The organism is Rhizobium sp. 007 (assembly GCF_015353075.1).
In the GTDB taxonomy this organism is placed as follows: Bacteria; Pseudomonadota; Alphaproteobacteria; order Rhizobiales; family Rhizobiaceae; genus Rhizobium.
Genome location: NZ_CP064188.1, coordinates 2,166,608 through 2,224,278, shown reverse-complemented (window position 1 = coordinate 2,224,278; position 57,671 = coordinate 2,166,608). Strand labels below are relative to the sequence as shown.

Genomic DNA, 57,671 nt, shown 5'->3' with positions numbered 1-57,671 from the left:
TTTTCATTGCGCAAGCGGACGCTTGCCGCAAAGCAGGGCCGCGAGCTACCGCGGTGATGAGACGGAAATTTTTGCGTCATAAGCCGCTGGAAATCTTGCGCCCACACCCTGCGGGGGCTGGCTGCATCCGTTCATCTGAGCAAGCTGGAAGGGGGCCGGCATCGCCCAATCAGATTCGGCTATCCAGTGGTTAAACCCCCCTCCGGTACTGTCGGTATACACTGCATGGCGAATGCTTTTTCCCGGTGGATGCGGTATAGTGTTTTCTTGAGGGTCGTCTTGGGAGGGGACCCCGATGATTATTTCTTCCTGGCTGGAGAGCTTGGGATGCGGGCAGTATGCCTCGGCCTTCGAGATCAATGCGATTGACGCGGAGATGCTGCCAAAGCTGACCTCCGACGACCTTAAAGAGATCGGGGTGGCCGCCCTCGCGCACAGAAAGAAAATACTCGAAGCAATTGCTGGACTTGATGACGGCCAAGGGGCCTCGCGTCTGCGTCGTGAGGCGGATTTGACCGCCGTTCCTCCTCGCCACCAACCATTGTCCGCGCGTCCCCGGGAGGCGGAAAGACGCCAGCTGACAGTGATGTTCGTCGACCTGGTGGGTTCTACTGGCTTTTCCACCCATCTCGATCCCGCAGGCGGCCTCGATTATCATGGTCATGACAGGAGGAAAGCGTCTTCCACCCTCGGTTCTCGACCAAATTCATTCAAAAACCGAGGGCGTGCCGCTTTTCATCGAGGAATTGACCAAGGTCATCTTGGAATCAGGCATGCTTAGCGACACAGGCGACGATTACAAACTGTCGGGCCCCTTGCCTCCGCTGGCAGTCACGAATTGCTGGCTGCTGCCGCTGGGCTGGCAGAACCCGAGCTGGAGAGGGCGACTGACCAGCTTGTGGCTGCAGGCCTGGTATTCCGCCGTGGTGGAGGCGGCGATGTCAGCTACGCCTTCAAACACGCATTGGTTCAAGATGCCGCTTACGGGAGCCTTTTATTAAGCCGACGCCAACAGTTACACGCGCGAATTGCGCACATCATGGAGGAAAGCTTTCCTGAAAAGGTGGAAGCTGAGCCTGAGTTGCTTGCGCATCATTTCAACCAGGCCTCTCTTTTAGACAAGGCCGTCGAGTATAACGAATTGGCCGGTCGGCGTGCGCTTTCGCGCTCCTCGATATCGGAAGCGCTTGTTCGGTTCCAAAATGCCCTGAACGGATTGGCGGCTCTGCCGCCTTCCCAGGAGCGATCGCGGCGAGAACTAGCGATTCAGGTAGCGCTCGGCAGCGCGCAAGTGGCAGCGCATGGCTTTGCCGCGCCGGAAACAGGAGCGGCGTACCTGCGGGCCCACGAGCTGTGCGATGAGCTTGGTGAGGTGCGCCAGCTGTTCCCGGTTCTCTACGGCCTCTGCCTCTACCATCTCTATGCGGCCGAGCTTGCTGAGGCACGTCGCGCCGCCGACAAGCTGCTGGAGCTGGCCGGTCACAACAATGACCGGGGCCTGTCTTTCTTCGCCCATCGGGCAGCGGGTGTCAGCGCGCTTCCCGCAGGCGAATTTTTGCGTGCTCGCGCCCATTTGAAGGAAGCGCTGTCACTTTATGACCCGCAGGAACATCGGTCTGAAGCATTCGTGTATGCCTTTGACCCCCGCGTCGTCTGTCTCGATTATCTTGCCCGCACTCTATTGCCGCTTGGTTTGCCCGATCAGGCGATTGCGGCCAATGATGAAGCGGTGCGGGAAGCGAGAAGCTTAGGACACCGCAACAGTCTCGCTCTGCCTTTGTTTTTCGGTGGCGTTGTCCATCAGATACTCGGCAATCGGGAGGCTGTGAAAAGTCGGGCCTGTGAACTCCTGGAAATATCAGAAGAGGCCGGATTTCGCTTTTGGCAAGCAGGAGCAATGATCCTGCAGGCCTGGGCAATTGCCGAGGAGGGCGAAACAGATCGTGGCAGATCCGATTTGTTGAGGGGTATCGAAGAGTGGCGTCGCACCGGGGCGAAGTACATGTCGCCGTACTTCTCGGCGGTTCAAGCGACATTAAAGCCGGACATCCGGGTGCGGCCCTTGCCCTCCTTGTGGAAGCACAGCAGGTCATCGAACGTACCAATGAGCGTTGGTTCGCGGCCGAGGTTTCCGTCTTCAGGGAGAGGCCATGCTGCAAATCGATCCCGAACGGAAAACGATGGCTGCGGAGCGCTTCGGCGAGTCGCTGGCCACTGCCCGAGCACAGGGCGCACGCTTTTGGGAACTGAGGGCAGCAACGAGCCTTGCCCGGATTGACAACGAAGGTTCCGCGCGTGAACAGCTTGCCAAAATTTGTGAAAGTTTCACAGAGGGTACGGCACTGCCAGACCTTAAGAACGCGCAATTGCTAAGCGGACACACCGCAGGAGCAGCTTAGCCCACAGCAGGGAGGTGACCATGCCGGAGTCGAATATCCGCGGGATAGTCAAGGACGCTAACGACCGCTGGAATGCAGCTTTCAACAGCGGAGATTCAGCTTCGATAGCGGCTCTATACACCGAAGACGGAACCGTGCTGCCGCACACACATGCAATCGTAAAAGGCCGCACGGCAATCGCCGATTTCTGGGCCGGAATGATCTCGGCCGGGGTCAAAGGCCACGGCATAGAATTGCTTGATGCCCATGATGCGGGTGACATCGCCTATTCCAGCGGCAGGTGGTGGGCGTCTGGTTTGGGAGCAGACGGGAAGGCGATACGCTACGAGGGCACGATCGTCACGATCTTGCGAAAACAAAGCGACGGTTCCTGGAAGACGTGCCTGCACACGTGGAACTGAAGCGGCTGGAGACGGGGGCACGTTCAGGACATTCCCGCCGGGTGAGTTTATAACGCCTTGGGGGACGCGATGGACCCCACTCGATCATTTGGCCCGACCTCGACAGCCTCACGTCTTCAGGAAAACTTCAATGACCGGCACCGTGACCGACGGCCTGCGTACCGGCAACACGAAGCTGACGGCATCTTCGCCGACGGGGAACTGGCTGTTCTTCCAAAGGGTATTGCCGGATGGCTTGAGCCAGGCGACCTCGCTGCCGTCATGCAAAAACTGGGCATACTCGATCTTGCCCGCCAGCGCGTCGAAATGCAGGTGCCGGAACGGCCAGTTGAAGAGGTGGATGTAGAGCCGACTGCCATTCTGCGTCAGCCTGCAGTCGAGCGGCGCGGAGAATTCAGACTGCGTGCAGCCATAGATGCTGCGCCCATGCAGCGCGATCCATTCTTCGTAGGCGCTGAGCGCAGCCTTAGCGCGGTGGTCAAGCGTGCCGCGCGCCGTCGGCCCGACGTTCATCAGCAAGTTACCGCCCATCGCCACACTGCCGATCAGGAGCTGGATCAGCTGCTCCGGGCTTTTCCAACTATCCTCGTCTCGGTGATAACCCCACGAGCCGCTGAAGGTGTGGCACGCCTCCCAGGTCATCCGTTTGCCGTCTCGTTCAGGCCAGGCACGAGGCACATATTGCTCCGGCGTTACGATGTCGGGCACGAGGTCGGCAAGATCGAGCCGGTTGTTGATGATCGTATCCGGCGCGAGTTCGCGCACCAGGCGCACCAGCGGTTCGCTCTCCCAATCCTTCTGCCCTTTGCCGACGAGGTCGCCCTGCTTCCACTGCGGGTAGGAGAAATCGAACCACATGACATCGACCCGACCGAAGTCGGTAAGCAGTTCGCGGACCTGCTCGCGCATGACGGCAGCATAGCGTCGAATGTCGCGCGCTTCATTGATTTTCACGGCATCGGGATGGTTGCGCTGGGGATGACGCGGGTCGATCGTAAAATCTGGATGGTGCCAGTCGATCAGCGAATAGTAGAAGCCGATCTTCAGTCCTTCGGCTCGAAATGCTTCCACGAACGGAAGGAGCAGATCTCGTCCGTAGGGCGTATTGGTCACCTTGTAGTCGGTCGTCTTGGTATCCCAGAGACAGAAACCTTCATGGTGTTTGGAGGTCAGCACGACATATTTCATACCTGCGGCGCGGGCGCGCCTGGCCCAGTCGCGGGGATCGTAAAGATCCGGATCGAAATGATCGAAATAGTTCTGATAGTCGGCGTCGCTCAGCTCTTCGCGGCTTTTCACCCATTCGTGCCTCGCCGGCAGCGCGTAGAGCCCCCAGTGCACGAAAAGACCGAAGCGGTCATGCACAAACCACGCCTTCTTTTCATCCGGTAAGGTCAAAGCTTGCAGGTTCTGCACATTCATCGAAAACTCCTCCTGTCTGTCGATCAGGTCGTCTCGCGGATCATGAGCTCCGGCTCAATTACGACCCCATGCTGCTTATTCTTCGTGACGATGCGGCTGAGTAGAAGCCTTACGGCCGCTTCGCCCATCTCGCGCTTGTGCACGCGCAGGGTGGTCAAGGCCGGAGACATCAGCTCGGCAATCGGTATGTCGTCGAAGCCGACCAGAGCCATCTGCTGCGGTACGGTGATGCCCGCCGCCCGGCAGGCCTTCATGGCGCCGATGGCGTTGAGATCGTTGTAGCAGACAAGGGCGTCGAAGCCCGACTTCGCGCCTAACAGCTCTTCTGCTGCGATGCGCCCGCCGGCAACCGTTGGGTCGCAGTAGATTGGCTCGGGCGCCTGGAGCCCGTGTTCGGCCAATGTCTTGCCGATGCCGATCAGGCGACATTTACCGCCATAGGAATTGCGAGGACCGGCGATGATTGCAATCTTGCGCCGGCCACGCGCCACGAGGTGGTTGATCGCCTGGGACGCGCCATGCTCATAGTCGGTCATTATGGTACCGGCGACATCCTTCGGCGCCTCACGGTTGATAAGCACCGCTGCGCGATGTGGACTGAGCGCCTTGTGCAGCGCCGCGTCTGGCAGGCGCGCGCTGCACACGATGATTCCATCGACACGATGCATCAGGAACGCATCGATCAACTCGGCCTCGCGCTTGCTGCTTTCCACGACGTTCGACAGCAGCAGATTGTAGCCGGCGGCATTGGCCGCGTCTTCCGCACCGCGGATAATCTCGGGGAAGAACGGGTTGGTAATGTCTGGAACCAGAAATCCAATGGTTCTCGATCGATCGGACCGCAGCCCGCGTGCGAAAGGATTGGGCCGGTAGTTCAGCGCGCTGGCAGCCGAGACAACGCGCTCGCTGGTTTCGGCACTGGCGCCGCCATGGCCATTCAGCACGCGTGAAACGGTCATCGGCGACACGCCCGCCGCGCGGGCCACGTCGGCAATGGTGATCTTCGATTCGAAATCCTTTGGCCGGGTCAAATGCTCGTCTCGCTGCAAACTGATGGTAACGATATCGCACATATATGAGGTAAAAGCCAAGCAAATATGGCAATTTGAGGCGCGAAGAGAATCCATTTGACAGAAAGTTACGGTAACGATAACGTAAATCAACGACGGAGAAGGACTAGAGATAACGACAAACGTCTGCGGGTTCACATTGGGAGGAAATGATGAAGCTCGTCCGAGATCTGCGACGGCAAGCCGTGCGTGCTGCCGTTCTCGCACTTGTTGTTTGCGCCGGCTGGGCCGGTGCTGCAGTTGCTTTTCAGGAGTCTCCGCAGCTGAAAGCGCTCGTCGATGCGGGAAAATTGCCCCCGGTTGACAAGCGCCTGCCGGCAAAGCCCCTCGTACTCACGCCGCTCCAGTCGGTTGGCAGCTACGGCGGCACCTGGCGCACCGCCACTTTCGGCGGCGGTGACAGCGAGATCGAGCGGTCGATCGGCTATACCCGGCTTGTTCGCTGGAACCCCGAATGGACCCAGGTCATTCCAGATATCGCCGAGAGCTTCGAGGTAAATGCCGACGCCACGCAATACACGTTCACCCTGCGCGAAGGCACCCGCTGGTCGGACGGCGAGCCCTTCAGCGCTGACGACCTGATCTTCTGGGACGAGCATGTCCTGCGCAACAAGGAAATCACGCCCTCGCCACCGGCATGGCTGACGGCAGGCGGCGAGCCCGTCAAAGTCGAAAAGCTTGGCGACTACAAGGTCGTGTTCAAATTCAAGGCGCCCAACGGCCTGTTCCTGATGAACATGGCCACCATCCGCGGCGCCGATATCCTTGCCGCCTCGCCGGCGCACTACCTCAAGAAATTCCACAAGGATTTCAATCCAGAAGGCATCGCCGCGCTGGTCAAGCAGGCCGGTGCGGCAGACTGGGCGCAGCTCTTCAACAACAAGATCTCGTTCCCAGGCCGCTGGCGTGACGTCGGCCGCCCGGTGCTCGACGCCTGGATGCTGACCGCCCCCTATGTTGGCACATCGCAGGTCGTGGCCGAGCGCAACCCCTACTATGCCAAGGTCGACACCGCCGGCAACCAGCTGCCCTATCTCGACAAGGTCACCATCGACGTGATGGAAGACACCCAGGCGATCATTTTGAAGGCGATCAATGGCGAGATCGACATGCAGAACCGTTTCATCGAGACCACGGACGCCCGGCCGGTCATCGTTCAGAACCAGGAAAAGGGCGGATACAGGCTTTTCATCGCGCGGCCGGCTTGGTCCAACGCCTTGCTTATCACGCTGAACCAGACCCACAAGAACAAGGTGCTGCGCAAGGTCTTCTCCGACAAAAACTTTCGCATCGGTCTCAGCCACGCGATCAACCGCGAGGAGCTCAACCAGCTCATCTACGCCGGCCAATCGAAGCCATACCAGGCCGCTCCGCGGGAGGGCAGCGCGCTCTATGACGAGCAGATGGCGACCCAGTACCTCAAGTACGACGTCAATCTTGCCAACCGGTATCTCGACAAGGCGGGACTGACCACTCGCGACGCCGAAGGGTACAGACTCGGACCGGACGGCAGGCGCGTAACCTTCGCCATAGACGTACTGACGGGTAGTCCGATCCAAAGTGACGCGCTCGAATTGATCCAGCGCTACTGGAGGACCGTCGGCATCGATATGCAGCCGCGACCGACCGAGCGCTCGCTCATCTTCGCCCGTCTCCAGACCAACGAGAACGATGGCATCGGCTGGGTCGGCGGCGGAGGCTACGATTTTCTGGGACTGCTCGATCCCAAATGGTACTTCCCGCATGAATATGAATCGAGCTTCGCTACCGCCTGGGGTCTTTACTACCAGAACCCCAACGATCCGAATGCCGAGGAGCCGAGCGAGGAAGCCAAGAAGCAGATGGATCTGTACCGGAAGGTGCAGCAGAGCGCGACACTTGAGCAACAGCTCGCGGCCATGAAGGAACTGCTCGCCATTACGCGCGACCAATTCTACATCATCGGTACCAACCTCGAACCCGACCGCGTCGGGATCGTCAAGAAGAATATGCGCAACGTGCCCGACGTCATCCCGAGCACCTCTTTCTACATGATCCCCGGGCCGGTGAAGCCCGAGACCTTCTACTACGAAAACTGACCTTCCGAACCGGGCGGCGACAGGTCCTGCCGCCGCCCTTGTTTCGTGTCGCAGCAGATCTGCCCACATACACGGCAAGGAGCGAGGAAATGGCCGGATTCATGATCAGACGCCTGCTCTACATGATCCCGATGATGTTCGTGATTTCGATCGTCACATTCATCATCATCCAGCTTCCGCCGGGCGATTTCCTGACCGCTTTGACCGCCCGGCTGGCGTCGCAGAACGAAACCATCGATCCCGGGGTGCTCGCGGGCCTGCGCGAGCGCTATGGGCTTGATCAGCCCTTGATCGTCCAATACTGGAAGTGGATCAGCGGCATTTTGCTGCGCGGCGATTTCGGGCAGTCCTTCGACTGGAACAAACCGGTCAGCGAGCTTATCTGGTCGCGCCTGAACCTGACGATGGTGGTTTCGCTCGTCACACTGATCTTCGTGTGGGCGGTCGCATTCCCGATCGGCATCTATTCGGCTGTGCGGCAATATTCCGTGGGCGACTACATCGCCACCTTCTTCGGCTTCCTCGGTCTTGCCATTCCAAGTTTCCTGCTGGCGCTGGTGCTGATGTATTTCAGCGCTCACTATTTCGGGCTGAGTATCGGTGGACTGTTCTCACCCGAATACATGAACGCCGCCTGGAGCTGGGGCAAGCTTTGGGATCTCATGAAGCACATGTGGATCCCCGTCATCGTGCTCGGCACCGGCGCGACGGCAGCCCTCATCCGCATCATGCGAGCAAACCTGCTGGACGAGCTCAACAAGCCCTATGTCGACATGGCGCGCGCCCGCGGTCTCAGCGAGACCAGGCTCCTCTTGAAATATCCGGTGCGCGTGGCGCTCAATCCATTCGTCTCAACGCTCGGCTGGGTGTTGCCGCATCTCGTCTCCGGTGCGGTCGTGGTGTCAATTGTGCTCAGCCTGCCGACAACCGGGCCGCTGCTGCTCAGCGCGCTCTTTGCCCAAGATATGTATCTGGCCGGCAGCATCATTCTGCTCATGAGCATCCTTACCCTCATCGGTACGCTGATCTCCGACCTGCTCCTTGCATGGCTCGATCCGCGGATCCGCAACGGTTAAAGAGGAGGCAACCGCAATGGCCGATCAAACTGTGGCAACGGCCATCCCCGAGATTCGGCCCGCCAAGAACGCAAACGCTTCGGCGGGGCAATGGCGGTTGATCTGGTGGCGCTTTTGCCAACACCGGGTGGCTTTGGCTTCCGGCGCCGTCATCGTGCTGGTCTATCTGGTTGCCGCCTTTGCCGAGTTCCTGGCGCCGATGTCGGAGCAGGCTTACGATCCACGCTTCACCTATGCCCCGCCGCAGCGGATCAGGTTTGCAGGCTATGACGCCAACGGCGCGTTCCACATGCTTTATGTGAACGGCTACTTTGCCAAGGTCGACCCGATTGCGCTCAGCCGTATCTACGAACCCGATCCGAACACGCTCATTCCTGTGGGTTTTTTCGTCAAGGGCGAGCCCTACCGGCTCTGGGGCCTGTTCGAGACGAACCGCCACTTGATCGGTCCGCTCGAACCGGGCCAGCCTTTTTACCTCTTTGGTGCTGACCGGCTCGGCCGTGACGTGCTCAGCAGAACCATCCATGGAACCCGTATCTCGATGTCGGTGGGCCTTATCGGCGTGACTATCAGTCTGATCCTCGGCATTCTTTTAGGGGGCATATCTGGTCTCTACGGCGGTTGGGTGGATGACGTCATCCAGCGCGGCATCGAGCTTTTGAAGTCGATACCGACGATCCCGCTGTGGATGGGACTGGCGGCGGCCGTTCCGATCAGCACCGACCCGATCGTTGTCTACCTCTGGATCACCGTCATCCTGTCGCTGATCGGCTGGACTGACATGGCACGCGTGGTGCGCGGTCGCTTCCTGTCGCTCAAGTCTGAGGATTTCGTGATCGCCGCAGGGCTCGACGGCTGTTCCAAGATGCGCATCATCTGGCGACACATGGTGCCGTCATTCATGAGCCATATCATCGCCTCGGTGACGCTGGCGATCCCCACCATGATCCTGGCCGAGACGGCGCTTTCTTTCCTGGGCATCGGGCTCAGACCTCCGGTGGTGAGCTGGGGTGTCTTGCTGCAGGAGGCGCAAAACATCCTCGCTGTCTCTACCGCGCCATGGCTGTTCCTGCCCGGACTGGCGGTGATCATCACGGTCCTTGCGCTCAACTTCCTTGGGGATGGAATACGCGATGCTGCAGACCCCTATGAGTACTAAACGCATGCCCGCTAAAGAGCCCGACCGGAGCGTGGCGCCGGACCTGCTGATCGAGGTCGACAACCTCCACACCCATTTCTTCGGCAATGCGGGATTGGTGCGGGCGGTCGACGGCGTGTCTTTCTCGATCCCGCGCGGCAGGACGGTGTGCGTCGTGGGCGAATCCGGCTCCGGCAAAAGCATTACCGGGCGCTCGATTCTGAACCAGGTTCCGCGCGGCGGGCGCGTTGTGTCCGGCGCAATCCGCTACAGGCCAGATGCCGGCAAGCCGCCGGTGGACATTGTCGCGCTCGATCCACGCGGCAAGGACATGCGGGCGATCCGCGGCGCTCAGATCGCGCTGATCAGCCAGGAGCCGATGGCCGCACTCTCGCCGGTCCACACGATTGGCAATCAGATGATCGAAGTCATTCGCCTGCATCTCAACATGGGCCGACGCGAAGCGAAAGAGCATGCGATCGAGACGCTGGCGCTTGTCGGCATCCCCCGCCCGACGGAGCGTATGGAGAGCTACGCTTTCCAATTTTCCGGCGGTATGCGCCAGCGCGTCTGTATTGCGCTTGCGCTTTCCTGTCGCCCAAAGCTCTTGATCGCCGACGAGCCGACCACGGCACTTGACGTGACGACGCAGGCCAACATCCTCGACCTGCTTTCGACGCTGCAGGCCGACTTCAATCTTTCCGTGCTGTTTGTCACCCACGACCTCGGCGTGGTGTCTGAGATCGCCGATGAGGTGGTCGTCATGTATCTGGGCAAAGTCGTCGAGACCGGCGACGTCGACACCATCTTTCACGCGCCGGCACATCCCTACACTAGGGCGCTCCTGCAATCGGTTCCGCGTATGCATGCCGGTGGGACAAAGCGGCTCCCGACCATCGAGGGCATGGTGCCTTCGCCTTTAGACCGCCCTCAAGGATGTGGCTTTCACCCGCGCTGCGGAATGGCGGTGGCAGGGCTTTGCGATCGAAAGCTTCCCGAGCCGGTTACGGTTTCCGAAGGCCACGTTGCAAGCTGCCTTCTGCACGGAGAGAACCGATGACGGCTGACGCACCCCGGCGACAGGATCCGCTGCTCGAATTGCGCAATCTCAAAATGCATTTCCCGATCCATCGAGGTGCGTTCCGGCGTGTCGTCGGCCACATCAGGGCCGTCGACGGCGTATCTCTCAGCGTCGATAGCGGCGAGACGCTGGGCATCGTCGGCGAATCCGGTTGCGGAAAGTCGACGCTCGCACGCACCATCCTGCGTGTTTACCGCCCGACGGCAGGCGAGATCGCCTATACCGGGCGCAGCGGTGCGCCCATCGATCTTGCGACATTGTCCGGACCGGGGCTGAAAGAGATCCACCGCGATATCCGCGTCGTCTTCCAGGATCCGCAATCCTCGCTTAACCCGCGCATGCGCGTCATCGACATCATCGGCGAGGTGCTGAAGGTGAACGGCATCGCAACGGGCTCGGAACTGGTGGACAGGGTCGCCGAACTTTTGCGCAGCGTCGGACTTCGCCCCGAATTCATGCGCCGCTATCCGCACGCCTTTTCCGGCGGAGAAAGGCAGCGCATCAGCATCGCCCGCGCGCTGGCGCCCGAACCGCGTCTGGTGATCGCCGACGAGGCTGTCTCGGCTCTGGATGTGAGCGTTCAGGCGCAGACCATCAACCTGTTGCAAGATCTGCAGGAGCGTTTCGGGCTGACCTACCTCTTCGTGGCGCATGACCTTTCGGTCGTTCGTCACATCTCGGACAACGTCGCGGTCATGTACATGGGGAGAGTCGTGGAAAAGGCGCCAACCGACGCCATATTCGTCAGCCCTCGCCACCCTTATACCGAGGCTCTTCTTTCGGCCGTTCCGATCCCGGATCCAAGGGTGCGCCGCCGTGGCCGCCGCATCCGGCTTGCCGGCGAGGTGGCGGATCCGGCGAACCCTCCTTCAGGCTGTCCGTTCCACCCCCGCTGCCGCTACGTCACAGACCTCTGCAAGAGCCACGTACCGCCACTGCGGCCGGTCAAGAAGGATGGCCATTCCGTCGCTTGCCACCACGCCGAAACCTTGAAGCTCACCCCCTTCGACGAGCACGCACTTGCGGAGTTGTATTGAATGGCCGAACTCATTTCCCGTAGCGAGATCCGCGCCCGTCCGCTCGTCGACCAATCGTCGGCCACCCTGGAGCTGATTTATTTCGACCTTCTCAAGCTTTCTGCCGGCCGTCAGGAGCGAAGACGGCTGCCGGCGCATGAAAGCCTTTATGTCGTGCTCTCGGGCAGGGTCGACATCGAGGTCGACGGCATTCGCTTCGAAGCGGTCGGCCAACGCGCCGACATCTGGTCAGGTGACGCGGATTGCGTTTATGCGCCCGTCGACGCGGAAGTCGTTGTCACGGCAATCAGCGAGAGTGTCGAGATCGCCGTCGCCGGTGGGATCTGCGAGAGGCGCTATGCAGCTTTCCGCGTCACGCCTCAAGAGGTCGACGCGGTCAATGTCGGCTCCTCGGAGACGCATAGCCAGCGCCGCATAGCCCATCTGCTCGGCCAACGCCAGAACGGGCGCTGTGGTCATCTCCTGGTGAGCGAACTCTACGCCGGCGATGGTTGCTGGTCAGGCTACCCGCCCCACAAGCACGACACCGAGTGCGGCGATGTCGAAAGTCGTCACGAAGAGCTCTACCATTACCGTTTCCTGCCGGAGACCGGTTTCGGTGGACAGATCGTCTATGAGGAGAACGGGCCGGTCGAGACATTCATGACCCGCAGCGGCGATACGTTCCTGCTCGACCGCGGTTATCATCCGACGGTCACGTCGCCCGGACACCGCAGCTACATCTTCACCATCCTCGTCGGCAAGCATCGCCGCGGCCTTATCCAGCGCTTCGACCCGAAGCATGAGCACCTGACCGGGGTCATTCCAGGCATCGACGCCATGCGCGCCAAATTCAAATAGCCTCTTCGATCAACCAAGGAGATCGCGCGAATGCGCCAGCGCACAAAGATAAATGTTGACGTGAGCAAGCCGGTCCGTCCTTTCAAACGCTTCTGGCGCGGCACAGGCTTTTCTCCGGCAGAACTGCTGCTGGAGCCGGAAATGCGCCAGATGGTCGCCTATCTCGGCGGCGTACCGCATGAAGGTGTCCGCTATTTGCGCGTTCACTATCTGCTCAACCTGCTGACTGTGACCGGAGGCATTGAAAACCCCAGATACGACTGGTCGCTGCTCGACCGAGCAGTCGACGTGATGGTCGAGCATCGGCTCAAACCATTCTTCGAGTTGATGGGCAATCCATCCGGCATCTTCACCGACTATGAGAACATGGACCAGGTCAAGGCGTGGCGCGACCTGGTCACGGCGGTGGCGGAACGTTATGCCGGGCGCTATGGCATAGGGGAGCTGCGCAGCTGGTTTTTCGAGACGACCAATGAGGCGGACTCCGGCTGGTGGACCTACGGTGAGAGGGGCTACACAAACTACTATGATGCCTGCGTCGCCGGGCTCGACGCCGTCGATCGCGCCTTGCCGATGGGCGGTCCCGGCACGGCGCGCACGCTCTCGCCGATCTTTCGCGCCATCGTTGCGCACTGCGATAAAGGCGTGAGCTGCCTGACCAACGACGGCCCGCCGCGGATCGACTTCATTTCCATCCATGAAAAGGGCGTCAATGGCAGCATCGAGGATCTGACGCCCAACACCAACGGCATCGTCGACCGCACGCTGCTCGTCGTCGACTATCTGAGGCAGCATCATCCGCGGCTTGCTGAATTGCCGATCGTCAATGATGAATGCGATCCGCAGCTTGGTTGGTCCGACCATCACTCGTGGCACGGAAAGGCCTATTATGCCGCCATCATCGGCAAGATCATCGAGCAGCACGAGCGCCGCATCATCGCGCCCAAGGCGGCCGACTTTACCTTTCTGAGCAACGATCATGCCTTCATCGGCGGCTGGGGGCAGCGAACGATCTTTTCTTATTTCGGACCCCGAAATTTCCGGCGGGCGCAATGGGAGCACACGACCGATCTTAGCACGCTGGCGACCGACGTGGACGCCGCCCCGACTTTCGAGCAGATCAAAAAGCCCGGCCTGACGTCGCTCGAACTGCTGGCAACGCTGGGCGACACACTCTGCGAGGCGACAGCAAATCCGAAACTCGATCCGGATAGAGACGGACTGGCCATCCTGCCTACAAAACTCGCCGATAGTGGCGCCTCAATCGCGCTGATCCACTCCGTCGACGCAATCACACAGTCCGGACGCACGTCGGTGCGGCTTGAAATCGACGGATTAGAGCCGGGTCGTCACGGCGTTTGCCTGCTGCGCATCGACAATGAGTTTACCAATCCCATGGAAGTGTGGGAGGCTCAGCGGGACGAAAGCAACCCACGCGGTCCGTGGGAGCCGGTCGGTGCGCCGCGCGAGCCAACCGCCGATCAGTTTGCCGAATTGCGGCGAGCCCAGGAGCCGGCGCTTTTGCACCCGATCAGCATCGTCGACGCGCAGGAGGGCCGGATCAGCCTCGACCTTGACGTACCGCTGCCATCCCTCACGCAGATACTGGTGGTCCCCGACACGGGTGCGGCGCCGTCCGCTCCGACCGGGCTGACGGCGACGCGCTACCGCGGTCTTGGGGAGCTGCAGCAACGGATGCTGTTCTGGGCCGCAGGCGATGCCCGTCCGGGCATTTTCTACGACGTTTTGACCAGCACCGATGGAAAGATCTTCGAGAAGGTCAATCCCGTTCCTCTGATCTCGACGGCCTACTTGCATGTATCGCCGCAATCGGGCGTGCGCTATGCCGTGCGGGCGCGCGACGCCTTCGGACGGGAGAGCGCGCTCTGCATCATCGCCGACTGATGCTGGCGCCGCGGGTGTTTAGCCGGACATATCCTTCTTCCCGAAGGCACTGCTGAACAAAGCGGGCTGCATGTGCCATTTTCCGATCAGTGCATCAGGGTATTTGCGGGTGGCCCGGAATTGAGACCAACACTGCGACCTCTCCGGCGTTGCACCTCCGCTATGCCTGTAGCGTGCCTGTCATCAACCATATCCTACGTGGCCCACGCCTAGAAGTTCGCTCTGCCAGCGACAACACGCTCCTTGTCGCAAAATCCTATGTTGACGACGGTGAGTATGGCCCTCAGGTGATTGGAGAATGGACCTTGGCAGTGATGAGAGACGAGCTGAACTTGACTGAAGACGTAATGCTAACGACACGATTAGCAGCGAAGAGAAAGATTCGTGCATTTTGCGGGCTCTCGCGATACTGAAAATAAGCGAGACGACACAATCAGATATAGTTTGTCTTATGCAGCGGAGAATCACTGATGATCCAATGTCAAACGACAACGAGACGCAGCAACGTTGTTCCGTCGTCTCGACATAGCCATGAGCGTCTGTTTGCCATTCCTATTTCCAGTTGCCCGTTTTAACCATGGAGATCTGCATGCTCAGACGTCTAGCCAGTCTTTTCGCCGCTGCTCCGCTTGTTGCGTTGCAAGCGCTCAGCAATCCCGCCGTCTCTCAAGAGAGGTGGTTGGCTGGCTTCTATCCGGGCTGGGAATATGAATTTTATCCGCCAGAACTTATTGATTTTTCTTCCCTCACTCACGTGGTGATGTTCTCGGTGGTTCCGGAAAATGATGGATCGCTTGATACGAGTTTCTTCATGGACTCGATGACTGGTCCCCGAGTCGCGCAGGAGGTCGTTATGCGGGCGCACGCAGCGGGTCGAAAGGCGCTCCTCGCAGTTGGCGGGGGCGGACTGGTCGACCGAATGCGCGAAGCCTCAAACGACGCCAACAGGCAACGCTTCGTGACCAATCTCGTGGATCTGGTGAGGCGGTGGAATTACGACGGTCTCGACATCGATTGGGAGCCTATAGAGTCAATGGACCAGGCAAACCTGACGGCCTTGGCAAAGGCGCTTCGCGATCAGATGCCTGACAAATTGTTAACGATCGACCTGAGCTGGAAGAATTCGAATTCTTCCATTGAAAATCAGGAGGCTCGATTCTTGATGCAAATCGAGCCAATCTTCGACCGGCTGAACGTGATGACATACGATATGGCTGATAACTGGGAGGGTTGGCTGTCGTGGCACAATTCACCGCTTTACGGCGACTCCAACAGCACTCCGACTTCGGTCGCCAGCAGCATCAAGGCTTACATCCAAGTGGGCATCCCCGCCGGGAAGCTTGGTCTCGGCGTGGCATTCTACGGGAGCTGCTGGAACACGCCGGTTTCGGCTCCGCGCCAGGCTGCTGGAACCGCGCAAGTGATCGCCGGCGATCAGGACATGAGCTATAAGAATATCATGACGTACTATTACGACCCTAACTACGCCGAGTACGACACAACGGCTCAGGCGCCGTACCTGTCTCCATCGAAGGCGATCGGCCCGTTCGGATGCACGTTCGTTTCATACGAGGACGAGCGTTCTATCGCGGCCAAGGGGCAATTCGCCCGACAGAATGGCCTGGGTGGGGCAATCATCTGGTCTCTGGGTGAGGGATACATGCCGACGGCGACAAACCCGAGTGGCCTTCTGCACGCCACTCGAAATGCGATTCTCGATTGAACTGAAGGACGATCTCGGTGCTGGCTAGTCCCCACTTGCGAGGGGTGAGACTGGTTGAGAAGACCGGGCGAAGCCTCCGGAGCGCGTTCGATCGTCTCAACCGGTTCTCAGTCATTTCGGCAGGCCGCGCCAGCGCGGCGGCAGCGCTTGCAAAGTGCTAGCGACAAGCCGGGGAAAGAACACGGCGACGATCCCGATGTACAGTGCAAGCGATGTCGCGAATGAGGTCACGCTGAACCAGTCGGAGACGAGCGCGCGCCGAAACAGAAAGAGCACTGCAAGCGACACCTCCACTATGGCCACAAGGGCGATCGCCTCGCGGATCAGCTGCGCGTCGACGCGAGCGGATCGGGCAAGAGACCGCGACCAAAGCATGCCAGCCCCCAGGCATATAGAGAGCACAAACCCGAAGGATGCCAGCACGACATCCCACAATGCCCCGATTGCAACTAAGGCCATGCCCGCCAGCAACTGGACCGCAGAACACTGAAGCAGCGTTCCGGCTTGCTGGGTGGCGATCATGAAGGAAGGCACGGAAGCGACGAGGGCCAGGACGGGCAGCGCCAGCGCGAAAATCATCATGATGTCGGCCACCTGGATCCAGGCAGATCCCAAGGCAATCCGGACGATCTGGGCCGAGAAAATGGAAAATCCGAACGCCGGGACGCAGAACAGTACGACGCTTGCGAGCGAGATATTCAGTATGAAGCTCTCGAGCTTTTGGGAGTCGCCTGATATGCGGGCGAATATGGGAAGGAGGCCTGCCGAAATCGGATAGAACAGCACGCTCGTCACCAGATCGAGGAGCGCCTTCGCCGAGCGGAAAATGCCCGCAGCAGCGGGTCCTGCAAGGAGCCCTAGCGTGACTTCCGGCAGGCGTTGGCCTGAGGCATCGAGCACAAGCCGACCCATCAGCTTGGCGACGCTCGAGGAAGCGTTTTGCCAGTCCGACTTGGAAAACCGGGATCTCGGAACGGCGGGCAGGGCCACCAGGCACACGAGGGACCCCGTCGCCGCCGCGAGAATGGTCTGCGCAATGATGCTCCAGGCTCCGCCGCCGAAATAGGCAAGGGCGATCGACAGCGCACCCCCCGTGAGGATTGCCAAGGGGCGCCGGATCGCCAGCACCGAAAAGGCAAATTGTCTAGCGAGCAGCCCTTCTGGGACCAGTCCGATCCCGGTCAGTGCTGGAGCAAGCGCCGAAGCCCGCATCAGATCGCCAACCAAGGGATTGCCGAGGGCGGATGATAGGATCGGTGCGGCTGCGACGATGAGCATCGCCATCAGCAGGCTGCTACCGATTGCGCAGACAAAACACGCGCTCAGATAGCCTGGCCCGGCATCCTCCCGCTGTATGACGGTCTGCGTGACGCCCTGCAATGTATGATTCGCAATCAGCGCGGGAGCAACGGCCATGGCCGCCATGCCGAAGTCGGTCGGGCCGAGCAGTCTAGCCGTGATCAAGAAGACGCTGGCTTGGGTGGCCCGCTCAGCGCAGATTTGCACCAAGGACCACGCGGCACCCCGTATAGCGGTGGCGCGCACCTTATTGCTTGCAAGTCCCTGCGTGGCCGTTGGCGCTTGCAGGTTTGGGATTTCGACGCCGGGATCGCTACGGTCCTCGGGGCTCATTGGTAACCCGTTACCGCCGGGGCGCTGCTGAGGGTCCGGTCCAAAAGCGAGCCTGTCGTGCGGCGTGAGACCTTGATCACGTCTCCCGGTCTGACCGGGCTCGTTTCGGCCGTCACCTCCTCGACCAACTGTCCGTCCCGCTCCCTGAGGAGCGAATACGTAACCTCGATCTCTTCGTTGTGACTTGCAGCAGGCGCTCCGTCTATCTGCAATTGCTGGATCAAGTCCTCGGCGGTGCCAAGCTTGCCTATCACGTTCTCGAGTTCGCCGTCCACGCCGTTAAGCTCGGCAAGCAACTCACGGCCGTCCGTGTCCTGCAGTCGCCTTATTGAGGCCTCAGTGCTCGCAACGCGCTCGCTAACCTTGAGCATTTCGGTCTGGACCTCTTTGCGCTTGCTGTCGGCGGCCAGGGCCGTCCGCTCAAGCGCATATACACGTGCGGAAGGAGCCAAGCCCCGGGATTCGAGCTTCCGCACCTGGACAAGTTCGCGGTCTACGCTGTTGCTCTGCGCGTTCTGGGTCTCGATCTGGTTCTGCAAAGTACGCATCTGCCCGCGGAGCAGTGAAAGCTGTTCGTTGTAGTTACCTAACTCGAGAGCGCGTGTCTTGCGCCGCTGATCAAAAACAAGCTGCTCCCGCATAATGACATCTTGGACAGTCGGCTCGCTTGCGCGCAATCTCAGTCTCGCGGGAAATTCGACTTTATCTTTGCCCCCGATTGTCGCTTCCAGCCGGGCGCGTCTAGCCTCGAGCCTGTCCCTTTGCGCCCTCAAGACATTCAGTTCGCCGTTGGCCTGAATCATATCGCGTTCGAAACGGGTCTCCCCTAACGCAGCGCCCCTTGCTATGCCACCTGCCACGCTGAGCGCATGGATCACTCTCATGCCTGGCCTGAAGGGATACTCTCCCGGTTTCTCGACCGCACCGGTGATGTAGAATGGACGATGTTGCACTATTTCGACGGCCGTTACGGGAGGATTGACCAGCCGCACCTTCGCTTGAAACTGCGATGCGATCGAGGTTGCGAATTCGGAAGCGCTCATCCCGGCCGCTTTGATGTTGCCAAGGAGCGGTATCGCAACGTCGCCTGCCGCGTCCACCGTGAATTCGCCATCCAACCGAGGTCGGATCTCGCCGCTCGACGAAGAGATCTCCGTCAAGCTGATCCTGAGTCTATCCTGGGAGCCTAGCGTATATTCATCCGAGGCTTTGCCGGCTGTGGCTCCCGCCGAGAACAGGAGCACCAGCGCCAGTGCGCCATTTTGCGCCGCGCCTGGCACGTTAAGACGAGCCATAATCACACTCCCTCCACCGCTTCTGCCGCACCGCCTCTGCCCGCGCTAGCTCTTGGAAAATGCTGAGCTACCAGCGTTTGAACCACAGCCCGGGCCAGGTCGGGCGCACAAATCCACACTTTGCCGTCATTCCATCAGCGTCATCTTCCGCCGGGCAACCTTGTTCAGCACGACTCCGAGGACCTTCGGCCGCTGCGGCTCGAGCATCTTCAACGTTAAACCGAGAGCAGACCTGTCAGTCTTGTTCCACTCTGCCAAAATCACGAGATGATCCAAGAAATTGACTATCGCCAGGGCATCTCCGCATCTGGCCAATGACGGCATGTCCACGCAAATCCAGTCGAACTCCTTACGATGAGTTGCGATTATGCGGCCGACCCAATCCTGTCGGCTCATGAACTTCTCGTCCACAGCTGACCCGAGCAGAGGAGCGAATTTCAGGGCGATGCCGGGAACGCACCGGACTTCGGAGATCTCGGCGTCAGCGTCCGCCCCATCTGACGACAGGAATGTCAGGGAAGCAAGCGTCTCGGTGAGATGCCGGGTCTGAAAATCAGCATCGACGAGCAGGACCTTCTCCCCCGCGCGAGCGAGAAGCTGAGCGAAATTGGCGATCAGCGTCGAACGACCTTCGGATCCACACGCAGACACAACGCCGACGACGATAGCCCGGTGCCCGCTGGCTGCAACCACCAACTGGGACCTGAGTAAGCGAAGCGTCTCGCAAAATAGCGAGGTCGGGAAGTCCGCCGCATAAGACAGTGCGGAGGACGATAGGGGCTTCCTGGAGGACGCTCGCAACCATCGGGGCAAGAGCTGCGAGAACGGATTAGGCCTCAACGCGCGCACCGATGGAACGAGTCCCAAGCATCGGATGGCAAGTTCGTCCTCGAGATCGCTCCTTCCCCCAACCGTACGCTTCATCGCGACACGGGCGGCGGCGATGCAGATTCCGAACCCCAATCCGGCAAAGAGGCCGAGCGCCAGCAGGACAGGCGTCTTCATGCCGGTGCGCTCCACGAGCGGACTTGCCGGCGTCAAGATACGGGCTAGGGGCGCACTCTCCCGCTCGGTCGCCTCCATCCTGAATTTCCACTGATAATCCACATAGGTTCGCGCAATGGCATTCGCGATGCGCGCTGACTTCTCAGAGCTGTTTGCTGTGACTTCGATTTCGGCCACGTACGATCGCCCGGCGCGGCTGGCCCGCATCGCGGACCAAAGCTGTCTGGCGGCGATCTGCCGAAGTTCGTCAGCAGGTATCGCCTCCGCGCTTGACGTCGTGTCCTGCGGCGGCATCCGTGCCGCGAAGATCATTCGTTCAAGGCTCGACCGCCAAGCAGCCAAATTGGAGGAGAGGCCGGATTTGACAGAAACGAATTCGGGATCTTTATCAAGTGCGAGCTCATCAACGACCTTCAGAAGCACGTCATTCGACTCGATAATCTTGATCTGTGTATCGATATAGGCGGAGTCCGCAGAGTCGCTGGGGACTCGCCCGTCAGACCCTGGTAAGCGGTAATCGAGAATAATGACCGCCCGCGACCGATACGTCGGTTCGGCACGCATGACGTAGGTTGCCGTCAGGGACAAGCCTATGACGGCCCAAAGGGCAAGCCCAAGCCAGTTGGCCGATAAGAACGACACAATAGGACCAAGGAGGAGCGGGCGCGGACCATCATCTGAGGTCAACGCCGAGACCTTCGACCAACGTGCTGCTTGGGGATGTTCATAACGCATAAACTTACCCATGATACGGATGAGGACGGCCGTTACTTCTTTCGTTCGTTCTTTCCTCTGATACTATCGTGCTCAAGATCTTTGCCCCATTGTCGATGGTATAGGGGGCGATGCTGGCTTCGCACTTTTCCCGAAGGGATGCTATTTCGGCCTGTGACAGGGAAAGAAGCGTTCTCAGGCAGTCTTCTATGTCGCGAATTCTGGGCTCGAAGACGAGACGCGGATCGATCGATCGGGCTAATTCTGCGCTGCCGCACGCTGTGCTGACTGCACACAGGCATCCGCGTTGCAGGGCCTCATTGACCACCAGTCCCCACGGGTCTGCCAATGACGGAAGGACCATCACGTCGATCGAGCGATAGAATTCCTCCCGCAGTTCGCCGTCAACGTAGCCCCACCATCGTATTCGTTTTGCCGTTCCGACGGGCATCGGAGCCATTCCGGCCATGTGAAGCGACGCGTCGGCTTCTCCCAGTGCCACGAATGCCTCGATGAGGGCCGTCACGTTTTTTCGATTCGAGCCCGCTCCGATATAGCCGAACGATCTGATCGGGCCGCTCCGGCGAACCAGAGGGCCTCTGGCGTCGGGCACAACACAGATCATTCGCTTGGTGGGGATGTTGGTCGGCAAGCTGCGCAGGTATGCCTTGGTCATGTCGGAGAAAACGATCGCTGTGTCGCAAATTGCACACAATATCTTTGAACAAATTCGCTGATAGAGTTGTTTGACGCGTGGCTTGAAATGATCTGGAATGTGCTTTTCCCAAAGCAATAAACGCTTTCCTTCCAATTTTAGAACGAAGGCCCAAAAGATCATGCAAAGGTTCGTTGGATTGTTATCCAATAGGACGACGGTCTGCGGTTCCGGTCGAAGCCAAAAGAAGACGAATGGACCGACGGCAAAACTGGGACACCTGACGACTGTGTACGTGGTCTTATGACAGGCGCCGCCCCATCTTCGCCCCTCGTCCTCCGGGCTCTGCAGATAATAGACTGTCAGGTCCGTGCCTGAGCGCGCCAGATGCTCAAAGACGGCATGTTGGTGCGGCGAGTAGTAGTTCTGCACAAAGGCAATCGTCCCACTCGCCTTATCCGGCTGTTTGCTTTCTGCCCTCTTCACGAAGATTTTTTGAGCGTCCGTCATGATACAACTCTGCTAATGGTGGGTTGCCCGCCTAGCGAGGTCAGTCGCCAGGATGGCGATGAAACGGGAATTCGTTGTAAGATTGCGCTTCCACAGCTTCCGCGGTTCCAAGCAAAGCCGCCAGGCCCATTCGAGTCCGGCATTCTGTAGGAGGACCGGCGCCCGGGGCAGAAACCCGGCGACGACGTCGAACGCTCCGCCCACGCCCAAGACAGCCGGGATCTGCAAGGCGGAGCGCTGTTCCTCGCACCAGATCTCCTTGAACGGCGCGGGCATTGCCACCAAGAGCAGATCTGCGCCGCTGTTATTGATCTCTGTTGTGATGTCAGCGTACTCGTTCTTCGAGAAGAAGCCGTTTCTCGCGCCTGCAATTCGTATGCCTGGATATCTCGACGCGACGACTTCCATGAACCGTTGCAGTCGCTGCTGGGTCGTCCCGAGCAAATACACGCTCAGCCTTTCGGTCGACCCTCTCTCCAATAACGCTTCCATTAGATCGATTCCGGTCACTCGTTCGGGAACCGGGGCGCCGAGCAACCGACTGGCCCACACCAAGGGCATTCCATCGGTCACGACGAGATCCGCCTTCCCGACAGCTGCCGAAAGCGTCGAATCGGTCCGCATCGTCACAAGAAGAGAAACATTGGCAGTGATTATGATGTGCGTTTGCCGAACAGGTTCGGCCTGCCAGTGCAAGACGAGACTTACAACATCGTCAGCAGGTATGGCGTGGAAACGGGTATTCAGAAATTCCACAACTGGAATATTGTCAAAGCTGTTCATACTATGTGCCTCCCCCTGTTCCCGCCCTTATCGAGGCTGGCGGCATAGAGGCACCATCCCCATTCATAGGGCCGTATCTCGTGGTTGATGCATAGTGCCGCGGAAGGGGCTTCGCTCCCGCGGTAACGTCCGGCCAGCGCGAGCAGCTTGTTGCCCAAGGATGCGATCGGGGGCTCGGTCCGTTCGATATTCCTCCAGATCGCAGTCGCCTCCTCGTCGATGAGGCTGACACCCAGCTCGTTCTTGAGAATCCAGCGTTGGCTACGTTCGATTGCTTGCGAATAATCCCCTCCACCCGCCGCCCGCAGGATCGTCAACGCCATCGGCGCCATCGCATGCTGATGAACCGAATAGACTGGATAGCCTTCCGCAACCCGTCCCGAGGACACGTCGTAGTGCCACCACCACTGGCCCCGGCTGCCTTGTAGCTCGGTCAGCCGCCCGGCTATCCGTTCCGCCAACCGAAGGGCTCGCTCGTCGCAGAGCACGACCGCTGCGAAGCCTAAGGCCTGGACGGCGTAAATTTGGTCGGCGAAGTTCGCAAGTTGCCGACGCAGTCGATGTCGGAGCGGGGCCGCGGCACTGGCGTGGCTGACCAAACGAGCGTTCTCGTCATAGCGGGACGACAATACCGAAACAGCCGAACGAGCCAGATCGAACATGCGGGCGTTGCGCACCCGCCCCAGTTCATGAAGCAGGCCGCTGGCAAGCCACGCGACCTCCATCGTGGTTAGCCGGTCGGCCCATTCCCGCCGGTCATCCAATGACACACCGATACGAGCGAGAAGGTCTCCCAATGCAAGACCGTCGAGGACTGCGTTCGCCCAGATGGCAAGGCCGGTTGCACCAAGCGCTTGCTCTCGGCCCATGCGGTCGAGGGCCGCAGATAGCGCCTTTTCGGATGGCAGTCCGATCTGATTGGGAGCGATACCGGCTCTGTCGAGACCTATCAGGCAGATGAGCGTGCTCGTAATATTCTCTGTCCCTCGGGTGGGCTGACCGGATCTGCGGTCCCTGATCTGTAGGTCGAAGAGGGCGGTTTCGGGATTGGCGGCCGCTTGCAAGCCGGAGGCGCAGAGCGGCAACAAACGTGCATACGCGTCAAGAACGGCGGATGAGAGTTCCGGGCCTGTTTCGAAAGTCATAATGGTTGGCATCGGAGCCTCTCCATCGTCCCGCGGCATGTCTGAAGCCGAATAAGGTCAGCAGATAACCGCCTGCGCCTTCGTCGTACCTGCAACCCGTTCGCGCAGGTTCTCAAGGATTCGAGCGCTGGCCAAGCCATCGCCGTACGGGCTTTTGTGAATGGTCATTGTGGGAAGGCGGCTGGTGCTCAGTGCGCCGATAGCTTCTTCCACAATTCGGGTCCGGTCGGTGCCGATCAGCTTGGCAAACCCTGCTTCGATGCCCTCCGGACGCTCGGTATGCTGCCGGGTGACCAGGACTGGCACACCCAACGAGGGAGCCTCCTCTTGAACGCCGCCCGAGTCAGTAATGATGAGATGAGCCCTAGCCATCAGATAGACGAAGGAGACATAGTCGACGGGCGCTATCAGATGTATTCGTTCAAGCAACTCCGGATGTGCGCTCCCGAGAATGGCCTTGACAGGCTCCTGCACGTTTGGATTCAGATGAACTGGATACAGTATCTCGACATCCGACAATTCCCTAACCAAGTCGATGAGGGCTTCACACGTCCTGCGGATAGGACTGCCAAAACTTTCGCGGCGATGCCCTGTGACCAAAACGAGGCGTCTTTGCGGTTTCAAGAATGAGAATCGATCGTCCAGTTGTTTCCGCAATACGCTGTTCGACTTTATAAGATTGATCACCCACACCAACGCATCGATGACGCTATTCCCGGTCACGAATACCGAGCTCTCTGGATGGCCTTCCTGCAGCAGGTTGGCGCGGGCCCGAGAGGTGGGCGCGAAATGGAGGTCCGCTATGGTGCTGATGAAGCGCCGGTTAGCTTCTTCAGGATAAGGAGAATACTTGTCGGATGTGCGAAGCCCGGCCTCCACATGCGCAATTGAGACCTTTTCGTAAAATGCGGCCAAGCTCGACGCGAACGCCGTTGTCGTATCGCCTTGGACGATAACCCACTCCGGTCGCGCCTCCCGGATTACATTCGCGACCTCTACAACAATTCGTGACGTAACCTCGGCAAGGCTCTGCGCGGGTTTCATCAAGTTCAGATCGTAGTCAGGCTTGATGCCGAATACATCGAGCACCTGATCCAACATGGAGCGGTGCTGTCCGGTTACGCAGACCCGAATATCGAATGCCCGATCAGCAGCTGCCGCCTTGACAAGAGGAGCAAGTTTTATTGCCTCGGGCCTGGTGCCCAAGACAGTTAATATGGTTGTCCCCGCGGAACCCATTGGCTAAAGACCGCCCAGCTCTAAATTTTTCATAGCAACAATGTACGATAGCCATCATAAAACAAGAGATCATAAGGAGTATAATTCGTTGGTATTAGAGTAATAAATCTGGCCCAAGACAGACCATTTGCTAGGTGAAGTGCAGGAGTAGATCTGGACCTGAGAGTTCGATCACGATCATGTGTTATTCGAATGGCAGAGTCTGTGGAAGGATCATATGGCCCCTGCGGTCAGACGCGGAGCGCTTGGCGTGTCCAGACAACCGGACTCACGATCAGCTGCCCATCCTAACCAGCTCCCGGAAAGGGCAGCGGCATCGCGATGATTCCGGAAGCGGTTCCTCCTCGCCGGCGATGCGGCGGCTGAAGTCGTGGATGTTAGGGCCCAGATAGAGTTCCGAGTACATTCGCAGGGCATGCTCATTGCGCTGACGTCTGATCAGCGCCACTTGCCGAGGCGGTGCAGGGTTTGGCGCAGTGACGCCGGTCTTCGTCGCAAACTTCACTTGCCGCTTCCCGGTCGATGGGTGAGCGCTTCGACCGGGAATGTCACGGTTTTTGCTGGAGGGCGGTGTCCACCCTCACCTGGCTCGTATCCTGCGGCTTCATCGCCCCGGTCTTGACCGCTTGGCTGCAAGGAAGCTTGTGTTTGCCGATGGAAACTACCTGTCGGGCGAAGGAAAGAGCTCGGTTCTCATTGCGAGGTGGTAGGCCACCAGTCCGATCCATTCATGAGCGGCCAGATCGGCGAGGTACAAACCCATAGAGACGGAACGTGTCGGACGTCCCACATCGGACGGCCGAGTCCGATAGCCTACGGGGTATGGGATGACCGGAAAATCGGTGGCGCGAAAGCAGGCGACGGCCCTCGGCATGTGAAAGGCGGATGTGACGAGCAGCCACGACTCCCCCGGCTTGGGACGTGCAACAGCCTTGCTCTCGACCGCATTCTCGCAGGTGTTTCGCGAGCGCTCTTCAAGTTCGATCCGTCTCTCCGGAACACCGATTTCGATGAGAAGGTCGCGCGCGACTGCGGCCTCCGACTTCTCCTCGGCAGACAGTAAATTCGCCGTCCCGCCTGAAAGGAGAATTCTCGCGTTGGGGTAGAGCAGGCTGAGCTCGGCCGTCTTGGTGAGCCGCTCGCCTGCATCGGTCAAGGTGATGGTTTGGCGTTCGGTCGAGATATCAGTGTCGATTTCCCCGCCGAGGACAACAATGCCCGTCACATTGTCCTGGATAGCGGGTTGCGGGAACCGGTCCTCCAGTAAGAGAAGCGCAGCACTTCCAACGGGGAAGCAGCCGACGATCAGCAAAAGTACGGCCGACATGATCAGAAGAATTCGCGCTGCTCTGAACCGACGCATGGCAAAGGCTACGATCCCCGCGAATGCCGTCAATCCAATCAGATTCGATATCACGAGAAATGCTGTTAAAAGCTTCGAAAGAACGAAGAACACGTGCCGCTCCTGAGATCGCTCTGAATATACGCGGAGCAAATCATACACTGCATTTGGAAAGTGAAGAATCATCCAGCGTAGTCCTTTTTGCTCGCCGAGGTTTGGTACGAACGATACGCGCGCGCTGGCGCTGAAGCTCAAGGAAATCTGCGACATCCATGCCGAAGGCAACGCAGCGCGGGAGCTGAAGCGCGGGTTCTGGCCTTTGGTCGCCGAGACGTGCCGGTCGAAGCGTTCGCCCGAGTTGATCGCGCTGATGATCTATTTGCTATCCGTCCGGCTGCTTGCCTGCTTCACGGCAGACTTTATGCGCCGATGTCGATTAGCCCCGCAAATCTCGCGAAATCTGCAATGGTGGCATGACGTAGCGCCGGCGGTTCCAATGAATGTTGGACCAGTTGGCGAATGCCAGAGCAGCCAGTGCCGCGTCTAATGTGCGGCTTGCGAGGGGGCTTTGCCGACCCGCATCAACCGGCCTTGATCAGGTTCGTCTTGATCCATTCTACGCCGGTATTGGCGTCGTCGTATTCCATGCGGATCACCACCGCGTCATTGATCATTGTAGACAACGCGACAAAGCCCTTCGCAGTTAGCCATTGGCTGGCGTTCATCGCCTCATTGAGCAGGGACACCAATGCATTAAGCTTTCGCACGTGTGTGATCCGCAACGGTGTCATGATTGAATATCGCGGGAAAATGATGGCGGTGATGGCGCCAGCCTGTTCGGACGATCGAACAGGCTGGATGTATTTCACAGTTCGTCCATCCGGACGCCGATACTTAGGAAGGCGGTCCAAGTTCGGAAACCGAGTCCGAAGGAGCTCCCAACTGCCCGGCTTGGCCGCAAACGCGAAGGCCAGTCCTCGAAGGGCCGGGGGCTGCGCGGTGACAAGAGCAACGTCATCGGCAATGGTAGACATGCCCGATGCGCTTAGCAGCGCCGCCAGTGTGGTTTTGCCTTGACCGGAAGAGCCGGCCAACGCTATTGCGCCCGACGCGGAGGAAAGGACCGCTGCGTGGAGTGCGATCCAGTCGGGCCGAGGCCTAAGCACGGCATGGAGGACAGCCTCTTTCAGGCCGACAGCGAGAGCCGCTGGGTCACCGAAGCTCGCCCGTTCTCCAGGCTGGTGGGCGATCCAGTAGCCGTCTTCGCACGCTCCAACCGTAATTTCGGTTTCGGCAACGCCAGTCTGGCCATGGCGCAGATGACCGGCAATGGCATTCCAAGCCCGTTTTGCGCTCGAATCTGGGAAAGAGATGGCAATCATTGCGCCAGAGACGCAGTAGATTTCCCGGGTGGCGGAAATTGATTCTGGGCTTTCGTCGCTTCTAGATTTCGGTCGAATGGGTTCCATCAGCCCTTGCTTCAGAAGGGCAAGTTTTTCCCATTCCACCAGGCAAGACGAAATGTAGTCATTCGCCTCGTCCAGACGACATCCCGTCTCATTGGCGACGAACCGCGCGATCCTGCTCGCTGGTTCGCCTGCAGAAACGCCAAGCCAGATCGGCCCTGATATGGGGCTCAACTGATAGACGCGTTGCTGGGGTTCGGAGAAAAGAGCGTAATCATCGTCAAGAGCGCAGAGCACAACACCATTGTCCGGCCCTGGTACCATTGGTCCGGTTGTCGCCGGGTTGTCCGGGTGCAGGCGCCGGGTCATCGTTGATTTGCCGCGGCAATTTTAAACGGCTTCCAGATCGCGCGCAGCAAGGAAAGCCCGAAATCGTCCAGATTCTTATAAGCGCCGTGATCCTGCCGTGCGATTTGACGGCTAAATAGGAGGTTCGCCAGCAACCCTGCGGGGCTGCCGTCGATCTTGACGCCGGCCAGGCGTTGCAGGTTCAGGAAGAACAAATCCCGTGCCAGGGCCAGTCGACCTGACGGCAACCTGGCACGGACCGCATCCCAGTCGACCTCGTACCCCAAGTCGAAGATCTCGCGGCAGTCGAGAAGATGCCGCAGCTCGACATCGCCCGTGCGCAGACGGCGGTCCAATATCATGTCGTGAACGATTAGGTGTACCACCCACTCCACTGGCGTGGGGATACAAACCCGAACACCCATCACTTCGAGGCGTGTGCTATGGAGCGGTTCGCCCTCTGTGTATAAAATAGCTGGGCCTGGCGGCCTCAGATGCAAGTCCAAGGAACCAACATCGGTAGGCCGATAGAATTTCCCGTATGCGTGTGGACCAGGGTCTTCTGGAAGGGGTTGGTAGCCGATGCCGCGAAGTCGCCCCACGCTTCGCTCGACATTGTTCCTGTCAATCACCAGATCCAAGTCGCTGATCATCCGGTTGCCCAGCCGATGTTCCGGCATGATCATCAGGAGGGCCGACCCTTTGATAAGCAATGGTTCGATCCCCGCTTCGTTCAATACACGCAGGGTCTCGACGGACTGTCGGCGCAGTCGTCGATTTCGCTCTTCGTTCAAATCATACAAAAAGCGCAAGTATTTTTCGACTTCCCCAGGAACGCTGATAAGCAACCCCCAATGGCGAAGCCAACCATATAATGCGGGGCCAACAAGGTGCCGATTGGCCTCCTGCACGACCTTGTCCCACTGATCTTGACCGGTAGTGATCCCGTTCAACAACGCAGCCAGCACTTGGAAGCCGGATTCAGAGCCTCCCGATCTCATGCAACCCCTCCCGCATCATTGGACCTTGCAGCTGACAACTAGAACGGTTTTCAAGCCGTCTTTCGAACGCTGAAGAGCTTGTCGTATTGTGCAATTGGTTGGGGACGCAGGGTGAATAACCAGAATGGACCATGACGACGCCAACAGCACTGCGGAATGGTTCACGATGACATTGGTCCACGGCACTCAGTTCCATGGCAGCTGACAACTCAATACCAACGAGCGCTGATGATGACCGATGGGGCCCAGTTCGGGGGCCGTGGGCATGATCTTCGACGGCAGATCGACTAGATTGTTTGCCGCGGTGACGCTTAAGTTCAATTCCACCACGTGCGAGGGCGGCGTTTAGGAGGACCAGTGTGCACATGGTTCTTATCGCCGTTTCCCCAGCCGGGCCGACGTCCGGGCCGACCGCCGGACGCAGCTACAGCGGGCGAGTTCATGGCGACATCAAGCAGCACCGTCACCGCGGGCGGCGTCAGGGCAGCGAATTTCCCAAGCCCCTTGATGAAATCACGCCGTTCCATTGCGGAACTTGCATCACTTTTTTCTTTGGTTTCACGCTCCGTTGCCATGGGGTTACCTCACGTGCTCGATCTTATATCTTTATAGCATTAATGTGATGGTGAAAAGTCAGACATAAGTTGTATGCGGTAACCTTAAATAACCCGAACGAATACTCAATCGAGTTACCCCTGACTCTTTGAAAACCAAATCATCCCAGATTGACCCGCCGCGCAATCCATTCAAGAGCGCGCCATGGCGCTCTGACGAAGGTGCTCCAGGCGTCGGCCGTGCACGAGCGCATACGTTTGAACGACGAAGCCGTCATAGCTCAATTTGATGACCCTCTACTGACATGATCGGCATGACACTCGGGCCGGCCCCCTGGTGAATGATGTCTGGCTCTCATGAGCCGGGCCTGGAGAAGCCAGATGTGCAGAAATTTGAGCACTGGCCGGACCGGTGTCGCGAGGCGCTAAAGCATGCCATGGTTGTGATCGTTTCGGTTGTTGCCCGGCGCCACCGCCTTCTGATTGATTTCTCCATATCGATAAACTGTTCGAGACTTGCAGATGAGCCGCTCGCAACTCGTAGGTACTTGCAATAGATTTACACGGCAGAGCGGTAGCATAAAACATAAAAAAACGAATTGTAACATTGAGTAACCCGACAAGTAACTAAATAGCATTACTAATTTATTTCTTTTAATTTAGCAGTTTTGCATATATACATAGTTATAGCAAAAGCATTAGCTCTGAAGCCGGGGCGGCGGAAGAAATATACGCAATGTAATATCTTCCTAACCTTTTGATTTGGGGGGGGTTATGTCCATATGGTATGCGCACCGTCACATCTCGCCGCTGCACTTTCGCGAGAGCCCAAAATGCGAGCGCTTGCCGCTGCACCTCGCCGATCCCGGCCATATAGATGCAGCAGTTGGCCGGTCAACGAGATATCTTTTCATCAGGCGCATGTTCGATATCGCGTTTGTCCTGGCGAGTGCGCCGGCTAGCGTCCTGCTGGTAGGCGTTGCCGCGGCGGCAGTGGCGGTGACGATGGGGCGTCCGGTCTTTCTCGCCCAAGAGCGTGTTGGTTACAGGGGACGGACGTTCCGCGCACTGAAACTTCGGAGCATGTGCACATCCGATGGTACTCCCCGACCAACCAGTCAGGATGATGACAGAATTACACCTCTCGGTGCGTACCTAAGACAATCGCATCTCGACGAACTGCCGCAGCTCTGGAATGTCCTCGTCGGCCATATGAGCCTTATCGGCCCCAGGCCGGAGTGGGTCCCTCTGGCTCGCCGGTACGAATGCGCTTTCCCGGAGTACAAACTGCGTTACTGCGCACCTCCAGGTTTGACCGGCTTGGCCCAAGTCAAGCAGGGATATGTTTCGACAATTGACGAAGTTCAAGTAAAAGTAGAATATGATCTATACTATATACTAAATATATCAGTTGCCATGGATTTCAAGATACTTCTTCTAACATCGAAGACATTGTTTAACAGTGCACTATCACGGTAAACAACAATGGTCGATTTGTGTGATAATGCGCACTCGATTATTTAAAAAGGGGGGTTTACATTGAGCGATCAGAACCATGTCTTGGTCACAGGAGGCTGCGGTTTCTTGGGCCGCCACGTCGTGTCGAGGCTTGCGGCCCAGGGGTGCCATGTAACAATTCTGGACGACTTGTCCGCCGGCGCCCCGCTAGACACGGCGGACGCGTCGATCAAATTCGTCAACGGAGACATCGCCGATCCGAGCACCGTCCGGGCGGTCCTCGGCGAGCGGCCTTTCGACCATGTCATCCACCTTGCAGCGATACATTTCATTCCTCGCTGCGACGCGGATCCGAGGGCCGCGTTCATGGTGAACGTGGTCGGAACAAGGAACTTGGTCGAAGCACTCGTACCGTCCTCGTCGCTAAAGTCTTTGGTCTTCGCATCGAGCGTCGCAGTCTACGCGCCGTCCGCAGAGGTCTTATCTGAGGACGCCGATACGGTGCCGATGGATATCTACGGCTGGAGCAAACTTGTGTGCGAAGATCTCGTTCGGAGCGCTTCGGTCCGAGGGGGATGGCGAGCCGTCTGCTGCCGTCTTTCCAACTTGATCGGGCCGGGCGAGACGAATCCGCACCTCTTTCCTGAGATCGGCAGGCAGATTGCAAGAGGAGAAGCGCTGATAGAAGTTGGGAATACGACGCCGAGGAGAAACTATCTGCATGTTATGGACGCAGCCGACCTATTCGTTCGATGCATTGGACTGTCAGGAAGCGACGCCTACACGATAAATTTGGGCTCAGGTGAGGAGTATTCGGTCGCGGACATTTTGAGCCTGTTCCAGAAAGCCGCGCAGAGACCAGTCAAATTCGTTGAAGCAGCAGCGCGTAAGCGCAAGGTCGATCGGCCTAGGCTTCAGCCAAACACTACCGTCATGCGGGGGCTAATCGGAGAGCCGCAGCGCTCGGTCGAGGATGCGATCAAAGCCGTTTTGACGGAGTTTGCTCTCGAAACACAGCCGAAATGGTCAAATACCGGGTAGGGTGGCATGCGTGTTATAATGGCAAATAGATATTTCCTCGGTTATCTCGGAGGGGTCGAGCGCTACATCGCCTCCCTTGCTGCCGAACTGGGGAGGCTGGGCGTAGACGTCGTGATATGCGCGGCCGGCAGTGACGCGCTCGTCCAGTTCGAGGGGCTCGCAGTCAAGACGGTGCCGTCGCAGGCCCAACTGCGCGCCTTCGTCAACCGTGGAGCCGATGTCGTCCACGCGCATCTGCCGCGCAATCCCTTCTCTTTCGGGGCCCTCCGGGCGGGCCACAAGGCTGGCATGCGCACAGTGTTCACGCCGCACGCCTTCTATCCCGATGGATCCGCCATCAAGAAGCTCGCGAAAGCGGTGACTGATCTCACGATGACGCGCCATACCATGAAGATCTGCGACACCGTCGTGAACTTGACCCCGCAAGATCAGGCAGACTCGATCCGCAACGGATTGGACAGGGAAAAGTCGGTCATAATCCCGAACTCTGTGTCGCTGCGCGAGCTCATTGAACTCGAGGACAAATCGCGCGACATAGTTCCTCCATTTGAGCAGCCATATGTCCTGCACGTCGGGCGTTTTCACCGCGTGAAGAACATCCCATTTCTTGTCAGGGCGCATCGTAGGATCCCCGACCATCATCTGGTCCTAATCGGCCAGGACGACGGTGAGTTGCCTGCCGTCAGAGAACTCGTCTCGCGACTTCAGCTCGAAGGACGGGTCCATATTCTGGAACGTGCCGATCGGGCTCTGGTCATGGCCGCCTACATGAACGCCTCTGCGGTGGTGCTGAGTTCGCGCTGGGAGGGACTCCCAACGGTTCTGCTCGAGGCGATGTTCTTCAAAAAGCCCTTTGTCGCCTCCGACGTGGGTGGAAACGGCTGGCTGGTAGAGCGCGGTGCTCCCGGAATGATATTCAAGCTGGACGACGAAGATGGTTATGTCTCGTCACTTGAATCCGCCTGCAGGATTCCTGGAAGTTCACTTGCCGGCGGCAGAGCCCTCGTCGCCAATGAATTCTCATGGGAAGTTAATGCCCGGCGCCTCCTGAACATCTACGCTAAGAGTACCTAGTCACCCGAATCCGAAGTTCGTGTCATAAGCTGTTGTCGACCGCTAAAGGGGGACTCATAAAGAGGCTTTTGGTCGATCACGCGGCGGCTTTACGACAAAAATCCACGCCCGTGCAGACGGTCAGGGACGCCCTCTCGGCTTTGTCCTAACGGGCGGTGAAACATCCGACTACCGTGCTGTTCCCGATCTTCTCGCCATGCCGGTAAATCGACCGCGCCGAATGCTCGCCGATAAGGGATACGATGCTGACGCCATTCGCCAGGAGCTTTTGTTCCATGGGACGCGTCCTGTCATTCCGCCTCGCTCAACGCGGAAGGACCCGCCACCTGCGACTACCGAGTTTATAAAGACCGCAACCGCATCGAGCGAATGTTCAACAGGATAAAGCAGTTTCGTCGGATTGCTACACGTTACGATGAGACCAGAACTTCATATGCAGGCTTCCTCGCTCTGGCCGCCGCGAAAATCTGGCTTCCGCACTTTGTCAGCAGAGCCTAAATAGATGAGATAGATCGCCCCCATCCATCTTTGCAATTCTTTACGATTCCATCGTCCGGAAAATCGTTCTATTTTCTTCGCATGGTGCCACGACGACGCGGAACGCCATCGGTGTCCGATCGCGGCCGGCATCGGAACATCCTTGGAGCATTTCGTTTCAAGACCACTCCAGGCTGCCGGTTCAGCGGCACAAATCCACGAGGAGACGAGCGATGGGCGCACCGACACCGGACAACATCATGCAGCTTGGCCTGGGCTTCTGGGCCTCCAAGACAACGCTCAGCGCGATCGAACTCGGTGTCTTCACCGAGCTCGCCGCAGGCCCGGCCGACCTGCCGGCATTGCAGGCCAGGCTCAAACTGCATCCCCGCTCGGCCCGCGATTTCCTCGATGCCCTGGTTGCCCTGAAGCTGCTCGAACGCGACGACGGCATCTACCGCAACAGCCCCGATACGGACCTCTTCCTCGACAGGGCCAAGCCGTCCTATATCGGCGGCATCCTCGAAATGGCCAATGCTCGGCTCTACGGCTTCTGGGGCTCGCTCACCGAAGCCCTGCGGACGGGGGAAATGCAGAACGAAAGCAAGCATAAGACGGACTTCTTCGCCGCGCTCTATGCGGAACCGGAACGGGTGCGCGGCTTCCTCAGGGCCATGAGCGGCATCAGCGCCGGGGCGGCGCATGCGATCGCAGCCAAGTTCGATTGGTCGAAATACACGACATTCGCCGATGTAGGCGCGGCGCAGGGCATGGTGCCGGTGGTGGTCGCGCGGGCTCATCCCCACCTTAAGGCGATCGGCTTCGATCTGCCCACCGTGCAGCCGATATTCGAGGAGTTCGTCGCCCAGCAGGGCCTCTCCGACCGTATCCGCTTTCAGGGCGGCAACTTCTTCGACGATCCGATGCCGAACGTGGATGTGATCGTGATGGGACATATCCTGCACGACTGGGATCTCGCCGAGAAGAAGCTGCTGCTGGAAAAGGCCTTCGCCGCGCTGCCGAAAGGCGGGGCCGTGATCGCCTACGACGCCGTCATCGATGACGAGCGCCGCGAGAACGCCTTTGGGCTCCTGATGAGCCTGAACATGCTGATCGAAACCCCCGGCGGATTCGACTATACTGGCGTCGACTGCCAGGCATGGATGCGCGAAGCGGGCTTCGTGTCCCCGCGCGTCGTGCCGTTGGCGGGGCCGGATTCGATGGTGATCGGATTCAAGCCCTTATGAGCGAACCCTCAGCGGTGCGCGGCCCCGGCTCGGTCCTTCGTTTTAGCGCAGTCCGTCCCCGCCCTTGATCTCGGCCGTGCCCCCGACACGCGGCAGGGGACGGCCGCTGTCGGTGACGATGATGACGACCATGATCTCGAGGCCGCCTGGAGCGTCGGGCACGCGCACCTCCACGGCGTCGAAACGGCTGCGCACATAGGCAGCGTCCTCGTGGCCGAGCGGCACGTCAAGCTCGCCGCCCAGGCCGCAGCGCTTCTTCGCAGACGGGATCAGGGCCGCGCCTTTGCCGAGCAATTCACGGTCGTCGTCGTAGCGATGAATCCAATCGAAGACGTACAAATCATCGCCAGCCCTGCATACACGGTGCAGACGGTCAGGGACGCCCTCTCGGCTTTGTCCTAACGGGCGGTGAAACATCCGACTACAGTGCTGTTCCCGATCTTCTCGCCATGCCGGTAAATCGATCGCGCCGAATGCTCGCCGATAAGGGATACGATGCTGACGCCATTCGCCAGGAGCTTGTCATTCCGCCTCGCTCAACGCGGAAGGACCCGCCACCTGCGACTACCGAGTTTATAAAGACCGCAACCGCATCGAGCGAATGTTCAACAGGATAAAGCAGTTTCGTCAGATTTCTTACACGTTACGATAAGACCAGAACTTCATATGCAGGCTTCCTCGCTCTGGCCGCCGCAAAAATCTGGCTTCCGCACTTTGTCAACAGAGCCTAGCATAAGCTTTGGTTAGCCATACGGGGATCGATTGTTCGCTGTGGCCAAGGGCGGTGCGCCGTCAGCCCGACGAGTTTTACGCCAACAAGGGCTATGTCTTTCACGCTGACGCCACGACCTGCGCCAAGGCAGCATCCTCCCGCGCATCGCCCGATGCAACATTGAGCTATCCGACAGGGGTCGAACGAACGATCGCTTGGGTCAAACGCGTTCGCGCCCAATCATCGGCGACTGGCGTCACGCCGACCTTTAGTTCGCCCGTCCTCGCGCCGCCAAAGCCCGTGTCGGGGACGCTTAGGAGCCTGCCGGACTGCGCGCGTCTGTCGTTCGGAGAGATTGCCGGGCCAGTTGCGCATGCCCACGCAGTCCTTCGAGCTCGTCGTCTGCAATCGGCGGGACGGGCGTATTCATCGGGCCGGATGAGAACGACCATTGCGCCGTCACGCTAATGCATGCATCGTGCCGGACGTTGAATATGCACCTTAGCAATCAAGTGCGTGCGCCGTTCGACATGCGGCACGACAAGGCTCAGGTCATGGGAACGTACTGGCTTCTAATTGCGTCCTGCATTGGTGGGATTATCGCTGCGGTTCTTAGGCTCTCAGCGATGTCCTGCGTGAACATCGCTACGGTTTTGCTGCTGGGAAGTATAGCGCGCTTGCTTTTCAGCGACTATCGTCTCAACATCATCATCACATCCACTGGAGCACCTGCCATTCTCCTTGTTTCGTTCTTTTTCAGCGGGTGGGCACTCAGTGCAATTCGGAAGACCGACAAGACCGATTGACGGTCGCGTGAACCATTTTGGTTGTCACGGAGCTTTATATAATGAGTGGCATGCCGGCTGCTGATCGGAAAGGCACCTTGGCTCGGTGGGATGGCGATTTTCTTCCGCTCGCTCTCCTAGCTTTTTGTACGGTCATGAATTTCGGGCTGGCAATCGTCAACAATCTCGTCACAAATATTCAGGAGATCCACGTCGTTGCCGTGCAGCTTTTTGTGACCCTTTGTGCTGCCGCATTGGTCGTGTTGCGGCGACCTCGTTTGACAGCCGATCAAGTCATATTGTTTGTTATGCTAGTATCCTGCATTGTAATATCGACAATATATCACGGTTCTACCGATGTAAAAATTCTTTATGACATGTCGGTGATTCCGCTTTTCGTTGTTTTAGGTTCGACCATCAGGCGAATACCGAGATGGTATATGCATATGCTATTTGTAATTGTATTGACTACGGTGACATTCGAGACTGTCATGCCGGATGTTTATGCCAAGATTGTCAATCCCCTGAGTTACTATGCGAATACACGAAGCTGGGTCGCGGCCAAGATGGATGACCAGGCCGATGTCTCAGGTTTCTATTTCGGTGCCCAGCGGGCGGGGGAGGGCGACGCTACGCATCGCGCCAGCGGCCTCTTTCTCGAGCCTCTGTCCCTAGGTTACTTCGCTTGTATTGCCGCAATTTTCTATTTGAATGAATACAGATTTCAAGTCGGCAGGAAAATACTTGCTGTCGCTGGCTGCTCCTTGCTCATAATATTGTCCGACGTTCGAGCCGCCTTGGGGGTGCTTCTCGTCATTGCGGTAGGGGCGCAGGTCCTTGCGCGATTGCCGCGATTGGCGGGCCTTGCGCTGCCATTCCTTGTGATCGCAGGTGGAGCGGTTTTGCATTTTTCCTCGGTTGGTGATCAGCACATTGCCGACTTGGCGGGACGGTTGTCTTGGACCTTCGAGGAACTCAGGGAAGCTGACTTGACGACGCTGCTGTTCGGAGGCTTCGATCAAACCCATGCCAATGACAGCGCAATTCTCTACTTTGCAGAGGTTTCTGGAATATTGGGGTACGTCCTTCTATTGTACATATCTGCGGGCGTCTCGTCCTTGAAAGAGCGTCCATTTATCACGAACGCCGCGTTGATATACTTGGCGAGTACGAGCCTGTTCGGGCACGCTTATGCTTCGATCAAGACCGGAGCACTTCTCGGCTTCGTCGTGGGAAGCCAAAAGCACAATCAAGACACGCCAAACATTAAGTGTCTGCCGCGAAAAGCAGTTGACTGGTGAAGAATCGACGGAAATGCATCATTCCGATCAACGTATCGAACCTTCCCAAGCCGGCGAGTCGGCCGGCCTGCAGCGACGCAGATCGTTGCACGGGCCAAACAGCAACCGGTGTATTAGCCGTGGCCGCATTGCCAAAATTTTGCCGACGCCGGCGCGATCGTCGGTATCGCGCCAGTGGTCTTAGCGCCCCTTGCGGCAGGCCTAGGACAAATACTCCTGGCAACTGCTGCCCTTTCTTTACACGATAGCAATTGCCGCTACAGTCTTGGCGAGCCCCCTGATATTCAGGCGAGGCGAGGATGGAGAGGAGTTTCATGCCATTGCGATCAAAAACCGGTTTGGCTGGCAGGGCGATGGCATGCTTGCTTCTGGTATCATCGCCGATCGGTATTGCCCATGCCGACGACGCCAGCGCAACAAAGTCGGACCCGCGATCGCGCGCTAAGGAAATCATCGCTCGGCTTCTGGACGATAAGAGTGATTTTCGCGATCGAAGGCTGCGCTTCGAGGAGGCGATGAGGGCCACGCCTGAGCCGACCCGGGTGCAGATACGCCAGGTCGATGCCGATGGCGTTGACGGCGAGTTGATCTGGCCCGCCCGCCTCCACCACCCGCTTGGCAGGCGGGCGATCCTCTATCTCCACGGTGGAGGCTTTTATGGCGGCTCCTTGCGTAGTCATCGCAACATCGCCGCGTCGTTCGCGAAGGCCTCGTCTGCCGATGTGCTGTTGATCGAATATCGGCTTTTGCCTCAATACCGCTTTCCGAGGCAGGTCGAGGATGCCGTAACCGCATTTCGCTGGCTGCTTGAATCCGGCTACGAGGCGGCAAACATTGTGGTGATCGGCGATTCCGTCGGCGGAACCTTGGCGCTTCAAATGTCCCTTCGCCAGATCGCCACGAATGGCGAGAAGCCCGCTGCCGTGATCGCTATCAGCCCGGTTGCCGATTTTGAGGGTGCAGGGTTTCCGGCGCATGGCGAAGACGAGGTTTCCGTCAGCCGCGAATGGCTGCAGCAGGTGGGGAAGGAATATGCGGGGAAGGGGAGTCCCTCGCTTCAAACCGTGTCGCCGATAAACAGCGATTATTCAGGTTTTCCTCCGATCCTGCTGCAGGTCGGGGACAAGGAGGCTTTGCGGGGGGATGTTCAGCGTCTTTTCGAAAAGCTGAAGGCCGCAAACGTCGATGTGCGGCTCGACGTCGTGCCGGGCCTGTTCCATGAGGCGTCGCTGTTTCCGTTCTGGCTCGACCAAGCCAGGAGATCCAACCAGAATGCGGCGGAATTTGCCATGGCTCATTTCGCCGATAGACCACCGCAATGAAACCGGGTTGGCGATGCTCCGACAGCCGCTATTCGCCTTCGTCCGCCAAGCTGGCTGTATCCTAGATCGCAAAGGCTTCCTTCAATCCGAAGCTTTTGCGTTCGCGCAGATCCAGATCGGCTTCGATATGAGAAATGTGGTGCACCATCAGGCGGCAGGCGGTATCGAGATCGTCGTGTTCAATAGCCGCAACGATATCGCCGTGCTCTGTGTGGCCGCAGCTAGATACGGTCGACTGCCCGTAGAGCGCGATGACAAGCGAGGAGCGGGCGACGAGCTCTTCCATGAAGCGCTGCATGATGGCATTGCCGGAAATCTGTGCGAGCATTAAGTGAAAATCGCCGGAGGCCTTGATTTCTGCGCGTCGCGCTGTTTGGCCGCGCTCGCTCATCAGACGACCCTCTTCCAATAGAAGCTGCCTCAGATGCTGGATCTGCGAAGGTGTAATGCGCGCGGCCGCTTCGCGCAGGATTCCGGGCTCCACGAGCCGGCGGGCAGCGAAAATCTGACGGGCCTCGTCCGGGGACGGATAGGCGACGAAGGCGCCACGGTTCTTCTCCACGCTGACGAGGCCCTCATAGGACAGGGCCTGGAGCGCGGCGCGGGCAAGCGTGCGGCTGACGTTGAAGAGATTTCCGACATCGCCTTCGGAAAGTTTCGTGCCGGGAGAAAGGCGCCGCTCGACGATCGCATCGCGGATCGCATCGCGAATTTGCTGCGTGCTTATCTCGGCTGAATCATCTGCCGAAAGAACTGCGTCAGAGGTGGACTTCATGAAATCGGATACCTGATTATCGCCTCGATGATAGACAGCTTCGGAAGAAAAGTTAAACGGAATTTGCGATCAAAACACGGGTCCTATTGTATACGATTCTTTGCATAAATTGCAGACAAAAGCCTATTTCCTGTGCAAGTCGATGAAGGCCGCAATTGGGGGCGGCCCTTGGATCTTCCGAAAAAACCCAGCGATTCATGGGGTTTGGTTCCGGCGACGAAACTGGCACGGCGGATGCATTAACTTTCTCGAACAGAGGAAGACATGATGTCGAAAGCGGCGGAAATCGATATAGCATCCGTTTCGAAGGTTTATGGCGCGACAACTGCTGTGCACGCCATCAGCTTGAAGATTCCGGCTGGATCATATTGCTGCTTCCTCGGCCCATCGGGCTGCGGGAAGACCTCGACGCTGCGCATGATCGCCGGCCATGAAAGCATCTCGTCGGGCGATATCCGCCTTGGCAATACGGTTGTGACCGACTTTCCTCCGGCCAAGCGCGGCACGGCGATGATGTTCCAGTCGTATGCGCTCTTTCCGCATCTGGACCTTATCGACAATGTTGCCTTCAGCCTGAAGATGAAGGGGGTCGGCAAGGACGAGCGCCGGGCCAAGGCGCTGGAGATGCTGAAGCTGATGCAGATGGAAGCTTACGCGACCAGGCGTCCGGCGCAGCTTTCGGGCGGCCAGCAGCAGCGCGTGGCGCTGGCGCGCGCGCTGATCACCGATCCGGAAGCGCTGCTGCTTGACGAGCCTTTGTCGGCCCTCGACCCGTTCCTGAAGATCCGGATGCGCGCGGAGCTCAAGAAGCTTCAAAAGACGCTTGGCATCACCTTCGTCCATGTGACGCACAGCCAGGAAGAGGCGATGGCGCTTGCCGACATGATTGTCGTCATGAATGACGGCAAGATCGAACAGGCGGCAGCACCGCGCCAGGTGTTCGAGCACCCAGCAACGGCTTTCGTCGCCCGTTTCATGGGCGACCACAACGTTCTATCCGGTCGCGTCGTCTCTGCCGAAGGCGGCGTGATCACACTCAAGGTGCCGGAAGGCCAGACACTTTCCGTGCGTGGTGAGGGCAGGAAGGTGGGCGAGCCTATCGATATCGGCATCCGCACCGATCGCGTCCGCCTCGAAGCGCCGGTGGAAAAGACGCTCGGCTTCCACGGCGTGGTTTCCAACATCGAATATCGCGGCGCTTCGGTGAAGATCACCGCAATCGGCGCGGGCAGTGACGACTTCACGGTCATCGCGAGCGACGGCGATTACTTCGCCAAACCCGTATCGATCGGCGATGCGGTGTCTTTGAGTTGGACCCTGGAGGATGCCGCCCTCCTCGGCCGTGCATGAATTTCGCAATCAAAAAAGGGGAACTGACATGACGACTGAAACGAAGACAACCAAGACTGAGAAGGGCATGTCCCGCCGTTCGCTTTTGAAGACGGGCGCTGCCGCCATCGGTGCGGCCGCCGGCTCGGGCCTGATCACCGGCTTTCCGACGATTTGGGCGCAGTCCAGCATCACGCTTCGCCAGTTCGGCACGGGCGTCTCCAATATCAACGCGATCGCCGAACAGTGCAAGAAGGACCTCGGCATCACGCTTGAGATGACGGCAACGGACTCGGACGCTGCTGCCCAGCGTGCCGTCACCCAGCCGGACAGCTATGACATCGCCGACATCGAATACTGGATTGCCAAGAAAGTCTTTCCGACCGGCGTCCTTCAGCCGATGGATACGTCGAAGCTGAAATATTTCGACAAGATCGTGCCGCTCTTCATCAACGGCAAGATGAAGCCGGACAGCGTCATTGCGCAGGGTACTGCACCGCATACGGTCGGCTTCGTCGAAGGCGCCGATTCCAAGACCTTCGCCAAGGAGCCGACGAAGTGGATGACGATGGTTCCGACCATTTACAACGCCGACACCCTGGGCATCCGACCGGATCTCGTCGGCCGCGAGATCACCACTTGGGCCGACATCATGGATCCGAAGTTCAAGGGCAAGACCTCGATCCTGAATATTCCCTCGATCGGCATCATGGATGCCGCGATGATCATGGAAGCCATGGGCAACATCAAATATGCCGACAAGGGCAACATGACCAAGGAAGAGATCGACAAGACGATTGAATTCCTGATCAAGGCAAAGAGCGAAGGCCAGTTCCGCGCCTTCTGGAAGAGCTTCGACGAGTCGGTCAACCTGATGGCGTCGGGCGAGGTCGTCATCCAGTCCATGTGGTCGCCGGCCGTTGCCGCTGTCCGTTCCAAGGGTATTGCCTGCAAGTATCAGCCGCTCAAGGAAGGCTACCGCGCATGGGGCGGCGGTCTCGGCCTTGCCTCGCACCTCAAGGGCGCTCAGCTCGACGCCGCCTACGAGTACATCAACTGGTACACGTCCGGCTGGGTCGGCGGCTACCTCAACCGCCAGGGCTACTACTCTGCCTGCATGGAAACCGCCAAGGGCTTCATGTCGGCCGACGAATGGGGCTACTGGATCGAGGGCAAGCCGGCGCAGGGCGATATTCTCTCGCCGGAAGGCAAGGTCATGGAGAAGGCCGGCGCCGTCCGCGATGGCGGCTCCTTCGAGGCCCGCATGGGCGCTGTTGCCTGCTGGAACTCGGTCATGGACGAAGACCGCTACATGGTCCGCCGCTGGAACGAGTTCATCGCCGCATAAGGTGTTCGCCGCGCTTGTCTCCTCAACCCTCCCGACAGGAGGAGCGGACCGGAGAGGTTGCGGCAGAAAACTCCCTCCTTCTGCGGGAGGGCTGGGGAGGGGTCTTTCGGATCCCTTCCATTTTGGTTTCCGCGAATGTCTAAGAGGATGGCAGATGGCAACGATCGCTTCCGCACAACCCAGTGAGAAGGCTGAGCGTGTTCGAAGTGGCGGCTTTCGCCTGCCGCTGGCTGCGATTTCCTATCTCCAGGCCTTGCCGCTCTTTCTGATCCTCGGTTTCTTCTTCCTGCTGCCGATCGCGATGATCGCGGTCGTGAGCTTCTGGGATTACGACTTTGCGGGGCTCTATCCCGCCTTCCTCACCATGAATTATACCGAGACGCTCGGTTCATGGGTCACCTGGAAGATCTACCTTAACACGCTCAAATTCACCGTCATCGTCTTCGCGCTGACGCTCCTCATCGGCTTTTGGGTCGCCTATTTCCTGGCTTTCCATATCCGCAAGACCTCGACGCAGATGATCCTCTTCCTTGTCTGCACCGTCCCCTTCATGACGTCGAACATCATCCGCATGATCTCGTGGATTCCGGTGCTCGGCCGCAATGGGCTCGTCAATACGACGCTGATTGAGATGGGCCTCATTCCGCAGCCGATCGAGTGGTTGCTCTATTCCGATTTCGCCGTCGTACTCGCCATGGTGCACCTTTATACGCTCTTCATGGTGACGCCGATCTTCAACACGCTGATGCGCATCGACCGCTCGCTGTTCGAGGCGGCGCGCGATGCCGGTGCCAGCGGCTGGCAAATCCTCTGGAACGTCGTCATCCCGCTTGCAAAACCCGGCATGGCGATCGGTACGATCTTCGTCGTGACGCTGGTGATGGCGGATTTTTCGACCGTGCAGGTCATGTCCGGTGGCCAGAGCGCTTCGGTCGCATTGATGATGAAAAACCAGATGTCGCTGCTGCAGTATCCGGCCGCTGCCGCCAATGCGGTCGTGCTTCTGGTCGTCGTGCTCTTGATGGTCGCCGCCATCCTGCGCGTCGTCGACATCCGCAAGGAGCTTTGAGATGAACCATGAAAAGCGAACCGTCGAATTCTATGTGCTCGCGGTCTTTTTCGCCGTCTTCGTGGTCTTTCTCTACGGCCCGCTCTCGGCGGTTCTGATCCTGTCATTCCAGGGGCCGGACGGGGGCCTGACCTTCCCGCTGAACGGGGTTTCGGTTCACTGGTTCTTCAACCTTTTCGAAAAGCAGGCCGTCGGCGATTTCGGCGCATCCTTCAAACGGTCCTTTTTGCTCGGCCTGATGGTGATGATCGTCACCGTCGTCGTTTCGCTGCTCGCAGGTCTGGCCTTCCGGCGGAAATTCCGAGGCTCGACGGCACTGTTTTATGCGACCGTTGCGAGCCTCGTTGTCCCCTCGATCATCATTTCGCTCGGCATCGGCGTCGTCTTCCAGCAGGGCGGCCTGAAGCCCGCCTGGTATTCCTCGGCTTTCGGCGCGCACCTCACCTGGACGCTGCCGTTCGGCGTGCTGATCATGTTTGCCGTCTTCAACCGCTTCTCTCCGGCTTATGAGGAAGCGGCGCGCGATCTCGGCGCAAGCTCATGGCAGACCTTCCGGCACGTCGTTTTGCCGATGATCCTGCCGAGCCTGATCGGCGTCGGCCTTTTCGGCTTCACGCTCTCCTATGACGAATTCGCCCGCACGCTGATGACGTCGGGCACCTACAACACGCTGCCGCTCGAGATCTACGGCATGACGACAAACGTCACGACGCCCGTGCTTTATGCGCTCGGAACGGTGACGACGCTCTTCTCCTTCACCATTATCCTCGTCGCGCTCGGCATCATGATGATGCTCAGCGGGCGGCAGGCAAAGATCAAATGACATGCGCATATTGCTGGTAAACCCCAACACGACGGCCTCGATGACGGAAAAGGCTGCTATCGCCGCACGCGCTGTCGCTGCAACAGGAACGGACATCATCGCTGCCACGTCCCGTATGGGACCGGTTTCGATCGAAGGCCATTATGACGGGGCGCTGGCAATCCCGGGACTGCTGATGGAGCTGAAGGAGCGCCAGGCGGTCGGCTATGACGCGGCGGTCGTCGCCTGCTTCGACGACACCGGCCTTGATGCCGCGCGCGCCTTTGCCGATGTGCCGGTGCTCGGCCTTTGCGAATCTGCGGTAGCGACGGCCGGCTTCCTGGCGCAACGCTTCACGGTCGTTACCACGCTGGAACGCTCCCGCGTGCTCATCGACAATCTTGTCCGCCGCTACGGCATGGGCGGCCGGGCGAAGGTAAGGGCGTGCGACATCCCGGTGCTCGAGCTCGAAAACGAGGGCTCTGGTGCCATCGGAAAGCTTCGGGCTGAAATCGAAAAGGCGCTTTCAGAAGATGGTGCAGAAGCAATCGTGCTCGGCTGTGCGGGCATGACCGACCTCGCGCGCGATTTGCAGGAGATCTATGGTGTTCCGGTCGTCGATGGCGTCGCCGCGGCCGTGAAGCAGGCCGAAGCGCTGGTGTCGCTCGGACTTTCGACCAGCAAGCGCGGCTCCTATGCCTCGCCGCTTCCCAAGGCCTTCACGGGCGCGATGAGCAGATTTGCCCCGATGCGGATGCCAAGCTGAGATGAGCATCTCCTTCGACTTTACGGCACTGAGCGAGCGCGAGCGCTACAAGCTGATGATCGGCACGATCATTCCGCGTCCGATCGCGCTGGTAACGACGGTGGATGAGGAGGGCCGCATCAATGCCGCACCCTTTTCCTTCTTCAACTGCCTTTCGGCCGACCCGCCGATCCTGGCGCTGGGTGTCGAGAACCATCCGGACATGTCCTTCAAGGATACCGCCCACAATATCCGCATGACCGAGGTTTTCACCGTCAACATCGTCTCCTTTTCAATCGCCGAGGCGATGCATGTCTGCGGTGCGAAGTATCCGCGCGGTGTCGACGAGCTGAAGGAGGCGGGTCTGACCGCCATGCCCGGAGAAAAGGTCGGTTCGCCCTGGATTGCGGAGGCTCCTGCCGCCTTCGAATGCCGCAGGCATGTGACGCTGGAGCTTGGCAAGTCGCGCCAGGTGATCCTCGGTGAAATCGTCTTTGCGCATTATCGTGACGGGGTTGTCGATCCGCAGCGCCTTCACGTTGATCCAGCAGCAGTCGATGCGATCGCCCGCCTTGGCGGCGACATCTGCTCCACCGTGCGCGACCGCTTCGAGATGCTGACGCCGAAGTTGTAGAGCGACGGTTATTTGCGAGAAGCAGGCCCTGCTCGTATCTCAAGACGCTAGCGGTAATTTTCTGGAAGCGATCCTTGGGGGAAAGAAGGCCGAAGACAAGCCCGATTGCCTCTGACGGGTTGTTTGACGGCTCTTTGATGTCGAACGGGCGAACCGTTTGGCGTCATTCGCCTCTTTCGCCTTCGTCACGAAGAAAGCTTTGCGCTCGCAAGCGGAACGCCAGGCACCGCGCCGATGGAAGGCTGAAAACAGCCAATCAGATCGTCACCTGGATCCCGAGTTCGACGACACGCCCGGTCGGGAGCCGGAAATACTCAGTTGCGTTGCTGGCATTGTGCGCGAGTGCGATGAACACCCGATCCTGCCACAGCGGCATGCCGCCTTTCTCGGACGGCAAGATCGTCCTGCGCGACAGGAAAAAGGTCGTCGACATGATATCGAATTTCAGGCCGAGCTTGCGCGCCAGGATAAGGGCGCGGGGAATGTTGGGGGTCTCCATATAGCCAAAGGTGATGACGATGCGGCTGAACAGGGGATGCAGGCTCTCAAGGAAGATTTTCTCGTCATCGGCGACATAAGGTGACGGGGACGTCAGAACGGAGAGGATGATATTGTGCTCGTGCAGCACCTTGTAGTGCTTCATGCTATGCAAGAGAGCAGTGGGCGCACCTTCGACGTCACTCGTCAGAAACACTGCAGTTCCCGGCACGGTTGATGGCTTTTTCCTTGTCAGATTGTCAATGATCATCGTGAGGGGGACCTCGTCCGCCCTCGTTCTAATTGTCAGCAAGCGACGTCCGGAAATCCAGGTTTGCATCAAGAACGCAGCGGTGAGGGCCACGGCGACAGGAACCCAGCCGCCTTGTCCGAACTTTGCGACGTTGGCGACGAAGAAGCTGGTGTCGATCAGGATCAGCGGAGCGATTACGATCAATGCAAGTGTCCGTCGCCATCTCCAGACGCGTCGCACGACGACGAAAAGCAAAATAGCGGTAATGAGCATCTCACCGGTGACGGCGATCCCGTAGGCGGCGGACAGACCGCTGGAATTTCGAAACGTGATCACCAATGCGATGACGGCGACGAACAACAAGGCATTGATCTGGGGCATGTAGATTTGTCCGGCCTGAGTTTCCGACGTATGGCGGATGCTGAAGCGCGGCAGAAGATTGAGATGCATCGCTTGGCGGATAAGGGAATATGCCCCGGATATGACCGCTTGGCTGGCAATGACGGTTGCAGCGGTAGCGAGAGCAACCACAGGAAATTGCGCCCATTCGGGCTGCATTGCAAAAAAAGGATGTTCGATGTCCTCAGGATGGCTGAGGACATATGCGCCCTGACCGAAATAATTCAAAAGCAGGCTTGGAAACACCAGCGCGAACCAGGCAAAGACGATCGGCTTGCGCCCGAAATGCCCAAGATCCACATAGAGCGCCTCAGCGCCGGTTACCGCCAGGAACACTGCACCCAGAACCGACACTGAAATTCCAGCATGCGTGCCGAGAAATTGTATGGCGTGAAGCGGATTGATGGCCGAGAGGATCAAGGGCTGTTGGAGGATGTGCGCAAGGCCGGAGACGCCAAGGGTTAAAAACCATACTGCGGTGACGGGACCGAATACCTTTGCGACACCGCCCGTCCCGAACCGTTGAACGAGAAACAGTACCGTTATGATGACAACCGTGGTCGGAACGACCCAATGCGAAAGCTGCGGGGCGACCACCTCGAGGCCTTCGACCGCCGATAATACCGATATCGCAGGAGTGATAATGGCATCGCCCAGAAACAGCGACGCGCCGGCAATGCCAAGAACAAGGACCCAAACCGGCCTGCCTTCAAGGCTCTCTCGGGCGAGTGACATCAGTGAAAGTGTGCCGCCTTCTCCTTTGTTATCGGCTTTCAAAACGAAGCCGACATATTTGATGGCGACGATGGAGGTCAATGACCAGACAATCAGGGAAAGCAAACCGAGAATTTGCTTGCCATCGACCATCCCTGACACCTGACCGGAGACTCTCAGGGCTTCGCGGAATGCATAAATCGGGCTTGTGCCGATATCGCCGTAGACGACGCCGAGGGCTCCGAGAACGAGGAGGGGGAAATTTTCCGGTCCCCGGTGATGGTTTTCGGCTTGGGGTCCGTTCCCGGGTGGCTTCGTCGAGGTCAAGGTTATTTCCTGGTTGACGATCGCTGTTCAATAACCGCCGACTATCCGCCGTCCCGCCGCCAAAGAAGTCCTCGAAGAGGAAACGACGCGAACGTGCAAAGAGATCCCTGCTTCGGATTGTCCTGGTGACGGTTCCTCTCGATCTGGCGCTTATAATCGCAGTTTCTGCGGTCAATGTCACGCCAGAGCAGCGATCCTTCAAGTGGATCGCGGCCGGTCGATGGCGACCGGATGCGAAGCTGAAATGCGCAGGTGGCCAAGAAAAAGCAAGGCACAACACATACCTGGAATCAGCGTTACGCATCGCGGCAAATATGTGCGCCAATCGCACACGCCCACCATATGAAACTGATTTTTTGATACAAAACAAAATCCTTGAAATAAAAAATTTCCGAGTCTAGCTTGCGGAAAAATCAAATTCAATAAACGAGGAACATTCATGCGGGCAAAAGCCACACTCAACCGGGAATTTACGATTTCGACCGTCGACAAGCGGGTCTACGGCTCCTTCCTTGAGCACATGGGCCGGGCCGTTTACACCGGCATCTATGAACCGGGCCATGCGAAGGCGGACAAGGACGGCTTTCGAACCGATGTTCTTGATATGGTGCGCGATCTCGACATGCCGATCGTGCGTTATCCGGGTGGCAATTTCGTCTCGGCCTATCATTGGGAAGACGGTATCGGCCCGCGGGACCAGCGTCCGACCCGGCTTGATCTTGCGTGGCGAACACGTGAAACGAACCAAGTGGGCATCAACGAATTCGCCGACTGGTCGAAGCTTGCCAACACCGAGATGATGCTCGCCATGAACCTCGGCTCGCGCGGCCTGAACGATGCCCGCAACTTCCTCGAATATTGCAATCATCCGGGCGGAACCTACTGGAGCGACCTGCGCGCCAAGCACGGCTACAAGGACCCGCACAATGTCCGTATCTGGTGCCTCGGAAACGAGATGGACGGTCCTTGGCAGGTCGGCCACAAGAGTGCTGCCGAGTACGGCCACCTCGCCAACGAGGTCAGCAAGGCCTTCAAATATTTCGACAAGACCTTGGAGACGGTTGTCTGCGGCTCGTCCAACGACAAGATGAAGAGTTATCCCGAATGGGAGGCGACGGTTCTCGATGCGAGCTATGACAGCGTCGACTACATTTCGTTGCACAAGTACTTCGGCAACGAAGAAGACGACACGCTGAACTATTATGCCAAGGCGATCGAGCTCGATCGCTATATCGTCACCATCGGCGGCGTCATCGACTACATCAAGGCGAAGAAGCGATCGAAGCGCGACGTGAAGATCTGCTTCGACGAATGGAACGTCTGGTATCACGACCGCAAGGAAGACGGCGAGCGTATCGCGAGCTGGGATTGGCCGGAAGCGCCGCCGCTCCTCGAAGAACTCTATAATCTCGAGGATGCGATTTTCGTCGCTTCGCTGATCAATGTCTTCATCCGCCGCTCTGACCGGGTCAAGATCGCCTGCATGGCGCAGCTCGTCAACGTGATTGCGCCGATCCTCACCAAGGCCGGCGGTCCGGCATGGCGCCAGTCGATTTATTATCCGCTGCAATTTGCCTCGAAATACGGTCGCGGCACGGCGCTGACGGTGTCGTCATCCAGCCCGACTTACGACTGCGAGGTCGCGCAGGACGTGCCCTATCTCGATCTGTCGGCGGTGCTGCACGACGATGGCAAGACCATAGCGCTCTTTGCGATCAACCGCAGCCTTGACGAGGCGATGGACCTCAGCGTCGAGCTGCAAGGCTTCAAGGGTCTCAAGATCGTGCAGCATCACGTCATGACCGGCGAGGATCTGAAAGCCAGGAACGCGGTCGAGAACCAGGAGCGCATCGTCCCAAGGTCGGGCACAGGTCTTTCCATCACCGACGAGGGTGCGCTCATCGGGGCCCTGCCGGCAAAATCCTATCATTTCATATTGCTGTCTGTCGCCTCGGCGTGAACTGATTGCCATCGGGGCGGCGGAGGAGCCGCCCCGATCAAAACGACAATCGGGAGGATGCATGTCTGGTATCAAGCTGACGAATGTCAGCAAGTCGTTCGGCTCGTTCAAGGTCATTCATGGCGTCGATATCGAGATCGAACAGGGCGAGTTCGCGGTTTTTGTCGGTCCCTCGGGCTGCGGAAAGTCGACGTTGCTCAGAATGATTGCAGGGCTGGAGGAGACGAGCGGTGGGCAAATCCGCATCGAAAACGACGACGTGACGCACAGGGAAGCCTCCAAGCGCGGCGTGGCGATGGTCTTCCAGTCCTATGCGCTTTATCCGCATCTGTCCGTTTTCGAAAACATGGCGTTCAGCCTGTCGATCGCGCGCCGGCCAAAGGTGGAGATCCAGCAGAAGGTCAAGGCGGCGGCGGACATTCTGCGTCTCGGTGACTATCTGGATCACAAGCCAAGCCAGCTTTCCGGCGGCCAGCGCCAGCGCGTGGCGATCGGCCGGGCGATCGTGCGCGAGCCGCGCGTCTTCCTGTTTGATGAGCCACTGTCCAATCTTGACGCCGAACTGCGCGTAAAGATGCGCATGGAGATCGCCCGCCTGCACCGGCAGATCGGCGCGACCATGGTCTATGTCACGCATGACCAGGTGGAGGCGATGACGCTTGCCGACAAGATCGTCGTGCTGAGGGGAGGCGTCGTCCAGCAGGTCGGCGCGCCGCTCGAGCTCTATCGCGATCCGCAAAACATGTTCGTCGCAGGCTTCATCGGCTCGCCGGGCATGAACTTTCTGAAGGCAAAAGTCGTAAACGCAGGGCAAGGCTTTTTGCGGGTCGAGCTTGAAGACGCGCCCGGCCAGCCGTTCGATCTGCCGACGCGTACGGGTGTTGCTGCCGGCGCATCCGTCCATGTCGGCGTCCGTCCGGAGCATATCGGGCTCGGGGCGGGCGAAGGCACTGTGACGCTTCCGGCCGTGGCCGAGTTCACCGAGGAGCTCGGCGGCACCGGCTACCTGCACATTCTGACTGCGAGTGGCGCGGAAATGACGGTCGAGTGCCGCGACAGCCGCCCGCAGCCCAAGGAAAAGATCCACCTCTCTTTGAGGGTGCCCGAAATGCTGGCCTTCGACAGCGAAAGCAGGAGGCTCAGCTGATAGCCGCAATTCGGGCGTCTGAGCCCGGATTTCGGAAGTGAATGCAGGATGAGGATGCGGGCCTTGGAGGAGGTCTGCGCCCCAGACTGTTCCGGATCGCGAGATGGTCACAACCCATGAATTTATCGAGGAGGAACCGACGTGAAAATACTATTGAAACTGGCCGTTTCGGCGGCAATCGCATTGCTGCCCTCGGCAGCGGCATTCGCACAGACGGATATTACCTGGTGGGATTTCTTAAGCGGAGGTGACGGTATCCGCATGAAGGCGCTCATCAAGGAGTTCAACGACACCCACCCGGACATCAAGATCAACGCGACGACGCTTGAATGGGGCGTTCCCTTCTATACCAAGGTGCAGACGTCGGCAGCCGTCGGCCAGCAGCCCGACATCATGACCTATCATATGTCGCGCTATCCGCTCGCCGTCCCGACCGGCATCCTGCGGCCATTCTCGGATGAAGAGCTCGCTACGGCCGGTATCAAGAAGGAAAACTACGTCGATGCTGCCTGGAAGCAGGCGACGTTTGACAACAAAGTCTATGGCATTCCCTTCGACGTTCATTCGATCGTCCTTTACTACAACAAGACCATTTTGAAAGAGGCCGGGCTGCTGGGCGACGACGGTCTGCCCAAGGGTCTCGACGGGCTCGACAATTTCAATGCCGCGCTCGAGAAGATCAAGGCAACCGGCAAGGTCGAGTATCCGTTGTCGCTGCATACCGACGAAGGCGGTTCGATGTGGCGCGTCTTTTATACCCTGCTTTCACAGCAGGGCGCGAAGTTCATCGATGCAGACGAGATCCTGCCGGGCGATGCCGGCGTCAAGGCGCTGCAGACCATGGCGAACTGGGTCTCCACCGGCTATTCGCCGAAACTGATTTCCTATGAAGCCTCGATTGCGCTTTTCACCTCCGGCAAGGCCGCCATGCATATCAACGGCGTCTGGGAGGTGCCGACCATGGTCGACCTGCAGAAGAACGGCAATCTCGGTTTCGAATGGGGTGCCATCGAAATTCCGAATCTGATGGGTACGCAGGCGACCTGGGCGGACTCGCACTCCTTCGCGATCCCGAACAGCGATGCCAAGCCGATCGCTCCGGAGAAGGTGAAGATTGTACTCGAGATCATCAACTGGATGAACGAGCATAGCATCTCCTGGGCGAGCGCGGGTCACATTCCGGCCTATAAGCCCGTGACCGACAGCAAGGAATTCAAGGAAATGCAGCCGAACGCGACCTATGCGAAGCTCGCAGACACGGCTGCCTTCGATCCGGTCTCCAAACTCGCAGGCGTCGCAGGCCCGATCTACGAAGCGACGCAGAACTTCGTGGTTCCGGCATTGAACGGGCAGCTCGAACCGGAAGACGCGATCGAGCAAATGCGCGAAGAACTGAAGAGCCAGATGTGAGAATTCGTCGGCCGGAGCGACCCTCCGGCCGACGTTTTGCGCTTGAAGGAGATGCTTAGTGTTCAGCAGTGAAAGACAAGGCAAGACGCTGACGGCGATCATCATGATCGCGCCGTTTCTGACCGCCTATCTGGTCGTGTTTGCTTACCCGGTCTACAAGATGTTTGCCTTGAGCTTCACCGACGCGCCACTGATCGGCGTGGGGCAGTGGGTTGGGTTCGGCAACTATGTGAAGCTTTTCGGCCAGAAGCTCTTCTATACGTCCGTGTGGAACACCGGCTATTTCGTCGTGTTGACCGTCATTCCGAACACGCTGATCGGCCTTGGTCTGGCGCTGATGGTCGTGCGGCTGAAGGGCTGGCTGCAGAGCCTGATACTCGTGCTTTTCTTCATCCCCTATATCCTGCCGGTTTCTGTCGTGACCCAGATATGGCAATGGGTGCTCGACCAGCAGTTCGGCATCGCGCAGTACATCATCGAATTCTTCACCGGCAAGCGCATCAGTGTTTTCCGTGATCCCGTCTGGGCCATGCCGATGGTGGCCCTCGTCACGGTCTGGTGGACGAACGGCTTCAACCTTTTGCTTTTCATCGCCGGACTGCGCAATATTCCGCAGGATTATTATGAGGCTGCGATGCTCGACGGTGCGACGCGCCTCCAGTGCTTCCGCCGCATCACCTGGCCGCTGATCTGGCCGGTCACGGCGCTCGTTCTTACGCTCCAGCTTATCCTGCAGCTGAAGATCTTCGACCAGGTCTATCTGATGACCGAAGGCGGACCGTTCAACTCGACCTACGTGCTGCTGCAGCTCGTTTACCGCGAGGCCTTCCGCCTCAATCATGGTGGTGTCGGCTCGGCGGTCGCCGTGATGCTCTTCCTGATCATCGTCGTCGTTTCCGTGCTGCAATACCAGCTTCTGCGCGTAAGGGAGCGCTGACACATGCCCGGCAAGACCATCGGCAACGCGCTTCTTCTCGTCCTGACCCTGTGCATCGCCTGCATGTGGGCATTCCCGATCTATTGGGCGATCGTCACATCGATCAAGCCCGAGCAGGAGGTGGTATCGAAAACCACCTTCATTCCCGACGTCTTCAACTTTTCGGCCTATTACTTTGCGCTTTTCAATACCAATCTCGCCACCTGGTACATGAATTCGATCGTGACCTCCGTCACCGTTACGATCGTCGTGATCGTGATCAGCGTGATGTGCGCCTACGCGCTGTCGCAGATCGTCTTTCCGGGCCGCAAACTGCTCTATGGCATCATCCTAGCGAGCTTCATGGTGCCGTCGCAGGCTCTTGTGGTATCGCAGTTCGTGCTCATGCACCGGCTGGGCCTGATCAACACCTGGGGTGGCATCATTCTGCCGCAACTGGTCGTTCCGGTGGTCGTCATCGTCTACAAGCAGTTCTTCGATTCCGTTCCTAAGGAATTGCGCGAAGCGGCAAAGCTCGACGGCTGCGGGGAATTCCAGATCCTCTTCAAGCTCTATCTGCCGCTGAACTGGGGAATTACCACGGCACTTGCGATCATTACCTACATCATGGCCTGGAACGCCTTCTTGTGGCCCTTCCTTGTCACGAGCTCGGAGGACATGATGACGGTTACCGTCGGCATTACCCAGATCAGCGATGCCTTCGGCGTCAAATATGCCCGTGACATGGCCGTCGCGATCCTCGCCGCCATGCCCGTCGCAGTTGCCTATCTGCTCTTCCAGAAGCGCGTTACGCAGGCGCTGATGCTCTCTTCGGGCATCAAGGGGTAGACGAGTGAAGAACACCTTTCGGGCCGAGGTGAGAAGGCCCAGCCGGTCCGCGGCAGCTCTCCCAAGGCGCGGGCCGGCACCTATAGAAAAGGCGGCGACACCGGCAACCCTGCATGGTATCAGCGAAGTACAGCCGAGAAAGACTCGAGAACCAAGTAGTAGAGCATGGAGACTAAGCTTCTAACCGTCGATCCGATGAAGGATGCCGAAGTCGTACAGGCCCTCGGTTCACCGACGCGTATCGAAATCCTCAACCTGCTGCGCCAGAAAGGTCCCTTGAATGTGAACGACATCGCCGGTCACATGGGCTTGCCGCAATCGACGGCGGCGACCAACTTGAAGGCGCTGGAACAGGCAGGGCTGATACAGACGCAGACGATGAAGGCGACGAAAGGTAATCAGAAGGTCTGCTCCTGCATCTACGACGAAATTCTGATCCGTTTCGACGCCAGTGGCACAAAGTCTGCGGAAGACGTCGTAACCGTCAGCATGCCGATCGGGCTTTTCACGGAGTTCGAAGTGGAGGCGCCCTGCGGCCTGTGCTCGGTCAACAACGTCATCGGCATGCTGGACGTGCAGGAAGTCTTCCTCGACCCGCAGCGCATGCAGGCCGCACTTTTGTGGTTCACCCGCGGCTATGTGGAGTACAAATTTCCGAACAATGCCAAGGTCACGGGCCGAAAGATCCGCAAGGTGGAGTTTTCGGCGGAGCTCAGCTCCGAGACGCCGGCGACCAATGCCAACTGGCCATCCGACATTTCGATCTGGGTGAATGGCATCAAGGCCGGCCACTGGACGTCACCGGGCGATTTCGGCGACCGGCGCGGCATGTACTCGCCGGCCTGGTGGAAACTCAGCGGCTCGCAATACGGCAAGCTCAAGACCTGGACGATCGACGACAAGGGAACCTGGATCGATGGTGCGATGGTCTCGCCACAGACGATTGCCTCGCTCGGCATTGCCGATCATCATTCCATTCGCTTTCGTATCGGCATTGACGAGAAGGCGGACAATCCGGGCGGCATGAATATTTTTGGCAAGGGCTTCGGGGATTTCGACCAGGACCTGGTGATGTCGATCTACTTTTGAGCAAACCGCGGAAAAGGAAGGGGCTCGCCTCCTGTCATGTCGGCGAGCCCCATGAATGTCATCGACTTGGTCGAGTTCGGTGACAGCAGACAAACGCAGCTTTCGGCAAAAAAGTTCCCGTTCGGCGGGGGTGCCGATGAGCATACTTCTTGCGCCAGTTATAGAAGGTCGCATCCGAAATCCCTCCATTGCGGCAGACACGGCCGGCATGGCTTCAAGCTGAACCCGCAGGCCTTGAACACCATCCCTGATTTCGAGCAGGAGGATCGCCCGCGACAACTACAAGACCCAGCGACGAATTTCTGGCTGACCATCGTCCTGATGTTCGTCGGCGCCGTCCAGGCGGGCGCAGCGGGCATATGAGGCATGGTGGCCAAAAGCGGAGGTCCAGAAGGCTACTCCGGCACAGGTCCGGAATGCGGACGGTCCATAGGACTGTCTATGCGACGGTCCGGTTGCAATGCCCTGCCCCGTCCGTTGTAACGCTTCTGCAAAAAAGTTACAATGGAGGCAGCCCCGGCTCGACATCCGTCCTCGCTGTCTCCGGACGGTCCCTACGACATCCCATCTTGTTCCCTATCCTCTCGCCGGTTATACCGTTTTTGAAAAACAGTATAACGCCGGAGTCGAGCTTGCGCTGGCTGACCGACATCGCTTCCGGCCATGGCGGCAGGGATGGCCTCCATCGTCACAAGGCCAACGGCAGCGACGACCAAGACGGCGCGGAGTTGAGACGGCATAACACAATTCCTTCGCTGGCGTCGCGCCTTCTGATTTTGGCCGCGGCACGGTCATTCAACTCAAAAAAGCCTTGTCGCCGACGCGGCGCGAATTGATGTCCCGTGCTTGCGAATCTTCTAAAGTGGCAGACTAGCGACCGTCAAGTTCGACAATGCGCATGATATACTCAGCGTTTCTTGCCTTGTAGACAACGTCTCGTAGTGTTTCGTCTCCACAGGCATTCGCGTTCGTCAGTCTTCGAACACGCGGCACGGTCCTGTCATCGGGATACGTCCTTCAGGAACGGCGGTGATGCCTGCAATGTTTCGACGATGGACTCACATGAAGGCGCGGACCCGCACATGATGGGATCCAGCTCTCGACTGCCAAGCGTTCAGTTTCTGTCGGGTGCCGGATAATCGCGTTTGAAGTCAACCGACGAATGCCCGTTCGACGACATAAGTGGCCGGCGCATGGTTGGCGCCTTCGACGAGCCCGAAGGATTTAAGAACCGTCTTGCTGTCCTTCAGCATTTCCATCGAGCCGCAGATCATGGCGCGGTCCTGCGTCGGATCGAAGAGCGGCAGCCCAGTTTCGCGAAAGAAAGCTCCGCTGCGGATGAGATCGGTGACGCGGCCCATGCGGGGGAACGCTTCGCGTGTCGTCGTCGTATGGAGGCGTAGTTTCTCGCTTGCTGCTTCGCCAATCAGCGGATCGTGTTTAAGTCCGTCTACCAGTTCGGTGATGTAGGTGAGTTCGGCGACTTCTCGGCAGGTCTGCACGAGGATCACTTCCTCGAACTTCTCATAGGTGTCCGGATCGCGGATAAGGCTCGCGAATGGCGCGACGCCTGTTCCGGTCGAGAAGAGGTAGAGCCGCTTGCCCGGCAGCAGGGCATCGAGCACCAGCGTGCCGGTCGGTTTCTTGCGCATCAGCACCGTGTCCCCGGGAATGATCTTCTGCAGGTGTTCGGTGAACGGCCCGCCCTGCACCTTGATCGAAAGGAATTCGATCTCCTCGTCCCAAGAGGGGCTGGCCATCGAATAGGCGCGGAACATCGGCTTCACCGCATTTGGCAGGCCGATCATGACGAATTCGCCGGAGCGGAAGCGAAAGCTTGGGGGCCTGGTGATGCGGAAATGGAACAGCCGGTCGGTGTAGTGCTTCACCGCCGTCACGGTCTGAGCAAAGATGTCTGCCGGGGCTGGAGACTTCGGCCTGTCGGCGTCCTGCTTCTCTCCTGCGCCGGTTTTGCCGGTCGATTGCGTGGTCATCCGGGTTTCCCGTTCCATCGGCAATAATTTGTTTGTGTACGAATGAAATGGAAATCCGAAACGGCGCTTTTGTCAATAAAGGATTTGGGCTCGACAGAAATTTCCGGCAAAGTTAGCATTCGTGTGCAAATTGGATCGCCGAACCGTGCCGCAGATAAATTTCGCCGGATCCGGCGTGCAACAATCAAGGAAGGGGACGAAAATGGCTGATGTAGCGG

At 58.6% G+C, this 57,671-nt stretch carries 50 protein-coding genes and 1 pseudogene (1 of these 51 cut by a window edge); 33 read left to right on the top strand and 18 right to left on the bottom strand.

Annotated features, from left to right (window positions below):
* Positions 1 to 295 precede the first annotated feature (295 nt).
* The 3 genes from ISN39_RS31535 (at position 296) to ISN39_RS31525 (ending at position 2,800) form a co-directional block, all read left to right on the top strand.
* A complete protein-coding gene (locus ISN39_RS31535) occupies positions 296 to 781 on the top strand; it encodes an SAM domain-containing protein (RefSeq protein ID WP_194731807.1) in 486 nt (161 codons plus the stop codon).
* Between the two features lie 57 nt (positions 782 to 838).
* Complete coding sequence (locus ISN39_RS31530) at positions 839 to 2,278, top strand: hypothetical protein (RefSeq protein WP_194731806.1); 1,440 nt, start codon at positions 839 to 841, stop codon at positions 2,276 to 2,278.
* 141 nt (positions 2,279 to 2,419) lie between these two features.
* On the top strand, positions 2,420 to 2,800 hold the full coding sequence (locus ISN39_RS31525; protein ID WP_074072923.1) for an SgcJ/EcaC family oxidoreductase: 381 nt from the start codon (positions 2,420 to 2,422) through the stop codon (positions 2,798 to 2,800).
* A 108-nt stretch (positions 2,801 to 2,908) separates the two neighbouring features.
* On the opposite strand, the gene ISN39_RS31520 is transcribed toward ISN39_RS31525, so the two are convergent.
* Together ISN39_RS31520 and ISN39_RS31515 are read right to left on the bottom strand one after the other, a co-directional pair.
* Positions 2,909 to 4,246, bottom strand: a complete 1,338-nt coding sequence (locus ISN39_RS31520; protein ID WP_348652003.1) for an alpha-L-fucosidase — start codon at positions 4,244 to 4,246, stop codon at positions 2,909 to 2,911.
* Positions 4,246 to 5,253: a LacI family DNA-binding transcriptional regulator gene (locus ISN39_RS31515; RefSeq protein ID WP_348652002.1), complete on the bottom strand. Its 1,008-nt coding sequence runs from the start codon at positions 5,251 to 5,253 to the stop codon at positions 4,246 to 4,248. The genes ISN39_RS31520 and ISN39_RS31515 overlap by 1 nt, the downstream gene beginning before the upstream one ends.
* A 191-nt stretch (positions 5,254 to 5,444) precedes the next feature.
* Here ISN39_RS31515 and ISN39_RS31510 point away from each other — a divergent pair, with 191 nt between their 5' ends.
* The 8 genes from ISN39_RS31510 (at position 5,445) to ISN39_RS31475 (ending at position 16,170) form a co-directional block, all read left to right on the top strand.
* Entirely contained in the window at positions 5,445 to 7,370 is a 1,926-nt protein-coding gene (locus ISN39_RS31510; protein WP_074072921.1) for an ABC transporter substrate-binding protein, read from the top strand.
* Positions 7,371 to 7,459: 89 nt separating this feature from the next.
* On the top strand, positions 7,460 to 8,446 hold the full coding sequence (locus ISN39_RS31505) for an ABC transporter permease (RefSeq protein WP_074072920.1): 987 nt from the start codon (positions 7,460 to 7,462) through the stop codon (positions 8,444 to 8,446).
* A gap of 16 nt (positions 8,447 to 8,462) precedes the next feature.
* Positions 8,463 to 9,605 carry an ABC transporter permease gene (locus ISN39_RS31500; protein ID WP_194731804.1) on the top strand — a complete coding sequence of 381 codons (1,143 nt, stop codon included), beginning with the start codon at positions 8,463 to 8,465 and terminating at the stop codon, positions 9,603 to 9,605.
* The gene (locus ISN39_RS31495; protein ID WP_246763486.1) at positions 9,595 to 10,644 is read left to right on the top strand and encodes an ABC transporter ATP-binding protein; all 1,050 of its coding nucleotides are present in this window, start codon (positions 9,595 to 9,597) and stop codon (positions 10,642 to 10,644) included. Before ISN39_RS31500 ends, ISN39_RS31495 begins: the two co-directional genes overlap by 11 nt.
* Positions 10,641 to 11,702 carry an oligopeptide/dipeptide ABC transporter ATP-binding protein gene (locus tag ISN39_RS31490; RefSeq protein WP_194731802.1) on the top strand — a complete coding sequence of 354 codons (1,062 nt, stop codon included), beginning with the start codon at positions 10,641 to 10,643 and terminating at the stop codon, positions 11,700 to 11,702. The genes ISN39_RS31495 and ISN39_RS31490 overlap by 4 nt, the downstream gene beginning before the upstream one ends.
* Positions 11,703 to 12,542 carry a 5-deoxy-glucuronate isomerase gene (locus tag ISN39_RS31485; RefSeq protein ID WP_194731801.1) on the top strand — a complete coding sequence of 280 codons (840 nt, stop codon included), beginning with the start codon at positions 11,703 to 11,705 and terminating at the stop codon, positions 12,540 to 12,542. It abuts the gene before it with no gap.
* 30 nt (positions 12,543 to 12,572) lie between these two features.
* Positions 12,573 to 14,447, top strand: a complete 1,875-nt coding sequence (locus ISN39_RS31480) for a glycosyl hydrolase (RefSeq protein WP_194731800.1) — start codon at positions 12,573 to 12,575, stop codon at positions 14,445 to 14,447.
* A 589-nt stretch (positions 14,448 to 15,036) separates the two neighbouring features.
* Positions 15,037 to 16,170 carry a glycoside hydrolase family 18 protein gene (locus ISN39_RS31475; protein WP_194731799.1) on the top strand — a complete coding sequence of 378 codons (1,134 nt, stop codon included), beginning with the start codon at positions 15,037 to 15,039 and terminating at the stop codon, positions 16,168 to 16,170.
* A gap of 111 nt (positions 16,171 to 16,281) precedes the next feature.
* Here ISN39_RS31475 and ISN39_RS31470 read toward each other — a convergent pair whose 3' ends face one another.
* The 11 genes from ISN39_RS31470 to ISN39_RS31420 all read right to left on the bottom strand — a co-directional run bounded on the left by ISN39_RS31470 (position 16,282) and on the right by ISN39_RS31420 (position 29,820).
* Positions 16,282 to 17,802, bottom strand: a complete 1,521-nt coding sequence (locus ISN39_RS31470) for an oligosaccharide flippase family protein (protein ID WP_194731798.1) — start codon at positions 17,800 to 17,802, stop codon at positions 16,282 to 16,284.
* Positions 17,799 to 19,097: a polysaccharide biosynthesis/export family protein gene (locus ISN39_RS31465; protein WP_281438331.1), complete on the bottom strand. Its 1,299-nt coding sequence runs from the start codon at positions 19,095 to 19,097 to the stop codon at positions 17,799 to 17,801. Before ISN39_RS31465 ends, ISN39_RS31470 begins: the two co-directional genes overlap by 4 nt.
* Before the next feature lie 126 nt (positions 19,098 to 19,223).
* The gene (locus ISN39_RS31460; protein WP_194731796.1) at positions 19,224 to 20,744 is read right to left on the bottom strand and encodes a tyrosine-protein kinase domain-containing protein; all 1,521 of its coding nucleotides are present in this window, start codon (positions 20,742 to 20,744) and stop codon (positions 19,224 to 19,226) included.
* 97 nt (positions 20,745 to 20,841) lie between these two features.
* The gene (locus tag ISN39_RS31455) at positions 20,842 to 21,981 is read right to left on the bottom strand and encodes a glycosyltransferase family 4 protein (protein ID WP_194731795.1); all 1,140 of its coding nucleotides are present in this window, start codon (positions 21,979 to 21,981) and stop codon (positions 20,842 to 20,844) included.
* A gap of 12 nt (positions 21,982 to 21,993) precedes the next feature.
* Positions 21,994 to 22,764 carry a WecB/TagA/CpsF family glycosyltransferase gene (locus ISN39_RS31450; RefSeq protein WP_194731794.1) on the bottom strand — a complete coding sequence of 257 codons (771 nt, stop codon included), beginning with the start codon at positions 22,762 to 22,764 and terminating at the stop codon, positions 21,994 to 21,996.
* Positions 22,761 to 23,921 (bottom strand): hypothetical protein, encoded by a 1,161-nt coding sequence (locus tag ISN39_RS31445; protein WP_194731793.1) that lies wholly within the window; start codon positions 23,919 to 23,921, stop codon positions 22,761 to 22,763. The genes ISN39_RS31450 and ISN39_RS31445 overlap by 4 nt, the downstream gene beginning before the upstream one ends.
* A 45-nt stretch (positions 23,922 to 23,966) precedes the next feature.
* The gene (wecB, locus tag ISN39_RS31440) at positions 23,967 to 25,148 is read right to left on the bottom strand and encodes a UDP-N-acetylglucosamine 2-epimerase (non-hydrolyzing) (RefSeq protein WP_194731792.1); all 1,182 of its coding nucleotides are present in this window, start codon (positions 25,146 to 25,148) and stop codon (positions 23,967 to 23,969) included.
* A gap of 661 nt (positions 25,149 to 25,809) precedes the next feature.
* Positions 25,810 to 26,745 (bottom strand): YdcF family protein, encoded by a 936-nt coding sequence (locus tag ISN39_RS31435; RefSeq protein ID WP_194731791.1) that lies wholly within the window; start codon positions 26,743 to 26,745, stop codon positions 25,810 to 25,812.
* Between the two features lie 326 nt (positions 26,746 to 27,071).
* Positions 27,072 to 28,265, bottom strand: coding sequence for a hypothetical protein (locus tag ISN39_RS31430; RefSeq protein WP_194731790.1), 1,194 nt, complete (start codon positions 28,263 to 28,265; stop codon positions 27,072 to 27,074).
* Entirely contained in the window at positions 28,262 to 29,245 is a 984-nt protein-coding gene (locus tag ISN39_RS31425) for a nucleotidyltransferase family protein (protein WP_194731789.1), read from the bottom strand. Before ISN39_RS31425 ends, ISN39_RS31430 begins: the two co-directional genes overlap by 4 nt.
* Positions 29,246 to 29,562: 317 nt before the next feature.
* Entirely contained in the window at positions 29,563 to 29,820 is a 258-nt protein-coding gene (locus ISN39_RS31420) for a hypothetical protein (protein WP_194731788.1), read from the bottom strand.
* Positions 29,821 to 31,338: 1,518 nt separating this feature from the next.
* Between ISN39_RS31420 and ISN39_RS31410 the strand changes: the two genes are divergently transcribed.
* The 5 genes from ISN39_RS31410 to ISN39_RS31395 all read left to right on the top strand — a co-directional run bounded on the left by ISN39_RS31410 (position 31,339) and on the right by ISN39_RS31395 (position 35,096).
* Positions 31,339 to 32,298, top strand: coding sequence for an NAD(P)-dependent oxidoreductase (locus ISN39_RS31410; protein ID WP_194731787.1), 960 nt, complete (start codon positions 31,339 to 31,341; stop codon positions 32,296 to 32,298).
* An 18-nt stretch (positions 32,299 to 32,316) separates the two neighbouring features.
* Positions 32,317 to 33,372 (top strand): glycosyltransferase family 4 protein, encoded by a 1,056-nt coding sequence (locus tag ISN39_RS31405; protein WP_194731786.1) that lies wholly within the window; start codon positions 32,317 to 32,319, stop codon positions 33,370 to 33,372.
* Between the two features lie 100 nt (positions 33,373 to 33,472).
* The gene (locus ISN39_RS36980; protein WP_246763517.1) at positions 33,473 to 33,757 is read left to right on the top strand and encodes a transposase; all 285 of its coding nucleotides are present in this window, start codon (positions 33,473 to 33,475) and stop codon (positions 33,755 to 33,757) included.
* Positions 33,733 to 33,870, top strand: coding sequence for a hypothetical protein (locus ISN39_RS36975; protein ID WP_246763516.1), 138 nt, complete (start codon positions 33,733 to 33,735; stop codon positions 33,868 to 33,870). The genes ISN39_RS36980 and ISN39_RS36975 overlap by 25 nt, the downstream gene beginning before the upstream one ends.
* A 212-nt stretch (positions 33,871 to 34,082) precedes the next feature.
* Positions 34,083 to 35,096: a methyltransferase gene (locus ISN39_RS31395; protein WP_194731785.1), complete on the top strand. Its 1,014-nt coding sequence runs from the start codon at positions 34,083 to 34,085 to the stop codon at positions 35,094 to 35,096.
* Positions 35,097 to 35,138: 42 nt separating this feature from the next.
* Here the strand turns inward: ISN39_RS31395 and ISN39_RS31390 are convergent.
* Positions 35,139 to 35,396: pseudogene (locus tag ISN39_RS31390) on the bottom strand (amino acid synthesis family protein); the annotation flags it as partial.
* Positions 35,397 to 36,302: 906 nt separating this feature from the next.
* Between ISN39_RS31390 and ISN39_RS31385 the strand changes: the two are divergent.
* Both ISN39_RS31385 and ISN39_RS31380 read left to right on the top strand, forming a co-directional pair.
* Positions 36,303 to 36,614 (top strand): hypothetical protein, encoded by a 312-nt coding sequence (locus tag ISN39_RS31385; RefSeq protein WP_194731783.1) that lies wholly within the window; start codon positions 36,303 to 36,305, stop codon positions 36,612 to 36,614.
* A 41-nt stretch (positions 36,615 to 36,655) separates the two neighbouring features.
* Positions 36,656 to 37,894, top strand: coding sequence for a hypothetical protein (locus ISN39_RS31380; protein WP_194731782.1), 1,239 nt, complete (start codon positions 36,656 to 36,658; stop codon positions 37,892 to 37,894).
* Here the strand turns inward: ISN39_RS31380 and ISN39_RS36970 are convergent.
* Complete coding sequence (locus ISN39_RS36970; RefSeq protein ID WP_246763484.1) at positions 37,860 to 38,348, bottom strand: hypothetical protein; 489 nt, start codon at positions 38,346 to 38,348, stop codon at positions 37,860 to 37,862. The genes ISN39_RS31380 and ISN39_RS36970 overlap by 35 nt on opposite strands.
* Here ISN39_RS36970 and ISN39_RS31375 point away from each other — a divergent pair.
* The gene (locus tag ISN39_RS31375) at positions 38,248 to 39,216 is read left to right on the top strand and encodes an alpha/beta hydrolase (RefSeq protein WP_281438330.1); all 969 of its coding nucleotides are present in this window, start codon (positions 38,248 to 38,250) and stop codon (positions 39,214 to 39,216) included. The genes ISN39_RS36970 and ISN39_RS31375 overlap by 101 nt on opposite strands.
* A gap of 61 nt (positions 39,217 to 39,277) precedes the next feature.
* Here the strand turns inward: ISN39_RS31375 and ISN39_RS31370 are convergent, their stop codons facing one another.
* On the bottom strand, positions 39,278 to 39,991 hold the full coding sequence (locus ISN39_RS31370; RefSeq protein WP_074072897.1) for a GntR family transcriptional regulator: 714 nt from the start codon (positions 39,989 to 39,991) through the stop codon (positions 39,278 to 39,280).
* Between the two features lie 267 nt (positions 39,992 to 40,258).
* Between ISN39_RS31370 and ISN39_RS31365 the strand changes: the two genes are divergently transcribed.
* The 6 genes from ISN39_RS31365 (at position 40,259) to ISN39_RS31340 (ending at position 45,918) form a co-directional block, all read left to right on the top strand.
* Positions 40,259 to 41,341: an ABC transporter ATP-binding protein gene (locus tag ISN39_RS31365; RefSeq protein ID WP_194731993.1), complete on the top strand. Its 1,083-nt coding sequence runs from the start codon at positions 40,259 to 40,261 to the stop codon at positions 41,339 to 41,341.
* A gap of 28 nt (positions 41,342 to 41,369) precedes the next feature.
* Positions 41,370 to 42,668 carry a PotD/PotF family extracellular solute-binding protein gene (locus tag ISN39_RS31360; RefSeq protein ID WP_074073178.1) on the top strand — a complete coding sequence of 433 codons (1,299 nt, stop codon included), beginning with the start codon at positions 41,370 to 41,372 and terminating at the stop codon, positions 42,666 to 42,668.
* 154 nt (positions 42,669 to 42,822) lie between these two features.
* On the top strand, positions 42,823 to 43,737 hold the full coding sequence (locus ISN39_RS31355) for an ABC transporter permease (protein WP_194731780.1): 915 nt from the start codon (positions 42,823 to 42,825) through the stop codon (positions 43,735 to 43,737).
* 1 nt (position 43,738) lies between these two features.
* Positions 43,739 to 44,560, top strand: a complete 822-nt coding sequence (locus ISN39_RS31350) for an ABC transporter permease (RefSeq protein WP_194731779.1) — start codon at positions 43,739 to 43,741, stop codon at positions 44,558 to 44,560.
* A gap of 1 nt (position 44,561) precedes the next feature.
* Entirely contained in the window at positions 44,562 to 45,305 is a 744-nt protein-coding gene (locus ISN39_RS31345; RefSeq protein WP_194731778.1) for an aspartate/glutamate racemase family protein, read from the top strand.
* 1 nt (position 45,306) lies between these two features.
* Positions 45,307 to 45,918: a flavin reductase family protein gene (locus ISN39_RS31340; protein ID WP_194731777.1), complete on the top strand. Its 612-nt coding sequence runs from the start codon at positions 45,307 to 45,309 to the stop codon at positions 45,916 to 45,918.
* Between the two features lie 256 nt (positions 45,919 to 46,174).
* Here the strand turns inward: ISN39_RS31340 and ISN39_RS31335 are convergent, their stop codons facing one another.
* Positions 46,175 to 48,088 (bottom strand): potassium transporter Kup, encoded by a 1,914-nt coding sequence (locus ISN39_RS31335; RefSeq protein WP_194731776.1) that lies wholly within the window; start codon positions 48,086 to 48,088, stop codon positions 46,175 to 46,177.
* Positions 48,089 to 48,527: 439 nt separating this feature from the next.
* On the opposite strand from ISN39_RS31335, the gene ISN39_RS31330 reads away from it, so the two are divergent.
* The 7 genes from ISN39_RS31330 to ISN39_RS36965 all read left to right on the top strand — a co-directional run bounded on the left by ISN39_RS31330 (position 48,528) and on the right by ISN39_RS36965 (position 55,822).
* Complete coding sequence (locus ISN39_RS31330) at positions 48,528 to 50,048, top strand: alpha-N-arabinofuranosidase (protein ID WP_194731775.1); 1,521 nt, start codon at positions 48,528 to 48,530, stop codon at positions 50,046 to 50,048.
* A gap of 61 nt (positions 50,049 to 50,109) precedes the next feature.
* Positions 50,110 to 51,195: a sn-glycerol-3-phosphate ABC transporter ATP-binding protein UgpC gene (gene ugpC, locus ISN39_RS31325; RefSeq protein WP_194731774.1), complete on the top strand. Its 1,086-nt coding sequence runs from the start codon at positions 50,110 to 50,112 to the stop codon at positions 51,193 to 51,195.
* 141 nt (positions 51,196 to 51,336) lie between these two features.
* A complete protein-coding gene (locus ISN39_RS31320; RefSeq protein WP_194731773.1) occupies positions 51,337 to 52,605 on the top strand; it encodes an ABC transporter substrate-binding protein in 1,269 nt (422 codons plus the stop codon).
* A 103-nt stretch (positions 52,606 to 52,708) separates the two neighbouring features.
* Positions 52,709 to 53,542, top strand: a complete 834-nt coding sequence (locus ISN39_RS31315) for a sugar ABC transporter permease (protein ID WP_194731992.1) — start codon at positions 52,709 to 52,711, stop codon at positions 53,540 to 53,542.
* Between the two features lie 3 nt (positions 53,543 to 53,545).
* Positions 53,546 to 54,370, top strand: coding sequence for a carbohydrate ABC transporter permease (locus ISN39_RS31310; RefSeq protein WP_194731772.1), 825 nt, complete (start codon positions 53,546 to 53,548; stop codon positions 54,368 to 54,370).
* Positions 54,371 to 54,535: 165 nt separating this feature from the next.
* Positions 54,536 to 55,459, top strand: coding sequence for a transcriptional regulator (locus tag ISN39_RS31305; RefSeq protein WP_194731771.1), 924 nt, complete (start codon positions 54,536 to 54,538; stop codon positions 55,457 to 55,459).
* A gap of 51 nt (positions 55,460 to 55,510) precedes the next feature.
* Positions 55,511 to 55,822: a hypothetical protein gene (locus ISN39_RS36965; protein WP_246763482.1), complete on the top strand. Its 312-nt coding sequence runs from the start codon at positions 55,511 to 55,513 to the stop codon at positions 55,820 to 55,822.
* 788 nt (positions 55,823 to 56,610) lie between these two features.
* Here ISN39_RS36965 and ISN39_RS31295 read toward each other — a convergent pair.
* On the bottom strand, positions 56,611 to 57,453 hold the full coding sequence (locus ISN39_RS31295; RefSeq protein ID WP_194731770.1) for a ferredoxin--NADP reductase: 843 nt from the start codon (positions 57,451 to 57,453) through the stop codon (positions 56,611 to 56,613).
* 202 nt (positions 57,454 to 57,655) lie between these two features.
* On the opposite strand from ISN39_RS31295, the gene ISN39_RS31290 reads away from it, so the two are divergent.
* Positions 57,656 to 57,671: the 5' end (the start) of an amidohydrolase family protein gene (locus ISN39_RS31290; RefSeq protein WP_194731769.1), read on the top strand. The gene runs 1,202 nt beyond the window's last position; the window shows 16 of its 1,218 coding nt (coding positions 1-16); its start codon is at positions 57,656 to 57,658; the stop codon falls past the right edge of the window.

Bases quoted from the DNA above. Each gene is read 5' to 3' on its own strand.
- ISN39_RS31505 (WP_074072920.1), top strand. From the start codon at position 7,460: ATGGCCGGATTCATGATCAGACGCCTGCTCTACATGATCCCGATGATG.
- ISN39_RS31465 (WP_281438331.1), bottom strand. From the start codon at position 19,097: ATGGCTCGTCTTAACGTGCCAGGCGCGGCGCAAAATGGCGCACTGGCG.
- ISN39_RS36970 (WP_246763484.1), bottom strand. From the start codon at position 38,348: ATGATTTCCTTAGCGCGCGATCGCGGGTCCGACTTTGTTGCGCTGGCG.
- ISN39_RS31295 (WP_194731770.1), bottom strand. From the start codon at position 57,453: ATGACCACGCAATCGACCGGCAAAACCGGCGCAGGAGAGAAGCAGGAC.
- ISN39_RS31385 (WP_194731783.1), top strand. From the start codon at position 36,303: ATGCACCTTAGCAATCAAGTGCGTGCGCCGTTCGACATGCGGCACGAC.
- wecB (WP_194731792.1), bottom strand. From the start codon at position 25,148: ATGGGTTCCGCGGGGACAACCATATTAACTGTCTTGGGCACCAGGCCC.
- ISN39_RS31455 (WP_194731795.1), bottom strand. From the start codon at position 21,981: ATGACGGACGCTCAAAAAATCTTCGTGAAGAGGGCAGAAAGCAAACAG.
- ISN39_RS31445 (WP_194731793.1), bottom strand. From the start codon at position 23,921: ATGCCAACCATTATGACTTTCGAAACAGGCCCGGAACTCTCATCCGCC.
- ISN39_RS31495 (WP_246763486.1), top strand. From the start codon at position 9,595: ATGAGTACTAAACGCATGCCCGCTAAAGAGCCCGACCGGAGCGTGGCG.
- ISN39_RS31480 (WP_194731800.1), top strand. From the start codon at position 12,573: ATGCGCCAGCGCACAAAGATAAATGTTGACGTGAGCAAGCCGGTCCGT.
- ISN39_RS31510 (WP_074072921.1), top strand. From the start codon at position 5,445: ATGAAGCTCGTCCGAGATCTGCGACGGCAAGCCGTGCGTGCTGCCGTT.
- ISN39_RS31315 (WP_194731992.1), top strand. From the start codon at position 52,709: ATGATCGCGCCGTTTCTGACCGCCTATCTGGTCGTGTTTGCTTACCCG.
- ISN39_RS36965 (WP_246763482.1), top strand. From the start codon at position 55,511: ATGAATGTCATCGACTTGGTCGAGTTCGGTGACAGCAGACAAACGCAG.
- ISN39_RS31395 (WP_194731785.1), top strand. From the start codon at position 34,083: ATGGGCGCACCGACACCGGACAACATCATGCAGCTTGGCCTGGGCTTC.
- ISN39_RS31305 (WP_194731771.1), top strand. From the start codon at position 54,536: ATGGAGACTAAGCTTCTAACCGTCGATCCGATGAAGGATGCCGAAGTC.
- ISN39_RS31490 (WP_194731802.1), top strand. From the start codon at position 10,641: ATGACGGCTGACGCACCCCGGCGACAGGATCCGCTGCTCGAATTGCGC.
- ISN39_RS31420 (WP_194731788.1), bottom strand. From the start codon at position 29,820: ATGGCAACGGAGCGTGAAACCAAAGAAAAAAGTGATGCAAGTTCCGCA.
- ISN39_RS31355 (WP_194731780.1), top strand. From the start codon at position 42,823: ATGGCAACGATCGCTTCCGCACAACCCAGTGAGAAGGCTGAGCGTGTT.
- ISN39_RS31430 (WP_194731790.1), bottom strand. From the start codon at position 28,265: ATGACCCGGCGCCTGCACCCGGACAACCCGGCGACAACCGGACCAATG.
- ISN39_RS31405 (WP_194731786.1), top strand. From the start codon at position 32,317: ATGGCAAATAGATATTTCCTCGGTTATCTCGGAGGGGTCGAGCGCTAC.
- ISN39_RS31365 (WP_194731993.1), top strand. From the start codon at position 40,259: ATGTCGAAAGCGGCGGAAATCGATATAGCATCCGTTTCGAAGGTTTAT.
- ISN39_RS31525 (WP_074072923.1), top strand. From the start codon at position 2,420: ATGCCGGAGTCGAATATCCGCGGGATAGTCAAGGACGCTAACGACCGC.
- ISN39_RS31330 (WP_194731775.1), top strand. From the start codon at position 48,528: ATGCGGGCAAAAGCCACACTCAACCGGGAATTTACGATTTCGACCGTC.
- ISN39_RS31535 (WP_194731807.1), top strand. From the start codon at position 296: ATGATTATTTCTTCCTGGCTGGAGAGCTTGGGATGCGGGCAGTATGCC.
- ISN39_RS31425 (WP_194731789.1), bottom strand. From the start codon at position 29,245: ATGAGATCGGGAGGCTCTGAATCCGGCTTCCAAGTGCTGGCTGCGTTG.
- ISN39_RS31380 (WP_194731782.1), top strand. From the start codon at position 36,656: ATGAGTGGCATGCCGGCTGCTGATCGGAAAGGCACCTTGGCTCGGTGG.
- ISN39_RS31500 (WP_194731804.1), top strand. From the start codon at position 8,463: ATGGCCGATCAAACTGTGGCAACGGCCATCCCCGAGATTCGGCCCGCC.
- ISN39_RS31450 (WP_194731794.1), bottom strand. From the start codon at position 22,764: ATGAACAGCTTTGACAATATTCCAGTTGTGGAATTTCTGAATACCCGT.
- ISN39_RS31310 (WP_194731772.1), top strand. From the start codon at position 53,546: ATGCCCGGCAAGACCATCGGCAACGCGCTTCTTCTCGTCCTGACCCTG.
- ISN39_RS31345 (WP_194731778.1), top strand. From the start codon at position 44,562: ATGCGCATATTGCTGGTAAACCCCAACACGACGGCCTCGATGACGGAA.
- ISN39_RS31475 (WP_194731799.1), top strand. From the start codon at position 15,037: ATGCTCAGACGTCTAGCCAGTCTTTTCGCCGCTGCTCCGCTTGTTGCG.
- ISN39_RS31370 (WP_074072897.1), bottom strand. From the start codon at position 39,991: ATGAAGTCCACCTCTGACGCAGTTCTTTCGGCAGATGATTCAGCCGAG.
- ugpC (WP_194731774.1), top strand. From the start codon at position 50,110: ATGTCTGGTATCAAGCTGACGAATGTCAGCAAGTCGTTCGGCTCGTTC.
- ISN39_RS31350 (WP_194731779.1), top strand. From the start codon at position 43,739: ATGAACCATGAAAAGCGAACCGTCGAATTCTATGTGCTCGCGGTCTTT.
- ISN39_RS31375 (WP_281438330.1), top strand. From the start codon at position 38,248: ATGGCATGCTTGCTTCTGGTATCATCGCCGATCGGTATTGCCCATGCC.
- ISN39_RS31485 (WP_194731801.1), top strand. From the start codon at position 11,703: ATGGCCGAACTCATTTCCCGTAGCGAGATCCGCGCCCGTCCGCTCGTC.
- ISN39_RS31340 (WP_194731777.1), top strand. From the start codon at position 45,307: ATGAGCATCTCCTTCGACTTTACGGCACTGAGCGAGCGCGAGCGCTAC.
- ISN39_RS31470 (WP_194731798.1), bottom strand. From the start codon at position 17,802: ATGAGCCCCGAGGACCGTAGCGATCCCGGCGTCGAAATCCCAAACCTG.
- ISN39_RS31360 (WP_074073178.1), top strand. From the start codon at position 41,370: ATGACGACTGAAACGAAGACAACCAAGACTGAGAAGGGCATGTCCCGC.